49 protein-coding genes and 1 pseudogene (2 of these 50 cut by a window edge) are annotated in these 56,420 nt (G+C 62.9%); 30 read left to right on the top strand and 20 right to left on the bottom strand.

All coding sequences use genetic code 11. From position 1 onward, the window contains the following. From NKJ64_RS08670 to NKJ64_RS08660, 3 genes are all read left to right on the top strand, one after another. Positions 1–1,573 carry the 3' portion of an NTP transferase domain-containing protein gene (locus NKJ64_RS08670; protein WP_352462367.1) on the top strand. Its footprint begins 38 nt before the window's first position, so 1,573 of the gene's 1,611 nt are visible here — the last part of the coding sequence; the start codon falls outside the window, past its left edge; its stop codon occupies positions 1,571–1,573. 185 nt (positions 1,574–1,758) lie between these two features. Continuing rightward, positions 1,759–2,670 (top strand): alpha/beta hydrolase family protein, encoded by a 912-nt coding sequence (locus NKJ64_RS08665; RefSeq protein ID WP_352462366.1) that lies wholly within the window; start codon positions 1,759–1,761, stop codon positions 2,668–2,670. 74 nt (positions 2,671–2,744) lie between these two features. Further along, complete coding sequence (locus tag NKJ64_RS08660) at positions 2,745–3,950, top strand: epoxide hydrolase family protein (protein ID WP_352462365.1); 1,206 nt, start codon at positions 2,745–2,747, stop codon at positions 3,948–3,950. Between the two features lie 36 nt (positions 3,951–3,986). Here NKJ64_RS08660 and NKJ64_RS08655 read toward each other — a convergent pair. Further along, positions 3,987–5,040: pseudogene (locus tag NKJ64_RS08655) on the bottom strand (DUF1176 domain-containing protein). A gap of 124 nt (positions 5,041–5,164) precedes the next feature. On the opposite strand from NKJ64_RS08655, the gene NKJ64_RS08650 reads away from it, so the two are divergent. Next, positions 5,165–5,671, top strand: a complete 507-nt coding sequence (locus NKJ64_RS08650; RefSeq protein ID WP_352462364.1) for a DUF1993 domain-containing protein — start codon at positions 5,165–5,167, stop codon at positions 5,669–5,671. Positions 5,672–5,747: 76 nt separating this feature from the next. On the opposite strand, the gene NKJ64_RS08645 is transcribed toward NKJ64_RS08650, so the two are convergent. Beyond that, positions 5,748–5,912 carry a hypothetical protein gene (locus tag NKJ64_RS08645; RefSeq protein ID WP_023711473.1) on the bottom strand — a complete coding sequence of 55 codons (165 nt, stop codon included), beginning with the start codon at positions 5,910–5,912 and terminating at the stop codon, positions 5,748–5,750. Between the two features lie 400 nt (positions 5,913–6,312). Between NKJ64_RS08645 and NKJ64_RS08640 the strand changes: the two genes are divergently transcribed. From NKJ64_RS08640 to NKJ64_RS08630, 3 genes are all read left to right on the top strand, one after another. Further along, on the top strand, positions 6,313–6,780 hold the full coding sequence (locus NKJ64_RS08640; RefSeq protein ID WP_352462412.1) for a hypothetical protein: 468 nt from the start codon (positions 6,313–6,315) through the stop codon (positions 6,778–6,780). Between the two features lie 494 nt (positions 6,781–7,274). Beyond that, positions 7,275–8,342: an aldo/keto reductase gene (locus NKJ64_RS08635; protein WP_352462363.1), complete on the top strand. Its 1,068-nt coding sequence runs from the start codon at positions 7,275–7,277 to the stop codon at positions 8,340–8,342. Positions 8,343–8,394: 52 nt separating this feature from the next. Next, the gene (locus NKJ64_RS08630) at positions 8,395–9,657 is read left to right on the top strand and encodes a cysteine desulfurase-like protein (protein WP_352462361.1); all 1,263 of its coding nucleotides are present in this window, start codon (positions 8,395–8,397) and stop codon (positions 9,655–9,657) included. 4 nt (positions 9,658–9,661) lie between these two features. Here NKJ64_RS08630 and NKJ64_RS08625 read toward each other — a convergent pair whose 3' ends face one another. The 5 genes from NKJ64_RS08625 to NKJ64_RS08605 all read right to left on the bottom strand — a co-directional run bounded on the left by NKJ64_RS08625 (position 9,662) and on the right by NKJ64_RS08605 (position 15,356). Then, a complete protein-coding gene (locus NKJ64_RS08625; protein WP_352462360.1) occupies positions 9,662–10,690 on the bottom strand; it encodes a histone deacetylase family protein in 1,029 nt (342 codons plus the stop codon). After that, positions 10,687–11,199, bottom strand: coding sequence for a GNAT family N-acetyltransferase (locus NKJ64_RS08620; RefSeq protein WP_023690165.1), 513 nt, complete (start codon positions 11,197–11,199; stop codon positions 10,687–10,689). Before NKJ64_RS08620 ends, NKJ64_RS08625 begins: the two co-directional genes overlap by 4 nt. 204 nt (positions 11,200–11,403) lie before the next feature. Next, positions 11,404–12,333: a 3,5-dioxohexanoate:acetyl-CoA acetone transferase gene (gene kce, locus NKJ64_RS08615; RefSeq protein ID WP_023816557.1), complete on the bottom strand. Its 930-nt coding sequence runs from the start codon at positions 12,331–12,333 to the stop codon at positions 11,404–11,406. Between the two features lie 10 nt (positions 12,334–12,343). Beyond that, positions 12,344–13,717: an aminotransferase family protein gene (locus NKJ64_RS08610; protein ID WP_352462359.1), complete on the bottom strand. Its 1,374-nt coding sequence runs from the start codon at positions 13,715–13,717 to the stop codon at positions 12,344–12,346. 1 nt (position 13,718) lies between these two features. Continuing rightward, the gene (locus NKJ64_RS08605) at positions 13,719–15,356 is read right to left on the bottom strand and encodes a N,N-dimethylformamidase beta subunit family domain-containing protein (protein ID WP_352462358.1); all 1,638 of its coding nucleotides are present in this window, start codon (positions 15,354–15,356) and stop codon (positions 13,719–13,721) included. Between the two features lie 169 nt (positions 15,357–15,525). On the opposite strand from NKJ64_RS08605, the gene NKJ64_RS08600 reads away from it, so the two are divergent. The 6 genes from NKJ64_RS08600 (at position 15,526) to NKJ64_RS08575 (ending at position 19,746) form a co-directional block, all read left to right on the top strand. Beyond that, positions 15,526–15,774, top strand: a complete 249-nt coding sequence (locus NKJ64_RS08600) for a ParB N-terminal domain-containing protein (RefSeq protein WP_008875526.1) — start codon at positions 15,526–15,528, stop codon at positions 15,772–15,774. Positions 15,775–15,889: 115 nt separating this feature from the next. Further along, positions 15,890–16,846 carry an alpha/beta fold hydrolase gene (locus NKJ64_RS08595; protein ID WP_023669060.1) on the top strand — a complete coding sequence of 319 codons (957 nt, stop codon included), beginning with the start codon at positions 15,890–15,892 and terminating at the stop codon, positions 16,844–16,846. A 186-nt stretch (positions 16,847–17,032) separates the two neighbouring features. Then, positions 17,033–17,431, top strand: a complete 399-nt coding sequence (locus tag NKJ64_RS08590; RefSeq protein WP_023684918.1) for a GFA family protein — start codon at positions 17,033–17,035, stop codon at positions 17,429–17,431. A gap of 116 nt (positions 17,432–17,547) precedes the next feature. After that, the gene (locus NKJ64_RS08585; RefSeq protein ID WP_023690160.1) at positions 17,548–17,739 is read left to right on the top strand and encodes a hypothetical protein; all 192 of its coding nucleotides are present in this window, start codon (positions 17,548–17,550) and stop codon (positions 17,737–17,739) included. A gap of 281 nt (positions 17,740–18,020) precedes the next feature. Then, positions 18,021–19,085: a glycoside hydrolase family 25 protein gene (locus NKJ64_RS08580; protein ID WP_023684920.1), complete on the top strand. Its 1,065-nt coding sequence runs from the start codon at positions 18,021–18,023 to the stop codon at positions 19,083–19,085. Between the two features lie 154 nt (positions 19,086–19,239). Next, the gene (locus tag NKJ64_RS08575) at positions 19,240–19,746 is read left to right on the top strand and encodes a DUF2314 domain-containing protein (RefSeq protein ID WP_023700830.1); all 507 of its coding nucleotides are present in this window, start codon (positions 19,240–19,242) and stop codon (positions 19,744–19,746) included. Here NKJ64_RS08575 and NKJ64_RS08570 read toward each other — a convergent pair. Then, on the bottom strand, positions 19,736–20,695 hold the full coding sequence (locus NKJ64_RS08570; protein ID WP_352462357.1) for a LysR substrate-binding domain-containing protein: 960 nt from the start codon (positions 20,693–20,695) through the stop codon (positions 19,736–19,738). The genes NKJ64_RS08575 and NKJ64_RS08570 overlap by 11 nt on opposite strands. Before the next feature lie 104 nt (positions 20,696–20,799). Between NKJ64_RS08570 and NKJ64_RS08565 the strand changes: the two genes are divergently transcribed. From NKJ64_RS08565 to NKJ64_RS08555, 3 genes are read left to right on the top strand one after another with little or no spacing between them, the layout of a single operon-like run. Then, positions 20,800–20,973: a hypothetical protein gene (locus tag NKJ64_RS08565; RefSeq protein WP_023669054.1), complete on the top strand. Its 174-nt coding sequence runs from the start codon at positions 20,800–20,802 to the stop codon at positions 20,971–20,973. 26 nt (positions 20,974–20,999) lie between these two features. Further along, on the top strand, positions 21,000–21,608 hold the full coding sequence (locus NKJ64_RS08560; RefSeq protein WP_352462356.1) for a class I SAM-dependent DNA methyltransferase: 609 nt from the start codon (positions 21,000–21,002) through the stop codon (positions 21,606–21,608). Next, positions 21,605–22,489 carry a DMT family transporter gene (locus NKJ64_RS08555; RefSeq protein WP_352462354.1) on the top strand — a complete coding sequence of 295 codons (885 nt, stop codon included), beginning with the start codon at positions 21,605–21,607 and terminating at the stop codon, positions 22,487–22,489. Before NKJ64_RS08560 ends, NKJ64_RS08555 begins: the two co-directional genes overlap by 4 nt. Before the next feature lie 20 nt (positions 22,490–22,509). On the opposite strand, the gene NKJ64_RS08550 is transcribed toward NKJ64_RS08555, so the two are convergent. Next, positions 22,510–23,451 (bottom strand): phosphoribosylaminoimidazolesuccinocarboxamide synthase, encoded by a 942-nt coding sequence (locus tag NKJ64_RS08550; RefSeq protein ID WP_352462411.1) that lies wholly within the window; start codon positions 23,449–23,451, stop codon positions 22,510–22,512. Between the two features lie 163 nt (positions 23,452–23,614). On the opposite strand from NKJ64_RS08550, the gene NKJ64_RS08545 reads away from it, so the two are divergent. From NKJ64_RS08545 to NKJ64_RS08535, 3 genes are read left to right on the top strand one after another with little or no spacing between them, the layout of a single operon-like run. Further along, positions 23,615–24,586, top strand: coding sequence for a DUF3592 domain-containing protein (locus NKJ64_RS08545; RefSeq protein WP_023806486.1), 972 nt, complete (start codon positions 23,615–23,617; stop codon positions 24,584–24,586). Between the two features lie 27 nt (positions 24,587–24,613). Further along, entirely contained in the window at positions 24,614–25,135 is a 522-nt protein-coding gene (locus NKJ64_RS08540; protein ID WP_352462353.1) for a hypothetical protein, read from the top strand. A 4-nt stretch (positions 25,136–25,139) separates the two neighbouring features. Then, positions 25,140–25,745 carry a hypothetical protein gene (locus NKJ64_RS08535; RefSeq protein WP_352462351.1) on the top strand — a complete coding sequence of 202 codons (606 nt, stop codon included), beginning with the start codon at positions 25,140–25,142 and terminating at the stop codon, positions 25,743–25,745. A 33-nt stretch (positions 25,746–25,778) separates the two neighbouring features. Here NKJ64_RS08535 and NKJ64_RS08530 read toward each other — a convergent pair whose 3' ends face one another. The 4 genes from NKJ64_RS08530 to NKJ64_RS08515 form a co-directional block, all read right to left on the bottom strand. Further along, positions 25,779–25,985, bottom strand: a complete 207-nt coding sequence (locus NKJ64_RS08530) for a type II toxin-antitoxin system HicB family antitoxin (RefSeq protein WP_023684930.1) — start codon at positions 25,983–25,985, stop codon at positions 25,779–25,781. Positions 25,986–26,063: 78 nt separating this feature from the next. Beyond that, the gene (locus NKJ64_RS08525) at positions 26,064–26,654 is read right to left on the bottom strand and encodes an ImmA/IrrE family metallo-endopeptidase (protein WP_023684931.1); all 591 of its coding nucleotides are present in this window, start codon (positions 26,652–26,654) and stop codon (positions 26,064–26,066) included. Positions 26,655–26,680: 26 nt separating this feature from the next. Beyond that, positions 26,681–26,944: a helix-turn-helix domain-containing protein gene (locus tag NKJ64_RS08520; protein ID WP_023684932.1), complete on the bottom strand. Its 264-nt coding sequence runs from the start codon at positions 26,942–26,944 to the stop codon at positions 26,681–26,683. Positions 26,945–26,982: 38 nt separating this feature from the next. Next, complete coding sequence (locus tag NKJ64_RS08515; RefSeq protein WP_352462348.1) at positions 26,983–30,747, bottom strand: vitamin B12-dependent ribonucleotide reductase; 3,765 nt, start codon at positions 30,745–30,747, stop codon at positions 26,983–26,985. A 731-nt stretch (positions 30,748–31,478) separates the two neighbouring features. On the opposite strand from NKJ64_RS08515, the gene gltX reads away from it, so the two are divergent. Continuing rightward, on the top strand, positions 31,479–32,852 hold the full coding sequence (gltX, locus tag NKJ64_RS08510) for a glutamate--tRNA ligase (RefSeq protein WP_023684934.1): 1,374 nt from the start codon (positions 31,479–31,481) through the stop codon (positions 32,850–32,852). On the opposite strand, the gene NKJ64_RS08505 is transcribed toward gltX, so the two are convergent. Next, positions 32,770–33,966 (bottom strand): DUF2865 domain-containing protein, encoded by a 1,197-nt coding sequence (locus tag NKJ64_RS08505; protein ID WP_352462347.1) that lies wholly within the window; start codon positions 33,964–33,966, stop codon positions 32,770–32,772. The two genes, gltX and NKJ64_RS08505, sit on opposite strands and share 83 nt — an antisense overlap. Before the next feature lie 203 nt (positions 33,967–34,169). On the opposite strand from NKJ64_RS08505, the gene NKJ64_RS08500 reads away from it, so the two are divergent. Then, positions 34,170–34,790 carry a DUF1287 domain-containing protein gene (locus tag NKJ64_RS08500; protein WP_352462346.1) on the top strand — a complete coding sequence of 207 codons (621 nt, stop codon included), beginning with the start codon at positions 34,170–34,172 and terminating at the stop codon, positions 34,788–34,790. A gap of 5 nt (positions 34,791–34,795) precedes the next feature. Here the strand turns inward: NKJ64_RS08500 and NKJ64_RS08495 are convergent, their stop codons facing one another. Together NKJ64_RS08495 and NKJ64_RS08490 are read right to left on the bottom strand one after the other, a co-directional pair. Beyond that, on the bottom strand, positions 34,796–37,120 hold the full coding sequence (locus NKJ64_RS08495) for an NADP-dependent malic enzyme (protein WP_023694169.1): 2,325 nt from the start codon (positions 37,118–37,120) through the stop codon (positions 34,796–34,798). Between the two features lie 159 nt (positions 37,121–37,279). After that, positions 37,280–38,059: an SDR family oxidoreductase gene (locus NKJ64_RS08490; protein ID WP_023806492.1), complete on the bottom strand. Its 780-nt coding sequence runs from the start codon at positions 38,057–38,059 to the stop codon at positions 37,280–37,282. A 120-nt stretch (positions 38,060–38,179) separates the two neighbouring features. On the opposite strand from NKJ64_RS08490, the gene NKJ64_RS08485 reads away from it, so the two are divergent. Both NKJ64_RS08485 and NKJ64_RS08480 read left to right on the top strand, forming a co-directional pair. Continuing rightward, positions 38,180–38,995 carry a UDP-2,3-diacylglucosamine diphosphatase gene (locus NKJ64_RS08485; protein WP_352462345.1) on the top strand — a complete coding sequence of 272 codons (816 nt, stop codon included), beginning with the start codon at positions 38,180–38,182 and terminating at the stop codon, positions 38,993–38,995. Between the two features lie 104 nt (positions 38,996–39,099). Beyond that, positions 39,100–40,314, top strand: coding sequence for an MFS transporter (locus tag NKJ64_RS08480; RefSeq protein ID WP_352462343.1), 1,215 nt, complete (start codon positions 39,100–39,102; stop codon positions 40,312–40,314). Here NKJ64_RS08480 and dgcA read toward each other — a convergent pair. Then, positions 40,285–41,268, bottom strand: coding sequence for an N-acetyl-D-Glu racemase DgcA (gene dgcA, locus NKJ64_RS08475; RefSeq protein ID WP_352462341.1), 984 nt, complete (start codon positions 41,266–41,268; stop codon positions 40,285–40,287). The two genes, NKJ64_RS08480 and dgcA, sit on opposite strands and share 30 nt — an antisense overlap. A 77-nt stretch (positions 41,269–41,345) precedes the next feature. On the opposite strand from dgcA, the gene NKJ64_RS08470 reads away from it, so the two are divergent. From NKJ64_RS08470 to NKJ64_RS08455, 4 genes are read left to right on the top strand one after another with little or no spacing between them, the layout of a single operon-like run. After that, positions 41,346–42,533, top strand: coding sequence for an MlaE family ABC transporter permease (locus tag NKJ64_RS08470; RefSeq protein ID WP_352462340.1), 1,188 nt, complete (start codon positions 41,346–41,348; stop codon positions 42,531–42,533). 1 nt (position 42,534) lies between these two features. Continuing rightward, positions 42,535–43,353 (top strand): ABC transporter ATP-binding protein, encoded by an 819-nt coding sequence (locus NKJ64_RS08465; protein ID WP_023684944.1) that lies wholly within the window; start codon positions 42,535–42,537, stop codon positions 43,351–43,353. A gap of 14 nt (positions 43,354–43,367) precedes the next feature. Beyond that, complete coding sequence (locus NKJ64_RS08460; protein WP_352462339.1) at positions 43,368–44,741, top strand: MlaD family protein; 1,374 nt, start codon at positions 43,368–43,370, stop codon at positions 44,739–44,741. 37 nt (positions 44,742–44,778) lie between these two features. Continuing rightward, positions 44,779–45,420 carry an ABC-type transport auxiliary lipoprotein family protein gene (locus tag NKJ64_RS08455; protein WP_502897539.1) on the top strand — a complete coding sequence of 214 codons (642 nt, stop codon included), beginning with the start codon at positions 44,779–44,781 and terminating at the stop codon, positions 45,418–45,420. Between the two features lie 318 nt (positions 45,421–45,738). Here NKJ64_RS08455 and NKJ64_RS08450 read toward each other — a convergent pair whose 3' ends face one another. After that, complete coding sequence (locus NKJ64_RS08450; RefSeq protein ID WP_352462336.1) at positions 45,739–51,948, bottom strand: apolipoprotein A-IV repeat region-like domain-containing protein; 6,210 nt, start codon at positions 51,946–51,948, stop codon at positions 45,739–45,741. A 313-nt stretch (positions 51,949–52,261) separates the two neighbouring features. Between NKJ64_RS08450 and NKJ64_RS08445 the strand changes: the two genes are divergently transcribed. From NKJ64_RS08445 to NKJ64_RS08435, 3 genes are all read left to right on the top strand, one after another. Then, positions 52,262–52,600 carry an Hpt domain-containing protein gene (locus NKJ64_RS08445; RefSeq protein ID WP_023688665.1) on the top strand — a complete coding sequence of 113 codons (339 nt, stop codon included), beginning with the start codon at positions 52,262–52,264 and terminating at the stop codon, positions 52,598–52,600. 157 nt (positions 52,601–52,757) lie between these two features. After that, positions 52,758–53,078: a 2Fe-2S iron-sulfur cluster-binding protein gene (locus NKJ64_RS08440; RefSeq protein ID WP_023707481.1), complete on the top strand. Its 321-nt coding sequence runs from the start codon at positions 52,758–52,760 to the stop codon at positions 53,076–53,078. Between the two features lie 104 nt (positions 53,079–53,182). Then, positions 53,183–54,214 (top strand): NAD(P)/FAD-dependent oxidoreductase, encoded by a 1,032-nt coding sequence (locus tag NKJ64_RS08435; RefSeq protein WP_023673506.1) that lies wholly within the window; start codon positions 53,183–53,185, stop codon positions 54,212–54,214. Between the two features lie 14 nt (positions 54,215–54,228). Here the strand turns inward: NKJ64_RS08435 and NKJ64_RS08430 are convergent, their stop codons facing one another. Both NKJ64_RS08430 and NKJ64_RS08425 read right to left on the bottom strand, forming a co-directional pair. Then, positions 54,229–55,713, bottom strand: coding sequence for an MDR family MFS transporter (locus NKJ64_RS08430; RefSeq protein ID WP_352462335.1), 1,485 nt, complete (start codon positions 55,711–55,713; stop codon positions 54,229–54,231). A gap of 231 nt (positions 55,714–55,944) precedes the next feature. Further along, positions 55,945–56,420, bottom strand: partial view of a DUF922 domain-containing Zn-dependent protease gene (locus NKJ64_RS08425; protein WP_023728091.1) — the 3' portion only. The gene runs 145 nt beyond the window's last position; only the last 476 of its 621 coding nucleotides appear in the window; the start codon falls outside the window, past its right edge; it ends in the stop codon at positions 55,945–55,947.

Below are 56,420 nucleotides of genomic sequence, written 5' to 3'. Positions count from 1 at the left end.
CGCGGTGCTGGCGCATGCCACGACGGCGGGCGAGCGGCGTTTCCGCAAGGCGCACAGGCTGAGCACGCAGGACGTGGCGGTGCTGAAGGCGGCCGGCATTACCGAGATCGTCGTGGCGGTGCTTGCCGCCGATGACCTCAGCGAGGATGCGGCGGCCGAAAAGATTGCTGCCAGCATGGCCCACCGCAACATAGAGGCAAAACCGGCCGCGACCGGCCGCGTCAACCTCCATGCCAAGGCCGCCGGTCTCTTCACCGTCGATGCCGCCATGATCGACGCCATTAATGCGGTCGACCCGACCATCACCATCGCCACGCTGGCGCAGCACGCGCCGGTTGAGCAGGGCCAGATGGTGGCGACGGTCAAGATCATCCCGTTCGCCGTTGCCTCGGCCCTTGTCGATGCGGTGACAAAGATCTGCGCCGGCGGCGAGATCTTCGCCGTCAACGCCTACCATCCGGTGCGCATCGGCGTCATCCAGACGGTGCTGCCCGGCATCAAGGCGAGCGTGCTCGACAAGACGCTACGCGTCACCGAAGCGCGGCTGGCACGCTCCGGCGGCCGGCTGACGACGGAGCGCCGCACGCCGCACGAAATTGCGCCCGTCGCCGAGGCCGCCGCCGCGCTGGCGCGCGACAACGACATGGTGGTGATCTTCGGCGCCTCGGCGATGAGCGATTTCAACGATGTCGTTCCGGCGGCGATCGAGGCAGCAGGTGGCACGGTGATCCGCGCGGGCATGCCCGTCGATCCCGGCAATCTGCTGGTGCTGGGCACGCTCGACGGCAAGCGCGTCATCGGCGCGCCCGGTTGCGCCCGCAGCCCCAAGGAGAACGGTTTCGATTGGGTGCTCGACAGGCTGATCGCCGGTCTCGACGTCACCGCCAAGGACATCGCCGGCATGGGCGTTGGCGGCCTCTTGATGGAAATCCCGACCCGGCCGCAGCCGCGCGAGCCGCTGCCGGCGGGAGCCGGGCTGAAGATCGAGATCGTGCTTCTGGCCGCCGGTCGCTCCAGCCGCATGGGCGGGCCGAACAAGCTTCTGGCGCTGTTCGACGGCAAACCGCTGGTGCGCCGGACAGTCGAGCGCGCACTGGCCTCGAAGGCAACCAGCACCGTTGTCGTCACCGGCCACCAGCGTGAGCGGGTGCACCAAGCCTTGACCGGCCTCGACGTGATCTTCGCCGACAATCCGGATTTTGCCGACGGCCTGTCCTCGTCTCTAAAAGCCGGCATTGCCCGCGTTGGAGCCGAGGCGGCCGGCGCCATGATCGTCCTCGGCGACATGCCGGGTATCTCATCGGCCGATCTCGACCGGTTGATCGAGGCCTTCCGTAGGGACGGCGGCCGCTCAGTGGTGCGTGCCGCCCATGACGGCCGCCGCGGCAATCCGGTGCTGCTGCCACGCGCGCTGTTTGGAGGCATCGCTCACCTCGAGGGCGACACCGGCGCCCGCCATCTGGTCGAGGCCGAGGGACTGGATGTCATCGACGTCGAGATCGGCGACGGCGCGTCGATCGATGTCGACACCCGCGAGGCGCTGGAAGACGCCGGCGGCGTGCTGCAGGATTGACAAAGCGAAGCCGAAAAACGCATGCCTTTAGCATGGCTCTCTCTTTACTTGCCTCAGCGCTTCTACCCCCCTCTGGCCTGCCGGCCATCTCCCCCTCAAGGGGGGAGATCAGCAGCCTCGATGGCGGCGTCTATCCTGCAGCTTTGAAGATTGGCGGAAGGCGACGTGATATCCAATCTCCCCCCTTGAGGGGGAGATGGCCGGCAGGCCAGAGGGGGGCGGCCGCGCTCCATAGCCTTCTGATTTCGCTCTTTTTCCTGTTCTCTGCCGCCCACGCCGACGCGCTCGAACTAAAACCCTACAAGGATGACCTCTTCGCCTATCCGGCGACGCTCTCGTCCACGGACAAAGGCGCCTACACCGTCATCGACTATCGCGAGATGCGCGACATCAACGACCGCGACGAAGTGCCGGAAAAGCGCGTGCATGCGCAGTATACCGACACCGGCGTGCGCAAGGTGCAGCAGGATTTGATGCTGAAAACCGATGCCGGCGATGTCAGGCATGTCGCTGTCGGCAAGACCGATGGCGCCGGCATCATCGTGCTTTACCTGCACGGGCAGGGCGGCAGCCGCAAGCAGGGTGTCGACGACTTCACCTTCGGCGGCAATTTCAACCGCATCAAGAACCTGATGGCCGGCAATGGCGGCCTTTATCTCTCACCCGATTTCACCGATTTCGGCGACAAGGGCGCGGCGCAGATCGCAGCCCTGATCGGCCACTATGCCGAGGCCTCGCCGGACGCGAAGATTTTCGTCGCCTGCGGCTCGATGGGTGGTGCGCTGTGCTGGAAACTTGCCGGCCGCGACGATACCGGACGGCGCATCAGCGGGCTGCTGCTGCTCGGCTCGCTATGGGATGACAGCTTCCTTTCGAGCCCGGCTTACAGGCGTCACGTGCCGGTGTTTTTCGGCCAGGGCAGCAAGGACCCGGTCTTTCCCGTGGAGAAACAGGAAGCCTTCTTCCGCTCCATCATTGCGAACTCGAAAGCCTATCCGACCCGGTTCGTCCGTTTTGAAACGGGCACCCACGGCACGCCGATCCGCATGGTGGACTGGCGCCAAACGTTGAACTGGATGCTGTCAAAAGCGCCCTGAGGCATATGGCCCAGAGGTGCCCGTTGGTTTTGGCGATCATGGTTCGGCCGATATCCTTACTGGGGTAGGCTGATATGATCCAACAGATCGGAAGCACAGCGATGGACGCTCACCCCTTCAAGATCCAAATTCCGAACGAACAACTTGAAGATCTCCAGCGCCGGCTTAGCGCAACACGATGGCCAATTCCGCTAAGCGAAGCGGGCTGGAGTGATGGGGCCGACCTGCCGTTCATCAAGCGCCTTGCGGATTACTGGCGAGACCGCTTCGACTGGAGAGTGCAAGAGGCGCGGCTGAACCGGCTGCCGCAATATCTGACGAGGCTGAACAACCTAGATGTCCACTTTGTCCACCAGCCAGGCAACGGACCGGCGCCGCTGCCGCTGATCATAACGCATGGCTGGCCCGGCTCGTTCATCGAAATGGAACACGTCATTCCATTGCTGGCAGACCCAGCTGCCCATGGTGGTGACCCGGCCGACGCTTTCCACGTGGTAGTTCCCTCCTTGCCCGGATACGGCTTTTCCCAGGCGCCGACGGAACCAGGCTTCCATTCCGGCCGCATCGCGGAGTTATGGGTACAGTTGATGCGGGGGCTCGGCTACGACCGCTTCGCTTCCCAAGGAGGCGACATCGGGGCGGGCGTTTCCGCCTGGATGGCACGGCTCCATTCCGAAAGCGTGCTTGGCGTCCACGTCAATTACATTCCCGGGAGCTATCGGCCACCCTTGGGTGCAGGTCTGCCACCCGTCACCGTTGAGGAGCAGGCCTTTCTGGACAACGCCGCGGCCTGGACGGCAACGGAGGGCGCCTATGCCCATCTGCAGGGCACGAAGCCTCAGACGCTTGCTTATGCTCTGACAGACTCGCCGATCGGTCTCGCAGCCTGGATGATCGAGAAGTTCCGTAGCTGGAGCGATTGCGACGGTGACGTGGAGCGCACCTTCGGCATGGACACGCTCCTTACGGATGTTTCGCTCTATTGGTTCAGCAACGCGCTCACCTCGTCCTTGCGGCTCTACAAGGAGAATCGACTGTTCCCTCTTGCGTTCGAGACGCTGGAACGCGTTTCGCCGCCATTTGGGGTAGCGCTTTTCCCTCGCGAGTTGCCGATGCCGCCTCGATCCTGGGTGGCGCGGGTCTTTGACGTTCAGCGATGGACATCGATGCCGCGAGGCGGCCATTTCGCTGCGCTGGAGGAACCGAGTCTTCTGGTCGAAGACATTCGCGCCTTCTTCCGGCCGATGCGTTCCCGGCCTGAAACGAGAAGGCGAATGTGAAGGACTGCTTGAGCGCGGCGGTTCCTGCTAAGACCCCTACGGCGCGGTGTTGTAGTCGACCACCGTCTGCGGGTTCTCCTCGCCATCGTAAGACGCGTCCACATCATATTGGACGAGGGAGAAATCGCCGTTACGGAACAGGTATATCCCCTTGTCCGAGGCGTCGCCGATGCCGCGCCATTTGTTGAACGTGGTCAGCGTCTTGGCTTCTTCGTCATATTCGGAATTGGCCGCCCAGCCGGTTGTGCGGAAGCCGATGATATCCATGCCCAGCAGTTTGCCGTCGCTGTCATTGTTCTCGTAACGGATATCCATTTCGGGCTCGGTGAACTGCAACTGCCGCACGCCCGATACTTCGTCGGTCATGTAGTAGACCGAACTTGCGTTATAGGCTGCCGCTTGGCAGTAGAACTCGAAAAGCCGCGTTTCCTTGTCGGGATCGCTGGCAGCCGCGTCCTTTGCCTTGTATTTGATCGAAAAGATGTTCGGCTCCTCGCCGAGAAATTGCTTGTCACACTGATCGCCAAAATCAGCGGCGAACAGTTTCTTCACGTGCTCGAGTGCGGTGTCCTTCTTCGGCGGCGGCGGCCCGTCACCACAGCTTGGCGGCAGCGCCCCCTCGAAATCGGCCTTGGATGGCTTCAGCGCGCCCTTGTCGATAAAGATCGGTCGGAACGGCGGGGCCTGGAGCGCTGACCTGGCGCAGCGTGTAGCAGCCGGCGAAAACTGCTTCCTTGCCGTCCTTGTCGGTGGCGCGGATGGCGACCGGAACGCTGTAATAGATGCTGCCGGCCGCACCTTCATCGGAAATGGCGCCGGTTTCGACGTCGACCTTGTCGGTGCCGTCATAGCCCTTGACGAAGGTATCAAAATCCTTTGCCGGCTTGGTATCGCCGTAGTAAGCCCAGGCGCGGGCGAATTCGTGCCGGTTGATGGCGCTGTAGAGCGAGCGGATGACGGCCTCGGCGTCTGACCTGTCATCGACGTAAGGGGCCTGGTCATCGGCTGCCGGTTCATCGTCGGCGAACACAGCCTGGCCGGATGCGGCAAGGGAGCAAAAGGCGGCCGCTGCCAGAAAGACGCGTCTCATCGGAGAATCTCCACCACGAAGGAGTCTATCATAGAGATTGCGGCGACGTGGTGACGCTTGAAAAATCCTCCGGGAAGGCGCTACGTCCCGCCGTCGGCGCTTCAGCCGCAATGGAGATTTGAACGTGACACTATCGATGTATGAAGCCTCGGTGCCGGTGTTTTCGGCCAGGCTGAAGGCGCTGTCCGGCGTGCTGTCGGCGGCCGAACAGAATGCAACCGAGCGCAAGATCGACCCGCAGGTGTTTTTGACCGCGAGGTTGGCGCCCGACATGTACGCGCTGGTCAGGCAGGTGCAGGTCGCCACCGACCACGCCAAGGGCGCGCCATCACGGCTGGCCCGTCGCGAGGTGCCGAAATACGAAGACAATGAAGCGACCTTCGCCGAGCTTCAGGCGCGCCTGACCAAGACGCTCGATCTGCTGGCGTCATTCTCGGCCGTCGAATTCGATGGTTCGGATGAAAGGGTGGTCGAACTGAAGTTTGGCCAGCGCGAAGCCTCGATGCCCGGCATGCAGTATCTGCTGCATGTCGCCATGCCCAACTTCTATTTCCACGTGACCACGGCTTACGACATCCTGCGCCACAATGGCGTGCCGCTGACCAAGGGTGCCTATCTCGGGAATCGTTGACGAATTCGGCATTCCGAGGTTTCCCGGTCGCTGCCGGGAAACTTCGTTTGACGCTGGTTCGGCGCCAAGGCCTTGATCAACGCGGTGACATTTCGCGGGCTATGCGCGGGAAGTCGGCCGGCTTGATGCCGATGTCGGCGCGGTCGGCATTGCTCATCGAATGCAGCAACGCCAGTGCGGAACGATAACGCAGATGCTCCTGCGGACGCGGACGGGCAAACATTTCAGTGAAGAACCCCATGATTCGGCCCCTTGTTGATCCTCCACGGCGCCGAGTATAGGAAAATTGTGAAGATTGTGCAGTGCAGCATTTGCATGGCAGCCATTCCAAGCGAATTTTTTTCGGCACAATTGCCGCGTGCGCTGAAACTTGTGGCGCATCCCCACCGTATGCATAGACGCTGGCACATGGCCGGCTTTTCCTCGCCACTCCTGGCGAATTTCCGGACTGCATGCAAATGCAGTCCGGCTTTTTGTTGAGCTGCACCATCAACCGGTCGCGCAAGCCCGGCGAACGCCTAAACTGGTTAAGATCAGTGGCATTCATTTTTAACGAGCCGGTTCTATGGTGCGACCGGCTCTGTTCGCATGCGCAAAACGAGGGGGAGGCTGACATCGGCGCCAAGCGGGATTTCGCTTCCTTGCTCGACGATCTGTTCGTCGCCTCCGACAAGGACGAGGCTGGCGGGGAGACAGGCGCGCGGCCGTCGATCCCGTTCGACTATCTCTCCGTGGCCGACGAGCTTCATTCCGGCCGCATCAAGGTCTCCGGCGAAACCTTCACGGCCGAGTATCGCGAAGCGGGGTCCGATCTTGCCGCCGAATTCGCAGCCCTTCTCGACCAGGCCAAGCAGGCACTGGCCGGCGAGGAAGCAAAGCCCGAGGAGAAGCTGCCACCGATCGATCCTGACGCAATCGCGGTCGAACTCGGCCTCGATCATCCCGTCAAGAACGCCGATCTCGGCCGCATGCGCCGCAGCTTCGCTTTCGCCAACCATCCCGACCGTGTCGCGCCGCATCTGCGCCAGCGCGCCATGATCCGCATGCAGGTGGCCAACATGTTGATCGACGAAGCCAAGCGGCGGGCTTTGGCTGGGGCACGCCGTTAGAGCACTCTCACAATTCACGCAAAGGTTGGAGCCGAGTAGTGTATCAGCCTGGTCGATGAAAGAGCGTTGCGAGAAGATGGACGCGCGTTGCGCCAAAGCCGGAAAAGCGCGGACCTTGCAAAAAAAGTGACTGGGATGAGCACTGTACTCAAAACGATCTATCGAGATGATCGGCTTGCACGGCCAATATCGTCAGATTTGAAGTAGGTGAAGCTTCTTATTACACGTTCCGTGAGGACGCTTGGTACGAAGGCGAACACGGTCTCGACGAGAGATATGCTTACTGGGCACCCTCCGAAAACAGCTTCGGAGGAGGATTTTACGAGACCGCTGAGGCGGCTGAGAGTGAATGCCATGCGACTATCCCGTGGCTCAGGAATTCAAACTGAGGCACCACCCGGAGCCGGCAGGGGGTTGGAGAAGCCGCAGCCTTTGCTTTATGCTGGAATCTCCTCCCCGCGCCGTCCGCGCAAACCTCCCGCCGGAGAAACCCCATGCACAAACGCCGTCTCGGTCGGACCGATCTTCTTGTTACCCAGATCTGCCTGGGGTCGATGACCTGGGGCCAGCAGAACACCGAGGCCGATGGCCATGCGCAGATGGATCTGGCCTTTGCGCGCGGGGTCAATTTCATCGACACGGCCGAGCTCTACCCGATACCGCCCAAGGAGGAGACGCAGGGGCGGACGGAGAAGTTCATCGGCAGCTGGATGAAGGCCAAGGGCAATCGCGACAAGGTCATCCTGGCCTCGAAAGTGGTCGGCCGCACCGCCAACCGCTGGTTTCGTGGCGACCGGCCGTCAAAACTGGTGCGCGCCGACATCTTTGACGCCATCGACAAATCGCTTGCCAAGCTCGGCACCGACTATCTCGACCTCTACCAGATCCACTGGCCGGAGCGCGACATCCCCTGGGGCGCCAACCCGACCCGCGTGGGTGCTGTGCCGCGCCGTGCCGATGCCGTTGGCGCGCCGCCCGGCGAGACGCCGATCGCCGAGACACTCGCAGTCTTCGAGGAACTGGTGAAGGCGGGAAAGATCCGCCATCTCGGCCTGTCGAACGAAAGCTCCTGGGGCGTCATGCGCTTCATCGCCGAGGCCGACAAGGGCGTCGGCCCGCGCATCGTTTCGCTGCAGAACGCCTACAATCTGGTCAACCGTACCTTTGAGGTGAACCTGCCCGAAGTCTGCGGGCGCGAGGATGTCGGCTTCCTCGCCTATTCGCCGCTGGCGCAAGGCTATCTCACCGGCAAATACGACCATGGCGCACGGCCGCAGGGTTCGCGCTCGCAGTTGTTCAACCGCGGCCAGCGCTACGAGACGCCAAATGCGGCGGAGGCGCAGCTCGAATACAACGAACTGGCGCGCTCCTTCGGCCTCGAACCGGCGCTGTTCGCCAACGCCTATGTCGCCAGCCGACCCTTTGTTACCTCCAGCATCATCGGCGCGACGACGATTGCCCAGCTCGAGATGGCGCTGTCCTCAGTCGACGTGACCTGGACCGACGAGATGCAGAAGGCCGTCGACGCGATCCACCAGCGCGTGGGCAATCCTTGTCCGTAAGCGGGCACTCCGGGCGGAATTCCGTAGAAAACACAAGGGGAAGGGGACAGCAATGGATTTTCCGATCGAGACCGTCAGGGGAAAATTTCCGGCGCTGGACCTGACCGACAAAGGCCGCCGGCGCATCTATCTCGACAATCCGGCCGGCACGCAGGTGCCACAGGCGGTTGCCGATGCGGTGGCGCGCTGCCTCCTCACCACCAACGCCAATCTCGGCGGCTATTTCGAAACCACGCTTGCCGCGCAAAAGGTGTTCGACGACGCCCATGAGGCGATGGCCGATTTCCTGGGTGCAGCGAGCGCGGAGGAAATAATCATCGGCGCCAACATGACGACGCTGACCTATCACATGTCGCGCACGCTCGGCCGCGGCTTCAAGCCGGGCGACGAGATCATCGTCACCCGCATGGATCATGAGGGCAATGTCTCGCCCTGGCTGCAACTGGCCGAAGATCTTGGCCTCTTGGTGCGCTTCCTGCCTTTCGACGAGAACAGCTGGCAGGTCGAGGAGGCGGCGCTCAGCGCTCTGCTTACCGACAGGACAAAACTCGTTGCGCTGAACTATGCGTCGAACCTCACCGGCTCGATCAACCGGGTCAAGGCGCTGACGGCTATCGCCAAACAGGCCGGCGCGCTCGTCTATGTCGATGCCGTGCAGTTCGCGCCGCACGGGCTGGTCGACGTGCAGGATCTCGGCTGCGACTTCCTGGTTTGCTCGGCCTACAAGTTCTTCGGCCCGCACATGGGCATATTGTGGGGACGCCGCGACATCATCGATGCGCTGCAACCCTACAAATGCCGTTGCTCTTCCAATGGCCTGCCGGAGCGCTTCGAACTCGGCACGCCGCAGATCGAACTGATGGCCGGGCTTACCGCAGCGGTCGATTACTTCGCCGAACTCGGTGCTGCGGCCGGCGAGGGCGGTTCGCGAAGGCAAAAGATCGCAAAGGCATACGAAGTGTCGATCGCCTACGAAAACCCGCTGGCGCTGGGGCTGATCGATGGGCTGTCCGCCATTGAGGGCCTGACCATCCGCGGCATCACCGATCAGAAGCGTGTCATTGAGCGCGTGCCGACCGTGTCCTTCACCGTCGACGGCATCGTGCCAGAGACGATCGTGCGGCAGATGAATGCCGAGAACATTTTTCTATGGTCGGGTCACAACTACGCCTGGGAGATCGTCCACCATCTCGGCATTCCGGCCGAGCAGGGCGTCGTGCGCATCGGTATTGCGCACTACAACACGGCGGCAGAGATCGACGAGACGTTGGAAAGCGTGCACCGGGTGATCGCCATGCTGAGGCAGCAGCGCTAGTCAGCTATCGCTGTTTGCCGCCGAAACCGGTGAGGAACGCCGTGAGATTGTCGCCGAGCGCGTCGCAGAGATAGCCGCCTTCCTGGACGATAACCGCCGGCAGGCCAAGCTTGGCAATTGCCTCGCCGATCCGCGAGAAACCGGGCGTGGTCACCGAAAGCCCGCCGAACGGATCGCCCTCGAACGCATCGAGACCGAGCGCCACGACCAGCGCGTCCGGCGAAAAGGCGCGGATACGCTGGAACGCCACTTCGAGCGCCTCCAGAAACGCCGCGTCGGCTGATTTGCGCGGCAATGGCAGGTTGAAATTATAGCCGAGGCCCGGACCTTCGCCGCGCTCATCGGCATGGCCCCAGAAGAACGGATAGAAGCGCACCGGATCGGCGTGCAGCGACACCGTCAGGACGTCGGAACGCGTATAAAAGATGCCTTGCGTGCCGTTGCCGTGATGCAGGTCGACATCGAGGATCACCACCCGCGCTGCCTGCTTGCGCAACACCTGGGCCGCGACCGCTGAATTGTTGATGAAGCAGAAGCCGCCGGCGACATCGGCAAAGGCATGATGGCCGGGCGGCCGGCAGAGCGCATAAGCGGCAGGCGCGCCCGATATCACCGCTTCGGCTGCCTCGACTGCACTCCAGGCGCTCCACAGCGCGCTGTGCCAGGTTTCGGCCGAGATCGGGCAAGCGGTGTCGGCCATGTGGTAGCCGGCCTGGCCGACCGCCGAGGCCGGATAGGACCCTGTGCGGGCCAGTGGATGGATGTTGGGGATGACTTCCGCGGATGCGCCCTCGATGCGCTGCCAGCGCGCAAAAATGTGTTCGAGGAAGGCGAGATACTCCGGCGTATGCACGGCCGCCACCGGGCCTAGGCCATGTTCCCTGGGCCGCTCGATCATCAATCCGGCGGATTTTGCGCCGGCTAACAATCGCTCTACCCGCTCCGGCTGTTCGGGATTGGGCTGCGGCGCACCGCTGGACAGAAAGGCCTTCGGGTCGTGGCGTTTCTGCTCCTCGGCAAAGAAGGCTTTCATTCCGCGTCCCCATCCTGCGCTGCATCGGCAAAGGCGAAAAAGGCATCGCCAACAATCTTCTGCGTCTGCTCGTAGCTCGACCAGGCGATGCCCAGTCTCTCATAAAAAGCCTTGGCGCCGTCATTGTCGGTGTCGACGGACAGCCTGAGATAGGCGCCGCCATCCCGGCGGCAGTCGCGCGCGACCCGGCGCAGCAGTCTTTCGCCGATCTTGCGGCCGCGAAACCGGTCCTCGACATAGAGGTCCTGGATATAGACGCCGGGCCGCCCCATCCATGTCGAGAAGATCGGGAAATGCAGGCAGAGCCCCGCAAAATCGCCGCCGATCTCGGCGATCAGGGTGGAGAAGGCGGGTTTGTCGCCAAAGCCGTAGCGGCGGAGATCGTCGGCAGTGGACGTGATCTCCTGATGCGCGCCGATATGGGTGCCGAGCTTGAGCAGCGCGGCATGGATGGTGTCGACGTCGTCGATGGTGCCGGGGCGGAGGGTGACTTTAGGCGAGGCAGTCACTGGAGGTATGATGCCAAGGCACCCCCCTCCGGCCTGCCGGCCATCTCCCCCTCAAGGGGGGAGATCAGCAGTTTCTGCGCTGCCGTCCATCCTGCAACTTTGGAAGTTTGCGAAGGCCGTGGCGACATCCAATCTCCCCCCTTGGGGGGGAGATGTCCGGCAGGACAGAGGGGGGTGCGACTGGGCGCCGCCATCTCAATCATCTCAAAACGCCACCCGGTCCCCACCCTTCAGCGCCAGCATCTCCCGCGCCTCCGCCGGTGTGGCCACCTCCAGCGACAGGCCATCGAGAATGCCACGTATCCTGCGCACCTGGTCGGCGTTGGATTTCGCCAGCTGGCGTCCGTCGTAGAGACTGTCCTCCAGCCCGACGCGGACATTGCCGCCCATCGCCGCTGCGATCGAGATCAGCGGCATCTGGTGGCGGCCGGCGGCGAGCACCGAGAACTGGTAGCTGTCGCCGAACAGCTTGTCGGCAATGCGCTTCATGTGGATGAGATTGTCGGGATCGGCACCGATGCCGCCCAGAATGCCGAGCACGAACTGGATGAACAGCGGCCCCGACACCAGCCCGCGGTCGCGAAAATGCGCCAGCGAATAGAGATGGCCGACATCGTAGCATTCGAACTCAAAGCGCGTGCCGCAGCCCTTGCCGAGCTTTTCGAGCACGCCTTCCATATCGGCAAAGGTGTTCTTGAAGATGGTGTCGCGCGTGGCTTCGAGCAGCTTTGGTTCCCACTCGTGCTGCCACTCCCTTGGCTTGTCGAGCATCGGGAACAGCGCGAAATTCATCGAGCCCATGTTGAGCGAGCACATTTCCGGCTCGGCCCGCAGTGGTGCCGCCAGCCGCTGGTCGAGCGTCATCAGCGACGAACCGCCGGTGGTGATGTTGATCACCGCATCGGTCGCTTGCTTGATGCGCGGCAGGAACTGCATGAACACCTCAGGATCGGCGGTCGGCCGGCCGTCTTTGGGATCGCGGGCGTGGAGATGCAGGATTGAGGCGCCAGCCTCGGCCGCCGCGATGGCGTCGGTCGCGATCTGGTCCGGCGTCACCGGCAGATAGGGCGACATGGACGGGGTGTGCACCGAGCCAGTGACCGCGCAGGTGATGATGACTTTCCTCGGCGCCATTCTTTAGCCCTCAGCCTTCGACCGGCAGGTCGAGTTCGGCGGCCAGAACTTCCAGCGAATCGCCGATGATGGAAATGATCTCGCCGACCTCTTCAGCCGTGACGATCATCGGCGGCGCCACCATGAAATTGTCGCCGTCGACACCGCCCTTGACCCTGCGGCCGTAGATGATCAGCCCGCGCTCGTAGGCGAGGTCGAGCAGGCGCTGCGTGGCTTTCTTGCCCTGTTCGATCGGCCGTAGAGTTTCGGGATCGGCAACCATCTCGGCGCCGGTGAGCAGGCCTTTGCCTCGGACATCGGCGATGAACGGAAAACGCTTCGCCAGCCCTTTCAGCCCGTCCATCAGCACGTCGCCCATCGCGGCGGCATTGGCGATCAGGTCGAGGCGGTCCATCTCGCCGAGCACGGCGAGCCCGGCCGCGCAGGCGAGCGGATTGCCAGCATAGGTGTGGCCATGCTGGAAGCCGCCCGACGCCAGCAGCGGCTCGACCAGCCGCATCGGGGCGGCCAGCGCGCCGAGCGGCGCATAGCCGGAGCCAAGCCCCTTCGACAGCGCGACGATGTCGGGCTTGCAGTTCCAATGGTCGCCGCCAAGGAATTTTCCGGTGCGGCCGGCGCCGCTCATCACTTCATCATGGATGAGCAGGATGCCGTAGCGGTCGCAGATCTCGCGTATACGCGGATAATAGCTGTCCGGTGCGACGAGGGCCGAAGTCGCCGCACCGCCGATCGGCTCCATGATGAAGGCGAGCACGCTGTCCGGGCCCTCGGCCTGGATCTTCTCCTCCAGCATGTCGGCATAGCGGACGCCGCGCTGCTCCATCGAAAGATTGTCGCGGTCGCGCCATGCCGTCGGCGCCGGCACGGTCGGCATCACCCGCATCATCGGTGTGAACGTTTCCGCCAGCGCGTCGTCGCCGGTTATCGAAAGCGAACCCAGCGTGCCGCCATGATAGGAGGGAAAACGCGTGATAACCTTCCAGCGCTTCGGCTGGCCGGTCGCGACCGCCCATTGCCGCGCCAGCTTGATGCAGGATTCCGTCGCCTCCGAACCGCCGGAGACGAAGAAGATTCGGTCCATGCCCTCCGGCAGTTTGCCGGCGAGTTCCCGCGCCAGTTCTTCCGCCGGTTCGTTCTCGAAATGCAGCCGGTAGGCGAAGGTGGCGCGGTCCATCTGCCGCTTCATGGCGTCGAGCACGTTGCGGTTGGAATGGCCGATATTGGCGACCATCGGCCCGCTCGATCCGTCGATGAAGCGGCGGCCGTCCTGCGTCCACATATAGATGCCTTCGGCGCGGTCGATCAGCGGCCGCCGCAGGCTGGAGAGGTAGAACAGGTGCGATGGCGCGCGCGCTTTTGAACCGGCGGAGGAGGGCTTCTGCATGTCAGGTCTTTCCGAGGTAGCGGTCGATTACATTCCTGGTCACGCGCTCGACAATCGGATCCTGCCTGAGCAGGCCGGCGACCCATTCGCAGCTTCCGGCGTGGAAAACCTCGCCCTTGCCGCGCGCGAAATTGACGATCATGCCGTTGCCGCGTTTGACCTTTTCCAGATTGGCGTCGGTCGCCTCGCCAAACAGCGTTTCGGCCGTAAAGCGGCCATCCTCGTCGGTGAGAAACTGGTCCTCGATCGGGATGTCGGCGCTTTCCTCGACCTGGCTCGCCATGCCGACGGCCAGCACCTGCAGCCCGTCAGGCGCACCGCTGTCCGGTGTCGGATAGGGCAGGCCGCCGCGGATCTCGAAATCGAGCCCGTCGACCTCATAGCCATAGACATGGCTGTCGGCGCCGAGCAGGTCGCCATAATAGATGCCGGTGCCGGCAAAGGCCCAATGCTCGGGCCGATAGACCGGAAAGCCGCGCACGCCGCGCGGTGCGCACCCGCCCCAACCGGCATAGACGCCGCGCGTCGCGTTGAGGCCGAAGGTCATTGCACCGGGACGACCGATCTCAGGCGCTTCCCAGGAATTGGTGGCGCGGGTGACGTCGCCGCTATAGGCCGGGTCTTCGGCCCGCGCCCGGTATTTGTAGCAGACCTGCCGGCGGCCTTCGTCCTCGAGCCTTGTCTGCCACATGAAATTGCCGGCAAAGCGAGCCGCATGACCGCCATTCGCCACATAGGCGTCGACCGCATCACGCATTTCCCAGGTCCAGTATTCGTCATGGCCGACGAAGACCGCGCAGTCATAGCCATCGAGGATTTCGGGCGAGAAGTGCAAATCGTGCTGGCTGGCGAGATCGACGCCATAGCCGGCGCGCTCGGCAAAGCGGAAGAAGTGGCTGTCATAGCTCGCCCAGCCGGAGGAGGTGTATTTCTTCGAATGTCCCGTGGCGTACGCCCATTCCATGTGCGGATAGCGCGGCACTGTTTTCGGCGGCACCGCGACCTCCAGGGGCACGCGCGGCGCGTCCTTGGGCAGCACGACAAAGCCGCGGCACCACGGCCGCTGCGTCGACACCATGCGCGCATATTGGTCGCGGCCCGGGCCGGTGATGCCCTGATAGGCGTTGGAGCCGCCCCATGTGTTGTAGGACAGCCAGGTGCCGGTCGCCGCCACCTGCAGCACGCGACCGGGTTTGCTGCCGGGCAGGAGCGCGACGATGATGAGGTGGTGGCAAAGGATAGCTTTGCAGTCGCGCCCGTCCGCCGTCAGCGTCAGCCGATAGGCGCCGGATGGCCAATCGTCGCCGATGCGAAATTCGAAAGACGCCTCCCAGCCGCAGCCTTCGACCGAGCACTGGTCGGGCGTATCCTGCCAGCGCGCCGAAAGCCCCGTTTGCTCGAAGACCTTTGTCTCGCTGCCGCCGTCGCGGACAATGACAATGCTGAAGCGCGGCGCCGTCGAGCTGACATGCAGCGTCACGGTCTCGCCGGCGCGGTAGGAAAATCGATCAGAATAGCACCAGATCTCGCCCCGCTCGCCGTCCATTCCCGGCCATTCATAGTAATGGCCGCGCACCGCCTCGCGGCGCTGCTCGGGCGTCAGTCCGAAATCGGGAAATTCGGTTGGCAGATGGGTCATGAACACCGGAAAAGTGACAGGCCGCCATTTCGGCCATCTGCCGGCCAAGCGTCAAATGGAAACGATCGGGCCAGCAATTGCATACGACACAATTGCTTGGCCGCTCTTGGCCGCACCCGGCAAACCGACTATCTCAGGCGAGGCGGCATTTTCCGCCTCGGGAGCCGGCATGCTGAGAGTGCAGAAGGTCAAGGTCGATGACATCTACGTGCCGACGGCGCGCAAGAAGACGCTGCATCCCGAAACGGTCCGGCACCTGGCCGAAGACATACTGGAAAACGGCATGAAGACGCCGATCCAGGTTCGCCATGACGGCAAGCGCCACATCCTGGTCGAGGGCCTGCACCGGCTGGAAGCCGCCAAATGGCTCGGCGAGACCGAGATCGACGCCTATCTGGTGCAAGCCAAGCGCCACTGAGGCGCGCGACCGATCGACAACAGCCAAACCGATCATTCTTCCGCGGATTTTTTCGCAGGGCATGTCGGCACGCGGCGTGCTCGCTCGTCCTTGGGGGGAACCTGAGGAGACCGACATGTCCAGACGAATCTATTTCGCCATTCTTGCCTCGGTCGCTGCCTTGTTTGCAGCGCCCGGCCCAGCCAATGCAGAGGAGACCAAGCCCGCCATGACCACCGAAGCAACAGCCATGCCGAAGCCGGAAAAGTCCGGCTTGCTGCCGATCGACGGCCTGAATTACTACTATGCCGTCTATGGCAAGGGAGAACCGCTGCTTCTGCTGCATGGCGGCCTTGGCACGTCGGACATGTTCGCGCCGCTGCTGCCGAAGCTGGCGGAAAACCGCACCATCATTGCCGTCGACCTGCAGGGCCATGGCCGCACCGCGCTCGGCGAGCGACCCTTCAGCCTGGAGGGGATGGGCGACGACATGGCTGGTATCGTCAAGGCGCTCGGCTATGACAAGGTCGACGTGCTTGGCTATTCGCTGGGCGGCGGCGTCGCCTTCCGCATGGCCGTTCAGCATCCCGAGACGGTGCGCCGGCTGGTCCTGGTCTCGACCGGCTTCGCCGCCAATGGCTTCTATGACGAGATGCGCGGCCAGCAGGCGCAGGTGAGCGCGGCCGCCGCCGATTTCATGAAGGACACGCCGATGTACAAATCCTACGTCGCCGTCGCCCCACGTCCCGACGATTTCCCTAAACTGCTCGATGCGCTGGGCAATTTCATGCGCAAGGATTACGACTATTCCGCCGATGTGGCGAAGCTGAAGATGCCAGTTATGCTGGCCTATGGCGACAGCGACATGTACAAGCCCGAGCACGAGATCAAGTTCTACCAGATGCTCGGCGGCGGGCTGAAGGATGCCGGCTGGATGCGTGAGAACCTGTCGCAGAACCGGCTGGCCATCATTCCCAATCGCACCCACTACGACGTCTTCTTCGCACCGGAGCTGACGGCCGCGGCACTGCCCTTCCTCAATGGCGAAACCAAGGTGAAGACCTGGGACGAAGTCCTCAGCGAAACGAAATAGCTTGCCTGAAAATACATGCCGGCCGTCTCGAAGAGGCGGTCGGCTTTTTTGTGCCTGCGAGGCTACGGAGCCTTGGCGCAGCCATTGGTCCTATCGGCGCAATCGATGGCGCCATCAGGGCTTTTCAATTGACCGGAGGTACCTGTCGATATCATCAAGAGACCTTCAGTGCGATGGGTTCGAATGATGACGAAATACCAGGGCGGATGCCATTGCGGGGCAGTGCGCTACGGCACCGAGGCGGCGCCGCTCAACCAGCGCGTCTGCCATTGCCGGCGCTGCCAGAAGGTGATCGGCGCGGCTTTCAATGCCCGCCTTTTGTTTCGCATCGACGATGTCACCGTCGAGGGAGAGGTGGCGACGGTCAACACCTCTCCGGACCTCAAGCGCGGCTTTTGCGCCGCTTGCGGCACCACGCTGTTTTCCCGACGCGACTCCGCCGGCATCGTCGGCATCACCACCGGCTCGCTCGACGATCCCTCGCTGTTCAAGCCGGAAATGCATATGTGGACCGCCTCGAAGCAGCCCTGGCTGCAACTCGATGACGGCCTGCCGCACCATGAAGGCGCGCCGCCTCCGAACTGACGCCGGCCTTACCGGAAATTAATCCCGAAACCACGACATAGCCGGCAAAGCGTCATTGGCGGGCCATGATTGCCTGCCTATCTATCGTCTGCGGGCCGGTATCGAGGAGACGACCGATGAGCGACAGAATCAACACCCTGGACGAGCTTTTGAGCGACCCGATGGTCCTCCTCGTCATGGAGCGTGACCGCGTGCGCCCCGAACAGGTTCGCCTGCTGCTCGAACGTGCCCGCCGCCCGGCCGCCGACGCCGTGCCACCGGCGCATGTGGTGGCGAAAAGCTGCATGCAGCAATGGCTGGGAAGGTAAGGGCTTCCCCTTCTCCCCTTGTGGGAGAAGGTGGCCGAGCGAAGCTCGGTCGGATGAGGGGTGTTCCAGGGAACGCCAACGCCTCACTCCGCTGGAACACCCCTCATCCGTCTCGGCGCTACGCGCCGATCCACCTTCTCCCACAGGGGGAGAAGACAAGAGGGCCAATTCCTAACAACTTGATTCAAACTTTGTTGGTAATTTCTCGTTAGTAATCGAGGCCGGTTTGTCCGGCGGCGTCTGTTTGCCTTCGGTCTGTTGTGTTTTGCGTACAGGTCCAGATGCGGATTTCAGGCGTCGTCAGTTTCATGTTGGCATCGCTGTGGCTTGCCGGCTGTTCGTCCACAGCGGGCGTCGATGGCTTGCAGCCGTCGAACGAGACGACCAGTTCGGTCGTGCGTCCGAGCGCGCCGGTCACAGCGGCTCCGGCGGAGACCGCCGACCTCGCGCCGATGCGGTCCGACATGGTGGCCGACAACGCTGTGGCCGACAATGCGCCGCCCTTTTCCATGGTCGAGGAAGAAGAGGCCATCGTCGCGGGCACGCCGCAGGGGAGCACCAGACCACAGCTCGAGCCCGCCGCTCTGATGTCTGCGCCGAAGCGGTTGACGCGCGCGGCGCCGGCCATGCTGGCCTCGCCGGTCACCCGCTACGGTTTCCGCGACGCCAAGCCGATCAATTTCGGCAAGGCTTCGCCACGCTACCTTGCCGTCCACGGCGTCGACGTCTCGCGCTGGCAGGGCAATGTCAACTGGGGCAAGCTGCGCGCCCAGGGCGCCAACTTCGCCTACATCAAGGCGACCGATGGCGGCGACCATCTCGACCCGATGTTCATGAAGAACTGGCGCAATGCCGACGCCGCCGGGCTGAAGCGCGGCGCCTATCATTTCTTCTACTGGTGCCGCACTGCGGGCGAGCAGGCCGACTGGTTCATCCGCAATGTGCCGAGGGTCGAAGGCGCGCTGCCACCGGTGATCGATGTCGAGTGGAACGGCGAATCTTCCTGCAAGCGGCGGCCGTCGCGGGCCACCGTGCTGGAAAAGATGAAGGTGTTCATGGACAAGCTGGAGCGCCATTACGGCCAGCGGCCCATCATCTACACCGCACCGGATTTCTATCGCGACAATCTCAAGGGTGCGTTTCTCGATTATCCGTTCTGGCTGCGCGCCGTGGCGCGGCATCCCTCAAAAGTCTATCCCGGCCGCAAATGGCTGTTCTGGCAGTACTCCGGCTCCGGCCTGTCGCACGGCGTGACCGGCCGCATCGACCTCAACGTCTTCCATGGCGACGAGCGCGCCTGGCGGGCATGGGCAGGCGGGCAGACGACCGTCGCCGACGCCGACTGAACGTCAGGCCGGTGCCGGTGCGCCTGCGCTGCCTGCCGCTGCGCCTTGGGTTGAATTTTCAGCGTCTCGCTAACGATCCGCTCACTGTGTCCTTTAGCGGTATCGCAACAGCCTTCCGGTAACGTGCCCGTGATCGGGTTTTCGGAGGGATCCATTGCGCAATCCAGTTGTGGCTGTCGCACTTGCCGCCGCCGTCGGCTACGGGTTTTTCAGTTCGCTCGGCCACATGCCGGGCGGAAGTGGCGCTTCGCTGGCGGAGTCGAAGCAGAACGTCGTGTCCTATTCCACCGAGGACAAGGCGATGCAGGCCGCCAAGGACAGCGGCCGCTCGACCCTCAAGCGCTTCCACGAACTGATGGACGCCGGCACGCCGGGCACCTACACGGTAAAATTCCCGCTGACCCAGAACGGCGCCACCGAGCATATCTGGCTGCAGCTGGTGGGCTACAGCGAAGGCTCCTATATCGGCCTGCTTGCTGACGTGCCGGTCAATGGCAACAAGTACAAGATGGGCGACAGGATGACGGTAACCGAGGCCGACGTCGAGGACTGGATGATCAAGAACGGCAAGGTGATCTACGGCGGCTACACCACGCGCCAGGCGCTTGCGGATATGCCGAAGGAGCAGGTTGCAAAGTACGGGTTGACCTTCAAGGACTGAGGGTTGAGGCGCGGGCGAGTTTTATCGCGGTGCCTAGAGGGCTGTCGCGCTTTTCGCGTTCGCGTATCTCTGCCGTTTGCGCCAGCACCCAGTCGCGAAACACCTTGATTTTGGGCGCGTTGCGGCGGCTCTCCAGATGCACCAGCCAATAGCCGTCGCCGTCCGAGCCAAGCACGTCGAACGGCTGTATCAACTGGCCCTTTTCCAACAGGGCGCTGTAAAGGTTTCTGGTGAGGATCGCGGCGCCCTTGTCGGTCAGCGCCGCCATCGCATCATAGGCCTGCGTACCCAGCTTCGGGCCAGCGATGACGCGATCGGGCTCGAACGGCACGCCGGCAGCCTTGAACCAGATTTCCCACCAGGGATCGTCGGCACAGCATAGCGGCACTTGGTAAAGATCCTCGGGGCGGTGGATGCCGCCGACGCTTTCGGCGAGTCTCGGGCTGAGCATCGGCGTATAGTCCGCCTTGAACAGATAGTGAGCCGTCAGGCCCGGCCAATTTCCACTGCCGGTGCGAATGCCGACATCCATGTCGCCGCGCGTGAAATCGACCAGCCCGTGCGATGTATTCACCTTCACGGCAAGGTCGGGATGCATCAGCTGGAATGTTCCAAGCCATACGGCCAGCCAGTTCGATGCGAAGGTTTCCATGGTCGTCACCGACAGCACGCCGGTCGCTCCACCCTTGGTGGCGACCCATGCGTCGGCCAGGGTCGAGAACGCGCCTGTTGCGTGCGGCGCCAGCTGCTGTCCGGCCTCGGTCAGCGCGATCTGCCTTGTTTTTCTTATGAAAAGCGGCGTTCCGGCACGTTCTTCCAGCACCTTTATCTGATAGCTGGCAGCTGATTGGGTCATGCCGAGTTCTTCGGCTGCCTTGGTGAAACTGCCCAGCCGGGCCGCGGCTTCAAAGACCCTGATGGCTCCTAATGGTGGCAGTTCCCAGCTCATGACGCATCAATCCCGCTGATGCATACTACGCGACGTTCGATTGGAAACCAAGCCCGGAAAACGGCATGCTGCATTCATCGGATCAAACCCTGGAGGATACGGCAATGACCACCACCATCGCTCTCTACAACACGCTTCGCCGCCCGGTGCTCGACCTCTTCACCGCGCCGTTCAGGCCTCGCAAGCGCGGCCTGCTCGACCGCCGCTCGCTGTCGGATCATTTCCTCAGGGATATCGGTATGCTTGACGGACGCGTGCCTCCCGGCACCATTGGCTAAGCAAGCTCTTTGACCATGGGGGAAAGATGACTGTGCCATCCGAGGATCTGGCGAAGAGCCGCCAAACGATCAACGCCTATGAGGACTATGCCGAACGCTACGACGCTCTGGTGCGGCACGTTCCGAACCAAAGAGAACAGAAATGGCTGAAGCGCCTGGTGAAGATCGCCGGCAAAGGCGGCCGGATTCTGGAAGTCGGTTCGGGACCCGGATACGATGCGGACTTCGTCGAAGGGCTCGGTGTCCAGGTTCGGCGCACAGACGCAACGAAGCGGTTTCTCGAGTTGCAGGCCGCACGCGGCAAGCAGGGTGAGTTTCTCGATCTCATCACCGACGATCTCGGCGGCCCCTACGACGCGGTGCTCGCATTGTGCGTCCTGATCCACGTGCCGCGCGAGCAGGCCGACCAGGTGCTTGCCAAGATTGCCGGGTCGTTGCGGCCGGGCGGCGCCTTCCTCGTCTCGATGCGCATTGGCGATGGCGAGAAGAGCGGCGAATATCATACGGTCTACTGGCGCAGGGACGACTTCGCGGCCCGCCTCGAAAACGCCGGGCTGGTCCTTGTCGGAGACGAATTCAACGTCGGCCGCGATCGCGAAGAGTGGACCACCTTTCTGGCTGTGAGGCCGTCATGACGCGCCGCGGACTGTTTTTGTTCGTGCTGCTCAGCCTCCTGTGGGGCATTCCCTATTTGTTGATCAAGCTGGCAGTTGCCGAGGTGTCGGTGCCCTTCCTGGTCTTTGCCCGAACAGCCGTCGGCGCCCTGGCGCTGCTGCCCTTCGTCCTTGTCCAGCGCAGTTTCGGATGGCTGAAGACACATTGTCGGGCGGTCGCCGCATTCTGTCTGGTCGAGATGATCCTGCCATGGGGGCTGATCACCCATGGCGAAGTCAGCATCGACAGTTCCACCGCCGGGCTGCTGATTGCCATGACGCCGGCCGTAACCGTCGCGCTCTCCAAGCTGATGGGTTCGGATGAGCGGCTGGGGATACGCCGCTGGACCGGCCTTTTCCTCGGTTTTGCCGGTGTCTTCGTGCTGGCGCTGCCGACCTTGGGTGGCGGATTTCTCGCGGTCGTCGAGATTCTCATGGCCGCGGCCTGCTATGCCTCGGGTTCGATCATCGCGTCGCGCTGGCTGAACGATGTGCCGGCAACCTCGCTGACGGCAGTCTGTCTGGCAGGGGCCGCGCTGATCTACGCCGTGCCGGCGGCGTTGGCCTGGCCGGCGGCCATGCCGTCGACAACGGTGGTTGGCGCAATCCTCGGTCTTGGCGTGTTTTGCACGTCGATTGCCTTCGCCACCTATTTCCTGCTGGTGCGGGAGATCGGCCCCGAACGGGCGGTCGTCATCACCTATGTGGCGCCCGCCGTGTCCGTGGCAGCCGGCGTGCTCGTCCTTTCGGAGCCGCTCGATATCGGCATTGTCGCGGCCTTCGCGCTCATCCTGTGCGGATCATATCTCGGCACGTGGCGCGCTCCGCCAGAACCGTCCGTGTCCGCGACCTCGGCAAGTTGACCGGCGGCCGCCAGCCGCCGTCAGAAATAAGATCGCAGGTTCTCGCGAATGCGGTCCAGCACCGTCTTTCCCGAGATATCGGCGGTGAAGGTCTTGCCGGTGATGGTCTCAAAGGCCTGCGTGTAAACCCGCGATGTCTGCTCGATGAGCTCGGCGGGGATTTTCGGAATACGATCCTTGTAGGGATCGCAGCGCGCGGTCACCCAGGCGCGAATAAAGTCCTTGTCGAAACTTTGCGGCCGCTCGCCTGCCTTGAAACGCTCTTCATAGCTTGCCGCAAGCCAGTAGCGGCTTGAGTCGGGCGTATGGATTTCATCGGCAAGGATGATGGCGCCATCCTTGTCCGTGCCGAACTCGTATTTGGTGTCGACCAGGATCAGGCCGCGCTTGGCGGCCAACGCCTTGCCGCGCGCAAACAGCGCCAGCGCATAGCGCGAGACGGTGTCCCATTGCTCTTCCGACAACAGGCCGCGCGTCAAGATCTCATCGCGCGTCAATGGCTCGTCGTGACCGCCATCGAGCGCCTTGCTGGTCGGCGTGATGATGGCCTGCGGCAGCTTCTCATTGTCGCGCAATCCGTCCGGCAGGCGGATGCCGTACATATCGCGTTCGCCGTTCTTGTATTTCGTCAGCACCGAAGTGCTGGTGGTGCCGGCGAGGTAGTCGCGAACGACGATTTCCACCGGCAGAATGTCGAGCCTGGTGCCGACGACGACATTGGGGTCGGGATAATCGAGCACATGGTTGGGGCAGATGTCCGCCGTTTCCTCGAACCAGTAGCGCGCCGTCTGCGTCAGCAACTCTCCCTTGAGCGGTATTGCGGTCAGGATCACATCGAAGGCGCTCAGCCGGTCGGTGGCGATGATGATGCGGCGGCCATCCGGCAGATCGTAATTCTCGCGGACCTTGCCTTTGTAGTGGTTCGGGAGTTCCGGAATGAAGGCATCCGAGAGAACGCGCAGTGCTGTCATCCTGGTCTCGTGGCTCCTAACAGTTTGGGCGACTCTTAACAAAGTTGGCGGGGCTTCGATACCCGAGGAAGGGCGGTTCGTCCTTTGCGAATAATCAAGACATTGCCTTCGCCGTGCTATCTATTTGCAGCTTCCTGAACTCCTGGGGGACGCGGTGGACGTAGAGCTCAAATTTCTGATTGTCGGATTTGCCTGCGCGATCGCGGGTGGTCTGTCGTTCATCACCTTCGTCAAATGGCGCGAGGTGCAGGCGATGAGCCACTGGCTGCCGGCGCCGGGCAAGATCATCTCGTCGCGCGTCGAGGCGCGTGAAGTCAGAAGGTCGGGCGTCGGCTCGGACAGCAGCGACACCACCGAGATGCGCAATTTTCCGGCGATCACCTTCGAATACAAGGTCGGTAAAAAGAAATATCAAAGCTCGCGCTACAGCGTGAAGGAGAATCTGGGGAATTTCGAAGTCACCGAAACCCTGGCGCAGTTTCCCACCGGCGCTGAAGTGACCGTCTTCTACAATCCGGCCGATCCGGGCAAGGCCGTGATCGAACGCACCCTGCCGGACGGCGCCTTCAAGTTCATGGTCAAGCTCTCGGCCGGGCTGGTGATCGGCACGGTGGTGTTGGTGTTTTCGCTCGGTGGCGTGCTGGAGGCGATCCGGCCGCATTTGCCCAAGCCGCAGAACCTCGGCGCCGGAGCGCTGCTGCTGTTCATGGGGCTGATGATCCTGCGCATGGCCTTCGTCCAGAAGTCGCTTGCCGAGCAGGCGGCAAAATGGCCGGTCGCCCCCGGCCGCATTGACTCCTCGGGCCTGCAGACGCTGCGAAACTACAGCAGCCATCGACGCTGGAGCACCGTCTTCAAATCCCGCATCGTGTACAGCTACGGCGTCGCAGGCCAGCACTACACCTCAGACCGCGTCACCTTCGGCGCCACGGTCACCGCTTCAATGCCCGGCCTCGTCAGCGGCCAGGCGCGCAGCTATGCCGAGGGCGGCAAGGTCGACGTGCATTACGACCCAGCCAACCCCGCCTCGGCAGTGCTCGAATGCAGGGTGCGCGGGCTTTGGCTGCTGTGGGTCTGTTCGGCCGCGTTTTTGGGCGGCGCGGCTTGGCTGGTCGGTTTTATCTGAGGCGCCACTTTCATGACGAGACATCCAATGATCGTTCGCAGGCTGGCCGTCGTTTGCCTGGCTCTGCTCGGCGCCGTGCAGGCAGCGAGCGCAAGAGAGTGTCTGCTAAGCCACGCCACCTATCGCGAGCCGCGTTCGGGCGCGGTGTTGCAATTCCGGCCGCTCGACAATGAACCGGCGGCACTGACGGCCGAAGTGTTTTCGGTGACCGTCCCCAACACCGACACGCGCTTGCCGGCCGACATCACCTGGACCAATGGCAAAAATTCGTTTCCGCTCGGCACCATCCGCCATGCCTGCACCGACGACGACCGCGAAGCGGGGCTGGAGGACGGCAGCGGGATGTGCCGGATATGGATGAGCCAGGTCTATGCCTTGACCGGAGGCGGCGCCGAGCAGCTGAATTCGCGCGAAGCGACACCGGCGCCGAAAGGGCTGTTGCTGCCCGATTTCGGCGCGGGCTTCACCGAATTTGCCGATTTCGCCAATGCCAATCCGGACGGCTCGGCGTGGGACGCCTTCACATTGACAGGATGCAGCGATGAATAGCGCCATGAGACCGATTGTCTGGATTTGCGTGCTGTTTGCCGCCGCGGCGATATCAGCCGCTGCATATGCGGACGAGCCGTCGCCGTCGCGCCCGCCGATCGACAAATGCGTCTGGGAAAAAATGGCCGACAAGACGGTTGGGCTGGCCGCTTGGGCGCAGCGCTGCGATTTCGGCTTCCGCCAGATCCATTTCGAGTTCGCCGGCAATGCGCTCGCCATCAAATACAGCGACGGCGGCGCGCCCGATCCACTGGTCGTGGTGTTCGACATCAAATCGGGCGAAACCGCCGAGGCTGCGGTGCTGCGCCTGTTGCTGGAAAAGACCGACAAATCAGTCAGCGCTCGCTGCGTACTGGCGCCTTATACGCAGGGCACCGTGCTCGCCGGCGTCAAGCGCTACACATTCAACCCCGACGCCGCCTACGCCAAGGAGCTGCAGGCGCTCGCCAGTGATGAAGTTCCCGAACCGCCCTGCGGCGACTGGGGCGAAATGCCGGATGGCATCCAGTATTTCGAGGTACCGGCGGGCGACGGGCACAAGGTGCTGTTTGTGCGAGCGGGGCAGGACGAACCGTTGTTTGACGAGCAGACGCTGAGGGTGGTGGAGTAGGTAGGCGCAGAAAATCCTGGTCGGGGTCTGTCTCTATGCTTCGACGTATTTTGTGAGACTGAGGCCTTTCGGTATATCCAGCCCATCAGCACGCAAGCCCTCGATATGGAACCGTATTGCGTCGCGAATTTCGATTTCCACCTCCGGCACTGTCGCACCAGTCGCGATGCAGCCCGGTAGATCCGGCACATAGGCGGAAAAATTTTCTCCGGCTTTTTCGATTACGACTGCATAACGCATGTCATCAGTCCGTTAGGCCGACCACTTCAGAAGGCTTCGGCGCGCTCTGCCACAACTTGATGCTGGCGCGAAACAAATTTACTGTTGTCTTTTCGGTGGCTGCCTGACCTTCAGCATCTCAGTGCGCTTAGAAATCAATGCAGCGGCTGACGCAATATTGATGGGAGCGCCGGTAATTTTTGAGAGCTTTTCTATATCGTGTCTATGCTCGAATGCAATGAATGGCGGAACTAAGAAATTCCGTGCAAATATATCTGCCTGATCTTCTATGCTATCCAGCGCATTCATATTCTCAAATTGAGGAGAGTAGCCAAGAATATCTTGCTGTTTTGTGCCGCCTATGTGCGCATGTAAGAGTAGATGACCCAATTCGTGGGCCAGTATTCTGCGGCATTCCTGATCTCCGTCGCAAGCTCCGTCATAGATCGACTCTCTAACCAAAATCCTCGGTGGATCATTCATAGCCTGTGCAGTTTTGTCCAGTTCGATGTCACGCCGAACCATCAATTTGAAATCGGGAAGTATCTCCTTCAATCTGAATTCAAGAATTTCTATGATATTTATATAAAGTTTGTCTGAGACGCCGAAGGTACCTCTGAAGTTGCGGGCACGATCGGCGATCTCAAGTTCACTTAGCTTTTCGGAGTTGAAGCGATCCAGGGATTTCATGGTATCCTCCTGGCCGCATGGGCGTTTCAGGCCTTAGGTCGAGGTTGAGCTTCGACGGCCGATTGCGGCTTCGGTCCGAGCATAACGATCAGATACTCATGAGGCACCCCAAAAAGCGCCGCAAGTTGGTCTAGGATGTAATCGGTCGGCCAGATTTCCCCGTTTTCCACACTCGTGATGTATGCGCTGCCTGCACCGATCAACTTTCCGAGCTGGTTCTGTGACCATCTCTTCTCACGGCGTGTGCGCTCAACAAATGCGCCAAATTTTTCCGGACTGCCATTGCTCATGAAAATCTCCTAGGAATCTTCGTCCGACCCTCGATTTCTCAGCTGCACCCGCTCGTCGAGCCGCAGGTATCGCACTTCTCGCAGGTGCCGTTCCGCACCATGGTGAAGTTGTGGCATTCCGAGCATTCGTTGCCGGTGTAGCCTTGCATCAAGGATTGCTGACGGCGCGTGGAGGCAAGCGCCTTTGCCTCGGCCGCTTCTTTCGCTGCTTCGTCGGTGAACAACCCGGTGGGGTCGGCAGCCTCCTCGGAAACAATATCTTCGACCAATTCCTTGGCTCGCTCCTCATAGTCGCGCTTGTAGGCGATGGCTTCGTCGCTTGCTGGTTTAAGCGCCAACACGTTGGAGCCTGAGAACGCAGTTGGAGTGACCCGGGCAGGGGCCGCGGCAGGCGATCCGGCAAAACCCTTGGGTTCGCCACCTAGGCCAGACACCAACTTGACCGGCGAGGCGCCGCGGGTAAGGCCCTTCGAGAACGGCGTCGCCTTGCCTTCGTTGATGCCGCGTCCGAGCGCCGTCTTGTCGAAATCCGACTGGTCGACATGGGCGAGGTCGTGGCGGCCGAGATAGGACACGGCGAGTTCGCGGAACACATAGTCGAGGATCGACGTCGCATTCTTGATGGCGTCATTGCCCTGCACCATGCCGGCCGGCTCGAATTTGGTGAAGGTGAAGGCCTCGACAAATTCCTCGAGCGGCACGCCATATTGCAGGCCAAGCGAGATGGCGATGGCGAAGTTGTTCATCATCGCCCGGAAAGCGGCGCCTTCCTTATGCATGTCGATGAAGATCTCGCCGATGCGGCCGTCATCGAATTCGCCCGTGCGCAGGTAGACCTTATGGCCGCCGACGACTGCCTTCTGGGTGTAGCCCTTGCGGCGGTTCGGCAATTTTTCGCGGTCGCGGTAGAGGCGTTCGATGACGCGCTCGACGATCTTCTCGGTGACCTGCACGGCACGCTGTGAAGCGGGCGCCGCGATCAACTGCTCGACCGCATCGTCCTCGTCATCCTCGGTGTCAGCGAGCAGCGACGAATTCAGCGGCTGCGACAGCTTCGAGCCGTCGCGGTAGAGCGCGTTGGCCTTCAGCGCCAGCTTCCACGACAGCATGTAGGCGCCCTTGGCGTCTTCCACCGTCGCATCGTTGGGCATGTTGATGGTCTTGGAGATGGCGCCGGAGATGAAGGGCTGTGCCGCCGCCATCATCTGGATGTGGCTGTTGATGGACAGCGAGCGCTTGCCGATCTTGCCGCACGGGCTGGCGCAGTCGAACACCGCCAGATGCTCGGCCTTGAGGAAGGGCGCGCCTTCCAGCGTCATCGCACCGCAGACATGGATGTTGGCGGCCTCGATGTCCTTCCTGGAGAAGCCGAGCGCCGGCAGCATCTCGAACGAGAAGTCGTTGAGCTGCTCATCGGTGAAGCCGAATGTCTCCTTCACCCAGTCGGCGCCCAGCGTCCACTGGTTGAAGACGAACTTGATGTCGAAGGCCGACTTCAGCGCCGCATTGAGCGCCGCGATCTTGTCGTCAGTAAAACCCTTCGCCTTGAGCGAGCCGGGGTTGACCGCCGGCGCCTGGTTCATGTTGCCGTGGCCGACAGCGTAAGCCTCGATCTCGGCGAGCTGGCTCTCGGAATAGCCCAGCGTGCGCAGCGCTTCCGGCACGGCGCGGTTGATGATCTTGAAGTAGCCGCCGCCAGCGAGCTTCTTGAACTTCACCAGCGCGAAGTCGGGCTCGATGCCGGTGGTATCGCAATCCATGACCAGGCCGATCGTGCCGGTCGGCGCAATCACGGTCGCCTGCGCGTTGCGGTAGCCATGCTCTTCGCCGAGTTCGATGGCGCGGTCCCAGGCAGCCTTGGCGTGCGTGGCCAATTCCTGCTGCTTCAGGTCGGACGCGACCAGCGGCACCGGATTGACGGCGAGTTTCTCGTAGCCCTGTTTCTCGCCATAGGCGGCACGGCGATGGTTGCGCATGACGCGCAGCATGTTCTGCGCATTGCGGTCGTAATCGGCGAAGGCGCCGAGCTCGCCAGCCATCTCGGCCGAGGTGGCATAGGCAGTGCCGGTCATGATGGCGGTGAGCGCTGCGCAGATGGCGCGGCCCTCGTCGGAATCATAGGGAATGCCGGACGTCATCAGCAGGCCGCCAATGTTGGCATAGCCGAGGCCGAGCGTGCGGTATTCGTAGGACTGCTTGGCGATCTCCTTCGACGGGAACTGCGCCATCATCACCGAGATTTCGAGGACGACGGTCCACAGCCGCACCGTGTGCTCATAGGCGGCGATGTCGATCGTGCCGTCGGCATTGCGGTAAGGCAGCAGGTTGATCGAGGCCAGGTTGCAGGCCGTGTCGTCGAGGAACATGTATTCCGAGCACGGGTTGGAGGCCCGGATCGCACCGGCCGAAGCGCAGGTGTGCCAGTCGTTCATCGTCGTGTTGAAATGCAGGCCCGGATCGGCCGAAGCCCAGGCGGCGTAGCCGATCTTTTCCCAGAGGTCGCGTGCCTTCAGCGTCTTCAGCACCTTGCCGTCCTTGCGGGCGGTCAGATGCCAGTCGGCGTCGTCCTCGACGGCGCGCAGGAAGTTGTCCTTCAGCGACACCGAATTGTTGGAGTTCTGGCCGGAAACGGTGAGGTAGGCGTCGGAATCCCAGTCGGTGTCGTAGGTCTTGAACGACATCGCGGTGTAGCCCTGCTTGGCGAACTGGATGACGCGGTAGATGTAGTTCTCCGGCACGGCCGACTTCTTGGCCGCCTTGATCTCGCGCTTCAGCGCGGTGTTGATCGACGGGTCGAAGCAATCGTCATCATGGCCTTCGCAATTGATGCAGGCCTTCATGATCGCTTCGAGATGTTTTTTCACGATCTTGGAGCCGGTGACCAGCGACGCCACCTTCTGCTCTTCATTGACCTTCCAGTCGATGAATTCCTCGATATCGGGATGGTCGGCGTCGACAATGACCATCTTGGCCGCACGACGCGTGGTGCCGCCCGACTTGATTGCGCCCGCCGCGCGGTCGCCGATCTTGAGGAAGCTCATCAGGCCGGACGAACGGCCGCCGCCCGACAGCTTTTCGCCTTCGCCGCGCAGCATGGAGAAATTGGAGCCGGTGCCCGAGCCGTATTTGAACAGGCGCGCTTCGCGCACCCACAGGTCCATGATGCCGCCTTCGTTGACGAGATCGTCCTGCACGCCCTGGATGAAACAGGCATGCGGCTGCGGATGCTCGTAGGAGGACTTCGACTTGGTCAGCTTGCCGGTAAACGGGTCGACATAATAGTGGCCCTGGCTCGGACCATCGATGCCGTAGGCCCAGTGCAGACCGGTGTTGAACCATTGCGGCGAGTTCGGCGCAACGCGCTGGGTGGCGAGCATATAGGCGAGTTCGTCGCGGAAGGCGCTCGCGTCTTCTTCCGACTTGAAGTAGCCGCCCTTGTAGCCCCAATAGGTCCAGGTGCCGGCCAGCCGGTCGAAGACCTGGCGGGCGTCGATTTCGGAACCGTAGCGCTCGGCTTCCGGCAGCTTGGCAAGCTCGGCCTCGTCGGCGACGGAGCGCCACAGGAAGGAGGGGACGTCGTTCTCCTCGACCTTCTTCAGGCGCGCGGGCACGCCGGCCTTGCGGAAATACTTCTGCGCCAGGATGTCGGCGGCAACCTGCGAGAACTGCGCCGGCACATCGATATTGTCCAAGCGGAACACCACCGAGCCGTCCGGATTCTTGATCTCCGAAAGCGCCTTGCGGAATTCGATCTCCGCGTAAGCTGATTGGCCTGGCTTGGTGAAACGACGCTCGATGCGCATTGGTCCGGTCCCTTTTGTCTATATATAGCGCTTTTCCCCGGGGATTTCTGCCCCCAATGCGAAACGCGCATGTCCGCCGTCTGCCGGCGTTCGAAAACACCGGCTCTCCTTGTGGCAGTCTTCGTCGCCTTGCTGGTCGAGCTTCTTACGATGCCGCTGTTCCAACTCTGCGCCGAACCCTGCGGGTCCCTCAAAACTGAATTTTTCCTCGATTCCCTCGACCGAGGGAAATTCACACTATCTAGCGTCGAACCTGCCTGCAAACACTAAATATAGTGTTAACAGACAATTTATTCCAGTCCGACAAATCTCCCTTTTCGCTCCCGAAGCCCCCACGATCCAACGCTTCCGCCAGCCTCGTAAACAGGCGGAAATCATGGCCAAAACGCACAAAATCCGGGAAAATGACCGGGCTCGAAACTCTCCGGTCGCGCCCTCAACAAGAGCACATGGCACATAAAAGGCGACTCGGTTTGCGTCGTCAAGGATTCGTTTGCGTAGCTTTTGTGACCCCAACATCTTGTGTGTCACATATGTGGATAACGGGGACAAAAAGCGGCTGAGGAAAGCCCGATTCTGCCGGCGTGGACCGCTGGTGAGCGGTTCACCCGAGACAGGCCCGGCCGGATTCTGGCTCACAGCCTTTTCATTTTAGCTGGCGTGCATTATGTCTTTGGCGTCGCGCGGGGGCGCGTCTTGTCAATTCCAAGAGCATCCGTTACGCCCCGCCCATGACAGTTACCGTCCGTTTTGCCCCCTCACCAACCGGCCGCATTCATATCGGCAATGCCCGCACCGCCTTGTTCAACTGGCTGTTTGCCATGAACAACAAGGGCCGTTTCATTCAGCGCTTCGACGACACAGACATTGCCCGCTCGAGGCAGGAATTTTCCGACGCCATCCTCTACGACCTGCACTGGCTGGGGATTTTTCCCGACGCCACCGAATACCAGTCGCGGCGCTTCGAAACTTACGACGCGGCGGTGGAGCGGCTGCAGAGAGCCGGCGTTGTCTATCCCTGCTACGAGACCCCCGAAGAACTCGACCTGCGCCGCAAGGTGCGCCGCACGCGCGGCCTGCCGCCGGTCTATGGCCGCGAGGCGCTGGCGCTTTCGCAGCAGCAGATCGCCGAATACCGCTCCGATGGCCGCCGGCCGCACTGGCGCTTTCTGCTGCCGAATTTCACCAGCGATCCGCTGCAGCCCGAACGCACCGAAGTGCACTGGAACGATCTGGTGCGCGGCGAGGAAACCGTCGATCTGGCCTCACTGTCCGATCCGGTGCTGCGGCGCGAGGACGGCACTTATCTCTACACGCTGCCTTCGGTCGTCGACGACATCGAGATGGGGGTCAGTCATGTCATCCGCGGCGACGACCACGTCACCAACACCGGCGTGCAGATCGCGCTGTTCAAGGCATTGGGCGCCGAGCCGCCTGTCTTCGGCCACCACAATCTCTTGACCACGGCCTCGGGCGAGGGCCTGTCGAAGCGCAGCGGTGCGCTGTCGATCGAAAGCCTGCGCGAGGAGGGCATCGAACCGATGGCTGTGGCTTCGCTGGCCGTCCTTGTCGGCACCTCGGAAAATGTCGCAGCGGTGCATGACATGCCGGCACTGGCCGCGCGCTTCGATCCCGCCGCCACGTCGAAATCGGCGGCCAAATTCGACCCGGACGAGCTGTTCGTGCTCAATCGTGCGCTCATGCACCACATGCCGTTTTCCGAGGCGCGGGATCGGCTGATCGTGCTCGGCATCTCCGGCGACAAGGCCGAGCCGTTCTGGCTGGCGGTGCGCGGCAATCTCGACCGGCTGAGCGACGCGGTCGGCTGGTGGCGCATCCTTGCCGACGGCCCGCAGCCCGCGCCGGAATTTTCCGACGAGGATCGCGACTTCCTGCAGCAGGCCTTCGACCTGTTGCCGGAAGAGCCGTGGACCGGTACGGTCTGGAAAGACTGGACGGCCAGGATCAGGGAAGCCAGCGGCCGCAAGGGCAAGGCGCTGTTCATGCCGCTCAGGCTGGCGCTTACCGGACTTGCTTCCGGGCCGGAGCTTGCAGATCTATTGCCGCTGCTGGGTCGGGAAGGAACGCTGGCCCGACGACCCTGACCTTGCGCTGGTCCGGCGGGATCAGCGACACCGGCGACACCACCGGCTTGACGGCAAGGCGCTTGATGGCGGCGCGGTCGAGCCCGCCTTGTACGTTCGCCAGCGTCTCCGGATCCGCGCCCGGATCGGGTTTGGCCGCCGGCACCGGAATGAACGGCGTGGTCTCAATATCGGGCTGAAACTGCTCGGGCGGTGGCGGGTTACCGCCGATGATCTTGAAATTTCCGGCCTGCGCGTTGCAGCCACATGCCTGCGGCCGCGACTGGTTGGGTTGTTTGTAGAGATAAGCGGTAGGCAACTCGCTGTAGGGCCTCCCGGTCACCGACGACGTCATGTTGGCCGAATCGTCTTCCATGCCGCGCGAATAGAACACCTGCATTTCGGTGCCGGGGCAGCTCGATTCGCAATTCTTCTGGTCGCGCTCGAAATCGCCGAGCGAAGCCGAGTTCGACATCGGGAAGAAATAGCCGTCGCAGGTGCGCACGCAGCTCGTATGGAACTCGCCGCCGACCGTCGGGAAATCCGGCACGCCGGGCTGATTGAGCACCCGGCGCACATTGCGCTCCTCGCCGGGATCATCGGGCTGATCGAGCGTGTCGATCTGCCGGTTGCCGCCGAAAAGCTGGTCGAACAGATTGCCGTCGTCGGGTTCGCGGCTGGCTTCCTGCAGCGGCTCCCGGCGCGGCGCGGGCTCGTCAAGGCAGCCATTGGCGTCGAGCGCGGCCAGGATGCGGCCGCGGTCGCGCCGCGAGCCGCCGCCGGCAAGCTGCGCGCGCTTGGCTTGCAACGCATCGAGATTGGCGTTCATGCGATCGATGCTGCTGTTCAGCGCAGCACATTGGCTGACATTGCGCGAAAACAGCGAAAACCCGCAATTCGCATCGCTCGCACGACCGCGCACCTTTGATAGCTGTTCGAACTGGCGGGAGATGGCCTTGTCATACTTCCGCACCATGCTGGAATTGCCGCCGCCATTCGATGAAGAAGCAAGCTCGGCTTCCAGTTGACGGCAAACGCGGGAGGCGGCCTGCGGTTCAGTGGTGGCGACGGCCGAAAGCACAAGCGCTCCGAGCAGCGCAGCCAGGTGCTTCAGCCTCCATCGTCCGCCCGTCATTGCCCGAACCCCGCTTGCCTGCCTGTCTACCGGATTCGCCGTTAACCGTTCCCTCAATCTACAACCAAGGATGGTCTTAGCCCATAGACGCGCTGCAGGAGGCGTTTGGATAGGGCGGCAACTGTGCGATCTCACCGCTGCATGAAAAAGGCGCAATCGCCCCGGAATTATCCCACGATCCAGCAATGCCCCGGGGAGCTGGCATGATCGCGATTACCCGTCGAACCGCGCTGCAGTTCGGTCTGTTGTGCCTGGCGGCGCCCGCCGTCCGGGCGCAGGAAAATCCAGCCGCTCCGGACTGGCGCAGCAAATTGGTCGAAGCCGGGCGTGAGCAGATCGGCGTCACCACCTTCTACGACCCGGCCTATGTCCGCCTCGGCTATCCCGGCGGCGACGTCGCGCCGGATAGGGGCGTGTGCACGGATGTCATTGTGCGCGCCTATCGCCGCGCCTTCAATCTCGACCTGCAGAAACTGGTGCATGAGGATATGGCCGCCAATTTCGCCGCCTATCCCAAGACCTGGGGTCTGAAAGCGACCGACCGCAACATCGATCACCGACGGGTCGGCAACCTTGCCGCCTTTTTCGGGCGCAAGGGTGCTTCCTTGGCCGTAAGCGAGGATCCTGCCGACTTTCAGCCGGGCGATCTTGTCACCCAGATGCTGCCCGGTAACCTGCCGCACATCGTCATCGTCTCATCCGAACGCTCGGCGGACGTGCCGGGAAGGCCGCTGGTCATCCACAATATCGGGTCGGGCGCCCGCAAGGAGGACACGCTGTTCGCCTTCAAGCAGACCGGGCATTACCGTTTCGTGCCTGCCTGACGGCGTCAGTTGAAATGAACCACCGCCTGTGCCTTGTGCGCCGCCTCGACCACCGCAAGCGCCGTCATGTTGACGACGCCGCGCGAGGTCACCGACGGCGTCAAAATATGCGCCGGCTTGTCGGTGCCAAGCAGGATCGGCCCGACATGCAGCGCGTCCATCATCGTGCGCAGCGCGGTCAGCGTGATGTTGGCGGAGTCGAGGTTGGGGAACACCAGGAGATTGGCTTCGCCCTTCAGCCGCGAATGCGGATAGACGCGCTGGCGCAGATGCTCCGACAGGGCTGAATCGGCATGCATCTCGCCGTCGCATTGCAGGTCGGGCGCAACGCGCGCCAGGATCGCCGCTGCCTGCCGCATCTTCAGCGCGCTGGGAGAATCACGCGAGCCGAAATCCGAATGCGACAGCAGCGCTGCCTTCGGCTCGATGCCGAAGCGCTGGATTTCCTCCGCCGCCAATATGGTCATTTCGGCGATTTCCTCGGCCGTCGGGTCGACCGAGACATGGGTGTCGGTGAGGAAGATGATGCCGCGCTGCGAGATCAGCATCGACAGCGTCGACAGGTCGCGGTCCTTGACGCCCGCGCGTGGTCCGATGACCAGCGTCACATTGCGCAGATGCCGCTCGAAACGGCCCTCGAGGCCGCAGATCATGGCGTCGGCATCGCCGCGCTTCAGCGCCAGTGCCGCAATCACCGTATTGTCGGTGCGCACCATGGTGCGCGCGGCCTCCGTCGTCACGCCGCGCCGGCCGGCAAGCTCGATCAACAGGTCGACATAATGGCGGTAGCGCGGATCGTCTTCCGGGTTGATCAGGCCGAAATCGACGCCCGGCTTGATACGCAGGCCGTAGCGCTTCAGCCTGACCTCGATGACATGCGGGCGGCCGATCAGGATCGGCTCGGCAATGCCTTCCTCCAGCACCACCTGGGCTGCGCGCAGCACGCGCTCGTCCTCGCCGTCGGCATAGATGACGCGCTTGGCGGTCGACGCCTTGGCCGAGGAAAACACCGGCTTCATCACTAGGCCGGAGCGGAAGACGAAGCGGTTGAGCTGGTCGATATAGGCGGCGAAGTCGGTGATCGGCCGGGTCGCGACGCCGGTGTCGCAGGCAGCCTTGGCCACCGCCGGCGCGATGCGCAGGATCAGGCGGGGATCGAAGGGCGAGGGGATAAGGAAGTCGGGTCCGAAGATCGGCGTCTCGCCGGAATAGGCGCGGGCGGCGACGTCGGACGGTTCTTCGCGGGCAAGCGCGGCGATCGCCCGGACCGCGGCCATCTTCATCTCCTCGTTGATGGCGCTGGCGCCGCAGTCCAGCGCACCGCGGAAGATGTAAGGAAAACAAAGCACGTTGTTGACCTGATTGGGAAAATCGGAACGGCCGGTGCAGATCATCGCGTCCGGACGAGCGGCGCGCGCGACCTCCGGCATGATTTCGGGATTGGGGTTGGCCAGCGCCAGGATCAACGGCTTAGGCGCCATATGATCAAGCAATTCCGGCTTCAGCACGCCGGCGGCCGACAGGCCGAGAAAAACGTCGGCGCCAGGGATCACATCGGCCAGCGTGCGCGCCTCGGTGTCCTTCACATAGGGGTCTTTCCAGCGATCCATCTCGTCGGTGCGGCCCTTGTAGGCGACGCCGAAGCGGTCGGTGACCCAGATGTTCTCTACCTTGGCGCCAAGCGAGACCAACAGGTTGAGGCAGGCGAGCGCTGCCGCACCGGCGCCTGAGGTGACGATCTTGATGTCGGAAATGGTCTTGCCGGCGAATTCCAGCCCGTTGAGCACGGCGGCGGCGACGATGATGGCGGTGCCATGCTGGTCGTCATGGAAGACGGGAATGCCCATGCGGGCCTTCAACTGCGCCTCGACCTCGAAGCATTCGGGCGCCTTGATGTCCTCGAGATTGATGCCGCCGAATGTCGGTTCCAGCGCCGAGATCGTCTCGACCATGCGCTCTATGCCCGGCGCGTCGATCTCGATGTCGAAGACGTCGATGCCGGCGAATTTCTTGAACAGCACCGCCTTGCCTTCCATCACCGGCTTGGAGGCGAGCGGGCCGATATTGCCGAGGCCGAGCACGGCCGAGCCGTTGGAGACGACGCCGACCAGATTGGCGCGCGCTGTATAATCGGCCGCGGTTGCCGGATTGTCGCGGATTTCGAGGCAGGGCGCGGCAACACCCGGCGAATAGGCCAGCGCCAGATCGCGCTGGTTGCCGAGCGGCTTGGTTGCCTGAATCTCGAGCTTTCCCGGCCTTGGATGCTTGTGGAAGTAGAGGGCGGCTTCGTCGAGGTCCGAACGTGCCGTTTTCTTGTTCTCGCCTTCCATGCGGCCGCTCCCTCAAACCTGCTTTGCAGCCTTTTAGCACGCAAAAATGGTTTTTCGCGACGCCAAATGACGCAAGGGCGGCTAAAACAACCCGGTCCGGAAAGATCGAACTATTTCAAATGATTGCGCTGAAATCCTGCCGATTATCCATCGAGCCCTTCAGAACGCGCTGACATAGAGGCCGCCATCGACCGGGATGTTCTGGCCGGTGAGATAACCGGCATGGACCGAGCACAGAAAGGCGCAGATCTGGCCGAACTCTTCCGGCGTGCCGAGCCGCTTGGCCGGAACGTCGGCGCTGATGCGGGTCTTGCGCGCTGCGGCCGCTGCCGGGTCTTCCATCGTGCCGGCCTCATGCGGGCCGCGCAGCCGGTCGGTGTCGAGCTTGCCCGGCAGCAGGCTGTTGATGGTGACGTTGCGGTCGATCACCGTGCGCGCCACGCCGGCCAGGAACGAGGTCAGCCCGGCTCGCGCGCCGGACGACAGATCGAGGCCGGGAATCGGGACGTAGACCGACAGCGAGGTGATGTTGACGATGCGGCCGAAGCCGCGCATGGCCATGCCGTCGATGACGGCCTGCACCAGTTCGATCGGCGTCACCATGTTCTGCGTCACGCCTTCGAGGATCTTTGCGCGGTCGAGTTCGCGGAAATCGCGCAAGGGCGGGCCGCCATTGTTGTTGACCAGGATATCCGGGTCGGGGCAGGCGGCAAGGAGCGCGTTCTGCACGTCGGGTTTCGAGACGTCGCCGACGATCTCGGTCACCTTCACGCCGTAGCGTTCGCGCAGTTCGGCCGCGGTTTTTGCCAGCAGCTCGGCATTGCGGCCGTTGACGACGAGATCGCAGCCGGCCTCGGCCAGCGCCATGGCGCAGCCGCGGCCCAGCCCTTTGCTCGATGCGCAGACGATGGCCTTCTTGCCTTTGATGCCCAGATCCATGACGATTTTCTCCTGTGAATGGCGCGGCACGCTAGCCCTTTGGCTGGCCCAATCGCAACCGTCATACGGTTGTTGCATGAATCGGGGCATAGCCTGCGCGAAAGCAACGGTGACGATCTGATGTCCGGTACAGAAACCCGCACTTTCCGCAGCATGTTCATATCCGACCTGCATCTCGGATCGAAGGCGGCCAAGGCCGAGTTCCTGATCGATTTCCTGCGGTATCACGACGCCGATATCATCTATCTCGTCGGAGACATCGTCGACGGCTGGCGTCTGCGGCGCAGCTGGCATTGGCCGCAGAGCCACAATGACGTCGTCCAGAAACTGCTGCGCAAGGCGCGCAAGGGCACCTCGATCACCTATATCGCCGGCAATCACGACGAATTCGCGCGCCAGTTCCAAGGCGTGCATTTCGGCGGCATCGTCGTTGCCGACCGCGCCATCCACGAAACCGCCGATGGCAGGCGCCTGCTGGTCATCCATGGCGACCAGTTCGACACCGTCGTCCACAATGCACGCTGGCTGGCCTATCTCGGCGATTACGCCTATGACGCGGCGATGCTGGTCAACCGCGCGGTGACGAGGCTGCGCCACCTGCTTGGGCTTCCCTACTGGTCGTTCTCGTCCTGGGCCAAGGTCAAGGTCAAGAAGGCGGTCAACTTCATCGGCTCGTTCCAGACCGTGCTGACCGAGGAGGCCCGCCGCTCGCACGTTGACGGCGTCATCTGCGGCCACATCCATCACGCCGCGATCGAGACTTATGAGGATGTGCAGTACATCAACACCGGCGACTGGGTGGAGAGCTGCACGGCGGTGGTCGAACATTTCGACGGCAAGATGGAGATCATCCACTGGGCGCTGGTGCTGCCCGAAGCACCGGACGAGCCGTTCATCCCGCTGCTCATCGAAGACAAGGTCGTCGAAGCGGCATAACCCTCCTGTTAATCGACTGGTCCAGGCAGTTTCGGACCGCTTTCGCGCATGTTAAGGGATCGATCTGCGTTGCAGCCCTTTGTGCAGCGTAATTGGATCGATTCATGTCGCTGCCGCCGCTCTCGCCCAAACAACTCGTCAAGCCGCGCCATTTCGAACTGCGCATGAGCCTGATCTTCGCGACATTATTCATGTCCCTGGGAACGCATGTGCCTTATTTCCCGCTGTGGCTGCATGCCCAGGGTTTCCACGCCGAGCAGATCGCCATCATCCTGGCGGCGCCGATGTTCCTGCGCGTGGTGACGACGCCGCTGCTGACCGCGCTGGCCGACCGGGCGAAGGACAGGGCCGATGTCTATATTGCGCTGGTGGCCGCGACGATGGTGCTTTCCGCCGGCTATTTCCTCACTCCCACCTATGCGGCGGTGCTTGCCGTATCGCTGGCGCTGACGGTGGTGTGGACGCCGCATTCGCCGATCGCCGATTCGCTCGCGCTGTCGGGTGTGCGCCGCTTCGGCTCGAACTACACCGCGATGCGCAAATGGGGCTCGATATCCTATCTCTGCGCCAATGTCGCAGGCGGCTTTATCCTCGCCTGGACGAGCCCGCAGGCCGTGCCGGTAATCATCTTTGCGGCATTGTCTGCCGCGCTCGTCGCCGGATTGCTGGCGCCGCGGCTTGGCCGCCCGCGCCGCGCTTCGCCGCTATCTGCCGCCGACATCCAGCATCAGGCGCCGAGCCTTCTCAATCCGTATTTCCTGTATTTCACCCTCGGCGTCGGCATCATCACCGCCAGCCATGCCTTCCTCTACGGCTTTGTCTCCATCTACTGGAAATCGGTCGGCATCAGCGATTCCGTCGTTGGCCTGCTGTGGGCCTGGGGCGTGGTAGCCGAGGTCTGCATGTTCGTGTTTTTCAACCGTATTTTTGCCTCGGTCTCGGTCGTCAAGGTGATGCTGATCGCCGGCGTCGGCTCCATCGTGCGCTGGATCGCCTTTCCGCTGATCTGGCCACTCGGGCTTGGCGTCGCCGGTTTCTTCGGCGTCCAGACCCTGCATTCGGTGTCGGTGGCGATGGTGTTGATCTGCCTGCAGAAGATGATCGGCGAAACGGTTTCGGAAGAACGCACGGGTGCGGCGCAAGGCATTGCCTATTTCTTCAACGGCTTCTTCATGGCGGCGGTGACGCTGGCGTCCGGCCCGCTTTATGAGCGCTACGGCGTCGACGGCTTCCTGGCGATGATCCCGATCGCCATCATCGGCCTGGCGCTGATCGGGCTCGCCGCGCGTTCAGCCCCACAGCATCCTGTCAGGCGGTAACACCAGCGACCCCTGGTACACGAGGCCGGGCTGGCGGTCGCGGGCAAGCAGCAGCGGACCGTCGAGGTCGACGAAGTCGGCGCCTTGCGCCAAAAGCACTGCCGGCGCCATCGCCAGCGACGTGCCGACCATGCAGCCGACCATCACGCCGAATCCCAGCTCCCGGGCGCGGTCGCGAAGGGTAAGGGCGGCGGTCAGGCCGCCGGATTTGTCGAGCTTGATGTTGACGGCGTCATAGAGGCCGACAAGCGCTTCGAGGTCCTTCGCCTCGTGGACGCTTTCGTCTGCGCAGATCGGCACCGGATGCGCGATGTGGCGCAGGATGGCATCATGGCCGGCGGGAAGCGGCTGTTCGATCAGGGCTATGCCATGTTCGGCGGCGAAAGCGAGATTCTCGATGATGTTGGCATCGGTCCAGCCTTCATTGGCGTCGAGGATGATGCGGCTGTCGGGCGCCGCTTCGGTCACGGCGCGGATGCGGGCCAAGTCGTTGTCGCCGCCGATCTTGACCTTGAGCAGCGGCCGCCCGGCATTGGCGCGGGCTTGCGCCGCCATTGCCTCCGGCTCGCCCAGCGACAGCGTGTAGGCCGTCTCCAGCGCCGACAAGGGCACAACGTGGATGGCGTCCGCGACCGCAACGCCGCTGATCTTGGCCTCCAGGTCCCACAAGGCGCAATCGATGGCGTTGCGGGCAGCACCCGCCGGCATCGCATCGAGCAGTTCCTTGCGGCTGATGCCGCCTTCTATCTGCCGGCGCATGGCCTCGGTGGCGTCGCGCACCCCCTCCATGGTCTCGCCATAGCGCTTGTAGGGGACGCATTCGCCCCATCCGCGATTGTCCCCATCGCTGATCGTGCAGGTAATGACTTCGGCTTCGGTCTTCGACCCGCGCGAGATGGTGAAGGTGCCGGCAATGGGAAAACGCTCGGCCTCAACCGAAATGACACGCGCCATAATTTTCTGCTCCGGCTATGCGACAACGCGTCGTCGGCAAATCGACAGGTACGACCCGTCAGGCTAAACAGGACGCCATGTTGACCATCGGCAAACGCGACGCAAGCGGCAACGCCGCCAAGGAGGCCGACCACCAGCCCCGCGTTGCGGTCGGCGAGGAGGGCGGCGTCCTCGGCTGCGCTTTCTCCGGCATCTGGACGACGACGACAGTGGCGCTGATCGACGCCGAGATGCGCAAGATCGAGCAGCGCAAAGGCTTCCAGACGCTCGCTTTGGATCTTTCCCACATCGAGAAGATGGACACCGCCGGAGCCTGGCTGATCGATCGCCTGGTCAGTGTCTTCGAAAAGAAGGGTGTCGTGATCAAGATGCAGGGGCAAAGCGATGTCGCCTCGATCCTGCTCGGCGCCGTTGGCGAAGCTGTCCGGCGCGAGCCCGAATCGCGCGGCGTCCGGCGCCCCAACATCATCCTCCGCGGGCTGGAGGCGGTCGGCCGCCGCATCTATGAGATGCGCGACGATTTCCTCGCCTCGATGAACATCCTCGGCGCCACCATCGGCGGCGCCCAGATGAAGCTCGGGCGCGGCCATGCCATCAATCCGGCGGCGATCTTCAACCAGATCGATCGCATGGGTGTCGGCGCCATCCCCGTGGTGGTGCTGATGTCGGCGATCGTCGGCGCCATCGTCGCCCAGCAGGGCGCCTACCAGCTCAACTATTTCGGCGCCAACATTTTCGTTGTCGATCTGGTCGGCGTGCTGATCCTGCGCGAGCTCGGCGTGCTGATGACCGCCATCATGATCGCCGGCCGTTCCGGCAGCGCCATCACCGCCGAGATCGGCTCGATGAAGATGCGCGAGGAGGTCGACGCGCTGAAGGTCATCGGCCTCAACCCGATCGGCGTGCTGGTGTTTCCGCGCCTGGTGGCGCTGGTGATCGCGCTGCCCTGTCTCACCATCGTCGCCAATTTTGCCGCTCTTGGCGGCGGCATCCTAGCCGCCTGGCTTTATTCCGGTATTGCGCCGACGGCCTTCATCGACCGGCTGCGCGGCGCGATCGATATCAGCACCATCTTCGCCGGGCTGATCAAGGCGCCGTTCATGGCCATGATCATCGGCACCATTGCTTCCGTAGAAGGCATGAAGGTCGGCGGCAGCGCCGAATCGCTGGGTCTGCACGTCACCGCCTCGGTTGTGAAATCGATCTTCGTTGTCATCATCCTCGATGGCCTTTTTGCCATCTTCTACGCATCGATCGAGTTCTGACATGATGCGCAGAAACTCAAAGGCGACCAAGGCTGTGCAGGGAATGGAAGAAGACGATATCGTGCTGTCGGTGCGCGACATCACCGTTGCCCTGGACGACAAGCTGATCCTCGACAAACTGGCGCTCGACATCAAGCGCGGCGAAATCCTCGGTTTCGTCGGCGCCTCGGGCGCCGGCAAATCGGTGCTGCTGCGCACGATTCTCGGCCTGCTGCACAAGCAGTCCGGCACGATCAAGCTGTTTGGCCTCGACCTCGAAAAGGCCAGCGACATCGAACGGTTGCGCATCGATATGCGGCTTGGCGTGCTTTTCCAGCACGGCGCCCTGTTTTCGGCGTTGACCGTGCAGGAAAACGTGCAGGTGCCGATGCGCGAATATCTCGATCTGCCGAAGAAACTGATGGACGAGCTGGCCTTGCTCAAGATCGAACTGGTCGGCCTGCCGCCGGACGCCGCGCAAAAATTTCCCTCGGAGCTTTCGGGCGGCATGATCAAGCGCGCCGCCCTGGCGCGGGCGCTGGCGCTCGACCCCGACATCGTCTTCCTCGACGAGCCGACTTCCGGCCTCGACCCGATCAGCGCGTCCGAATTCGACGAACTAGTGGTCAAGCTGCGCGATACGATGGATCTGACGGTCTATATGGTGACGCACGATCTCGACACGCTGTTTACCGCTTGCGACCGCGTGGCGGTGCTCGGCAACAAGAAAATCCTGGTCGAAGGCACGATCGACGACATGCTGAAAAGCGAAGAACCGTGGGTCAAATCCTATTTCCGCGGAAAACGCGCTCGGCAACTTGATCTTGCCGCGCGCGCATAGACATAAGTGGGGCAATGGAAACCAGAGCCAACTACGTAATTGTCGGCATTTTCACCCTGGCTGCAATCCTGGCGGCGTTCGGGTTCGTCTATTGGACCGCCCAGATCGGTGATCGCGGCGAGACGGCGGAGCTGCGCGTGCGCATTCAGGGTTCGGCCTCCGGCCTCGGCCCCGGCAGTCTGGTGCTGTTCAACGGCGTCAAGGTCGGGGTGGTCAAGCGCGTCTATTTCGACCGCAATGACCCCAATGCCGCCATTGCTACGACCGAGATCGACCAGACAACGCCGCTCACCAAATCGACGCAGGCCGATATCGGCATCGCCAGCCTTGCCGGCCAGGTCAACATCGAATTGAAGGGCGCCGATCCAAAGGAACCAAATCTCCTGGAAGAGGCGGCAAAGGAAGGCAGGACCGCCGAGATCGTCGCCAATCCATCGGCGGTCACCAACCTGCTGCAGACGGCGCAGAATATCTTCACCCGTGCCGACAAGGTGCTTTCCGAACTCGAAGGTTTCACCAGGGATGTGCGCGGGCCGCTGACCCAGACCGTCAAGAACGCCCAGACATTTTCCGATGCGCTGGCCAGGAATGCCGACGGCATCGACAAGTTCCTGACCGCCGTCAGCGCGCTGTCGGATGAGCTGAAGGGTGTTTCCGGCAAGCTCGACGGCACGCTGAAGGCTGCCGAAAGCCTGCTCAATGCCGTCGACAAGGACAAGATCAAGAGCATCGTCGCCAATGTGGACGCCGTCACCGCCAATCTGAAGGAGACCAGCGGACAGCTCGACGGCGTGATCAAGAACGTCGATACCGCGGTCGGCTCGGTCAACGATTTCGCCACGCGCACGCAAGGCACGCTGGCCAAGGTCGACAATGTGCTCGACGGCATCGATCCGGCGCAGGTGCGCGTGGCGCTCGCCAACATTCAGAAGGCCAGCGAAAATGCCAACAAGGCCGCCGCCGACATCGCCAAGGTGACCGACAAGTTCGCCGACCGGGCCGACGACATCGACGAGACGATCAAGGACGCCAAACAGCTTGCGTCGCGCCTCAACGATGCCTCGGTGCGCGTCGACGGCATCCTGAAAAGGGTCGATACGCTGCTCGGTTCGGGCCAAGCCGACGGCGTCATGGCCGATGCCAGGGACACGCTGAAGTCGTTCAAGCAGGTCGCCGACACGCTGAACGCCCGGCTTGGCACGATCACCGACAATATTGCGCGCTTCTCGGGCCAGGGCCTGTCGAATGTCGAGGCGCTGGTCCAGGACAGCCGGCGTTCGATCAGCCGCATCGAAGAGGCGGTGACCGATCTCAGCCGCAACCCGCAGCGCATCCTGTCGGGCGGCGACGGCGAGGTCCGGCAGTTCGATGGCAGGGCACGGCGTTGACTTCCGTGCCCGCCCGCAGCAATTACATGGACCGGGGATGCGGATTCATCATACGATCCGGGGACAGTGGGGATCACGCGTGACGTTCGGGTTGGGTGGGTATAGATCGGCAGTCGTTTTGCTTGGCCTGACGCTGGCTGGTTGCGCGGCATTGGGAGGCAAGCCGGCGCCACTCGATACGTTCGAGCTGTCCGCCCCGTCGATCGACGCCCATGGCCACAGCCGCCGCCAGATCCTGATCGCCCAGCCCTCCGCGCTCAAGGCGCTGGACAGCCAGAACATCGTCATCAAGCCGTCAGATCGCTCGATCCAGTATCTCAAGGGCGCGCAATGGGCCGACCGGCTGCCGCTGATCGTGCAGGCGAGGCTCGCCGAAACCTTCCAGCGCTCCGGAAGCTTTGCCGGCGTCGGCAAGCCGGGCGAGGGGCTGGCGATCGACTTCCAGGTGATCGTCGAGATCCGCTCCTTCGAAGTCCGCGTCAATGGTGGCGAGCATGCCGAGGTCAATCTCTTCGTGCGCATCCTGAACGACCGCAACGGCGAGGTGCGCGCCTCGAAGAGCTTCACCGCATCCGCTCCCGTCTCCGGCGGCGGCAATCCGGCCTATGTCAACGCGCTCGACAGCGCCTTCGGCGAGGCGGCGAAGGATATCGTGGGCTGGACGGATTCGGTGATCTGAGCCGGTCGAGGCTTCGAACGATCGTTCGTCGCGTTAAGCCATCACTCGACCAAATATCGCAGGTTCGCGCTGACCCTCATTGCGCTGCCGGGCATTTCTCCCCGTATAGTGACGGGCGAAAGAACGCCGCGGCCAATGATTCCGCCAATTGTCACCGTTGCAGTATGGGCGGCGAGGCTGATGCCATCTCCCTTCACCCCGTCGCTATACGGGGAGAAGGTGCCGGCAGGCGGATGAGGGGCAGCGCAGACCGACGATTTTGCACAAAGAAAAAGGCGGGAACTTCCCGCCTTTTCTGTGTCTGTGGTGTCGCCTCAATCAGTGCAAACGGCCGCTCGCATGGGCCAGCATGGTGTAGACCTTGCCGGTGTCCGACGTCAGGTAGGTCTGCGCCATGATGTTGTCGCGGTCGTTGCGCGAGACGTCCTTGAGCAGCTTCTCGAAATCGTCGCAGTAGCGGTCGACGGCGGCGCGGAACTCCGCCTCGGCCTGATATTTGCGGCGGATTTCGTCAAAGGTCTGCTGGCCCTTGAGCGTGTAGAGGCGGCGCGTGAACACGTCACGCTCGCCGCGCCGGTAGCGGTTCCACAGCTCGATCGAGGCGTCGTGGTCGATCGCCCGGGCAATATCGACCGAGAGCGAGTTGAGCGACTCCATGACATGCAGCGGCGAGCGCTGGGCGGGAGTTGCGCGCGGTGCTTCCGCGGGCGCTGCCGGCCTGGCGACTTCCTCCTCGCGCGATGCTCCGGTCAGGAGATCGCGCACCCAGCCGCCTTGCGGCGTGCGGGCGTTGGCGTCGCGCTGGCGCGGTGCTTCGGGAGAGCGTTCGATATCGAGCGTGCCACGCAGGCCGCCGAGCGGCGCCTGCGGAGCAGGGCGCTCCGACTGTGGCGCCGGCGGCGGGCGGCGTACCGGCTCGGCCGGGCGCTGCACTGGCGCCTGCGGCGCCGGGCGCAGGGCGCGCGGTTCGGCATTGTCGCCGCCGCGTCCCGATTTCGCAACGATATCCGAAAGTTCCTTGAGCGCGTTGATCTGCTCGGCAACGGCACGGCGGATCGCCGAGGTCGATTCCTTGGCCTCTTCCGGCATCTCGATGACGCCCTTCTTGAGCTCGGCGCGGGTGAGGTCGAGCTCGCTCTTGATCGAGCTTGCGGTGCGCCGCATCTCCTCGGTCGCATCGGCGAACCGGCTGGTTGCCGAATCGACCACTTCCGTTATGGCGATGCGGATCTTGTCGGCTGATGCCAGCGTCTTGCCTTCGGCATTCTGCATCGTCTGGCCGACAAGGTTTTCGAACGAACGCATCACCTTCTCGAGGTCTTCCGACTTCTTGACCAGGCCGACGGCGAGATCTTCGAGCGACGATTGCCGCTCAAGCGTGTGCTCCAGATTGCTCTGCGCCGAGCTCAACAGATCCGAAGCCGAGGACAGCAAGCGGCTGTGCTCGTCGAACTTGGTGGCGATCGAGGCCACTTCGCGCAGGGTCGACGACGACAGTTCGGTAAGCCGCGTCGTGTTCGAATCGACCAGGCGTGCCGAGCTGGCGAAGGTCTGCGCGGCCTTTTCGGTGGTTGCCGCGAAGCTTTGCGTGCTGCCGCTCAGACGTTCGTCAACCTGGCCGAGGTTGATCGCCGCCTGTTCGATCAGCTCCCCAAGCTGCGAGCTGGAGACGCTCATGCGGCCGATGAGGTCGGCGACGCTATCGGCGAGCGACGAGCGCGCGCCTTCGACGGCCGACAGCGTTTCGGCGGTGCGGCTGGCGAGCGCGTTGACGAGGGCGGCATTTTCGCTGCGCAGCTTCTCGGTCGCGCGTTCGGTGACCTCTTCCATGCTCTTTTGCAGTTCCGAGCCGCCCTGGGCGAAGCGCTCGACCAGCGGCCGCGCGGTTTCGTCCAGGATCTTCGCCATCTCGGCCGAACGCGCCGCCAGCATCGTGTTGAGCTCGCGGGTATTGGTGCCGATTGTCTTGGCAGCGTCGTTGGTGCTTTGGCCGATGTGCTGGCCGACCGCGGTAAAAGTCTCCGCAATCGTGTTGGCGCGCGAGATCAGCTGAGCTTCTGCGCTGGAAACCTGCTCGTTGAGCTTCTGGCCCATCGTCTCCGTCGTATAAAGAAGGCGGTTCTCGACGCTGGCGACCTGTTCCTCGACGCGCGAAGCTGCGGACGCAACGCTCGCGGCCAGCCGCTCGTCGGCCCCGGCCAAAGCCTGCTCCATCTCGCGGGCGTGGACGGCAAGTTCCTGGCCGGTCTGGCGTGCACGTTCGGCAACACGCTGCTCGGTGCTGGCGAAGGCGCCGACGATGTTGTCGGCATGCTCGCCGATCGTCGAAGTGGAGTCGGCGATGCGCGACACCAGGCGGTGATCGGCCTCGTCGAAGATGCGGCTGATCTCGGTGGCGCGGGCTGACAGCGCGTCCGAACCCTCGGCGATGCGCGAGATCAGCTGTTGGTCGGCGGCGTCGAAGATGCGGCCAAGGTCCGAGGCGCGGGCGGCCAGCGCTTCGGCGGATTCGCCGATGCGCATGCTCAGCCGCTGGTCGGCACCCTCGAAGTTACGCAGGATGTCGCCGGCGCGGTCGGCCAGCGACTGCGCCGTCTCGACCGCGCGGGCGACCAGCTTCTGGTCGGCGGCGTCGAACGTGCCGGCGATCTCGCCGGCGCGGGCAGCCAGCCGTCCGGCCGTTTCTTCGGCGCGGGCGAGCAGCGAGTTCGACGTCTCGTCATGCCGGGCAAGCAGCACGCTCGTCGTGTCTTCGGCGCGAGCAAGCAAGGCATTCGTCGTATCCTCGGCGCGAGCAAGCAGGGCGCTCGATGTGTCCTCGGCACGGGCGTGCAGACGGCGATCCGCGTCCTCGAAGGTCCGGGCGATGTCCTCGGCCCGGGCCAAAAGGGCGGCCGAGGTCTGCTCGGCACGCTCGGCGATCTTGCGGTCGGCATCACTGAAGGCAGCACCGGCCTGTTCGTGCAGCGCGCTGGTGACTTCCATCACCTTCTCACGGAGCGCGCCGGCAACGAAGACGGCGCTCTTTTCAAGCACGCTGCGGACATTGTCGACACCCACCGACAACGCGCGCTCCATGGTTCCGGCGCGCTCTTCGATGATGCCGGTCTGCTTGCTGAAGGCCTGCTCGATCTTCTCGACATCGGCAGCGATTGCCGCCGAGATATCGGTGCTTCTGCCGGCAATCTGGTCGATATGGCCCGACAGAGAGCGGTCGACGTCCTTGCGTATGTCGGCGAGCTTTGCCAGATCGTCTTCCAGCGCCTGGGTCAACATGTTGCGGCCTTCGGCCAGCTTGCCGACATGGCCGGCGATGATGTCGTCAACCTCACCGCGGCTTGCCGACAGCTTCTGCAGGTCGGCTTCCAGCGCACGTTTCAGGATGTCTCGGCCCTCGGCCAGCTTCTCGACCTGGCCTGCGACCAGTCCGTCGATGCTCGACCGGCTCTCGGCCAGCTTGGCGAGGTCGTCCTCGAGAGCCTTCGACAGCGTCGCGCGATCCCGGACGAGCTTGTCGCTGTGACCCTCGATCAGGCTGTTGACATTTTCCAAATCCGCTTCCAGCACCCGTGCGAACTCGCCACGGTTTTCGCTCAGCTTCTGCGACTGGTCGGCAATGGCGCTCCTGATCGCATTGAGATCGGCTTCGAGCGCCCGTGTGAGGATGTCTCGGCCCTCGGCGAGCTTCTCGACCTGTCCGGCGACCAGCCCATCGATGTTGGAGCGGCTCTCCGCCAGCTTGGCGATGTCGTCTTCCAGTGCCTTTGAGAGCGCCGAACGGTCCTGGACGAGCCTGTTTTGATGATCGGCCATGATGCCGCTGACATTGTGCAAATCGTCCTGAAGCGCCTGGGATAGCGTCGAACGATCCTGGACAAGCCGGCTCGAGTGGTCGGTGATCAGGCTGTTCACATTCTGAAGGTCATCCTTAAGCGCCTGGGATAGCGTCGAACGATCCTGAACAAGCCGGTTCGAGTGGTCGGCGATCAGGCTGTTCACAGTCTGCAGATCGGCCTCCAGTGCCTTGGAAAGCTGACCGCGCTCTTCCGCCACCTTGTCGGAATGACCCGCGACGGCGCCCTTGATGGTGTTGAGGTCGGCTTCGAGCGCGCGCTTGAGGATATCGCGGCCCTCGGCCAGCTTCTCGACCTGGCCGGCGACCAGCCCGTCGATGCTCGACCGGCTCTCGGCGAGCTTGGCGAGGTCGGCCTCGAGCGTCTGTGACAACAGGCCACGATCGTCGGCAAGCCGGCTCGAATGGTCGGAGAGCAGGCCTCTGATGCCGGACAGGTCGTTCTCCAGCGCCTTGCTGAGTTCGGTGCGATCCTCGGCCAGTTTCGCAGAGTGGTTCTCGATCACGCCCTTGATGCCGATAATGTCGTTTTCGAGCGCCTTGGTCAGGATGGCGCGGCCTTCGGCGATCTTTTCAACCTGGCCGGCGACCAGCCCGTCAATCGAGGCGCGGCTGTCGGCGAGCTTGCCGAGATCGGCTTCCAGGGCGCGCGACAGAATGTTGCGGCCTTCGGCCAGTTTACCGACATGTCCGGCGACCATTTCGTCAATGATCGTACGGGCTTGCACAAGTCTTCCGGAGTCTTCATGCAAAGCCTGGTTGAGCCGGTTGCGGCCTTCTTCAAGCCGCTCGAGATGGCTGCCCAGCGACGCGTCGATGGCGGCGCGCGACTCGTTGACCTTGCGCAGATCCTCTTCCAGGGCGCGCGAGATCAGGTTGCGGCCTTCGGCCAGCTTCTGCACCTGGTTGGTTACGGCCGCATCGATGCCGGCACGGCCCTCGGCGAACTTCGCCAGGTCCGCCTGCATGGCAGCCGCCATGCGTTCGCGGCTTTCGGACAGCTTGCGGCTGTGGTTTTCGACGGCGTCCTCGATGCCGACACGGGCGTCGGCAAGACGCTGGATGTCGGTGTCGAAGGAGCGCGACACGACATGGCGGGCGGCTTCCATGCGGCCGGCGAAATCGCTGGCGCGGGCTTCGAGCATCGACGAGGTCGACGAGACGATGTCGGCCATGTCGGCGCCGATCTGGGTCTTGCCCTGATCGATCATCGCCGACAAATGATCCTTGCTCTCGGCAAAGGTGTGGGCGATCTCGCGGGCGCGCTCGACCAGCGTTTCGTTGATCTGGCGGGCGCGCGCCTCGAGCGCGGCGTTGAGCTTCTGCGTGCCGGTATCGAGTGCTTCGGCGCGGGTCTGGAATTCGCTGATCAGCGCCTGGCCGCGCTCGGCCAGCGTCCGCTCGATGCCGTTCAGGCTGGACTCGAATTCCGAGCTCAGGGTGCGGGCGGCGCCGCCGAGCAGCGACACCATACCGGTGGTGCGGTCGTCGAGCAGGTCGGTCAGCGACCGGGTCAGGCCGTCTGTGGTGTCCGTCAGCTTGGCGATGCGGGTGTCGAGCAGCGAAGCAAAGGCTTCGCCCGATGTCGACAGCCTGTCGGTGATTGAATCCAGCCGGGTTTCGACGGAATCGAAGATCGACATCGAGCTTTCATTGATGCGGTCGATCAGCGTGTCGCCGGAATTCGTGATCGTCATCGACAGCTTGGTCGACGCGTTGAGGATAGAGTCGCGAATAATGTCGGAGGCGGCGCCGATCTCGTCCTTCAGCGTTTCATGCGCGCCGGTGATCGAGGCGCGCACGCGCTCGGCATGAGTGACGACGGCTTCGCGCTCGCTGCCCAGCCCGTCGACCAGCGACCGGATGCGCGTTTCATTCTCCGAATAGGAGCGTTCGATCTGGTTGACCTCGCTGTGGACCAGCGTTTCGAGCTCGACGGCGCGCGCCAGCGTGCGCTCGATGCCTTCGCCCATCGCCGCCACTTCACGGCGAACGGCCTGGCCGATCATCATCACGCGGTCTTGGGCGAGGTTTTCCGGCTCCGCCAAGCGGAAAGCCACCTCCGTCATCGACTGCGCGGCAATGCGCATTTCCTGCGCGCGGCGGATCATCGCCGCGAAGGCCCAAAACAGGACGACCGGTATGATTGCCGCGATCGCCAGGCCGATCAGTTCAGGGCGGGCCAGGATTTGATCGAACGTACGAATTTTCCAGATGCTGGGGCCAAACAGCAGATTGGCGAGGCCGCCGGCGCCGGCGATCCAGGCCAGCGACACGAACGCCACGACCCAATAGATCGTGCTCGACGCGCGCCGGTTGAGGCTGTGCAGCAGCGTCTTGTAATCTTTTTGGCGGTCATCGTTTGCCGGCTTGAAGCCGGCTGGCTGGGCGCTGTTGCGCGATTCGACCGGGCGCAGCTCGGCGGGCTTGGCTGCCGGCTTCGCACTCTGGTTTTGTTGGACGGGCGCGTTTTGAGCGGGGGCGGGCTTCTGGGGGCGGCCTTCGCGCGCCAGTTCGTCCGCGGCCTGCGATATCTGCGCTTCCAGATCTTCCATCGACGCCGCAATATCGAGATCGCCGCTGCCGTCTCCGCTGAGATCGAGGTCTAGTGCCTTTTCGAGTTCCCTGGCTACGTCGCTGTCGAGAGTTCTGGTCGTCGTTGGTTTCTTCGCCATGCCTTCGCTACCCTGTACTAGCTGCCGAGGGACTTCTTATTTTTGCCTGATTCTGGCTCGTCTTATCCCACGCAGGAGGCTGAAAATGGACCTTCGTATCGTAATGACACACAGGGGTAAAGAAAACATGCATTCCGCGAGATACGTAAAACTTTAAATATAAGGTTAACGACAACGTGATCTAACCGTCTCAACGGCAACAATTTTCCAGCCCATTCATTAACGCGTTGGCGACGGAAATCGCCTAGTTTTTTCGGCGATCGGCACAAGGAGTTTCAAATTGGTACGCGGTGAAAGCGGCATTGCCTTCTCAATGCCGGGCGGCGATGCGTCGGGACCGGCCCGTTCGCGCCCAGTGGATCTGGCCCATCTGGCCCGTCAGACTATGGGCGATCGCGCCCTCGAACAGGAGGTATTGGCGCTGTTCGTACAGCAGGCGCTTTCCGTCCGCGACAGAATAGTCGATGCCGATGTCAGGGAGCGACTGCTTCTGGCGCATGGGCTGAAAGGTTCGGCGCGCGGGGTCGGCGCCTTTGCCATCGCCGACTGCGCCACCTCGATCGAACAGCAGCCGGAAGATGCGCGCATCCTCAAGCGCCTCGGCACCCTGATCGAGGAAGTGCGCGATTTCATCGCCGCCATCAGCCGGTAATGGCTGCCGCTCGGCAGCGGCCACCGGGATGAATCGACGGGGCCAGGGCGTGCTTTGGCCAGCTTTCCGAAAAAACGTCACAAAGCGGCGCTTTCGCGCCGCAGTTGACTTGTCCGGTGGAGTGATTATCTCGGCTGGGACTCCCTTCAGGTGATAAATGACCAAGCTGACCTTCATTGCCCATGACGGCACTCCTTTCGATGTCGAGGCCGAAAACGGCTCGACCGTCATGGAGAATGCGATCCGCAACGCGGTGCCGGGCATCGAGGCAGAATGCGGCGGCGCTTGCGCCTGCGCGACCTGCCATGTCTATGTCGACGAAGCCTGGACGGCCGAGGTCGGCGAGCCGGAGGCGATGGAAGAGGACATGCTGGACTTTGCCTATGACGTCCAGCCGAACTCGCGCCTGTCCTGCCAGATCAAGGTGCGCGACGCGCTTGACGGCCTCGTCGTGCGCGTGCCAGCTCGCCAGGGTTGATCTCCCGTACCATCTGATTTTTCCCGCCGCCGCTTGGCAGCGGGCCAATGCTCATGCAGTCTCGCGCCAGTTTCGCCCCAGTTTGACAATGAGGCTCGCCTGGCATGACCGATGTAATCAAGACGGACGCACTCATTGTCGGGGCGGGGCCGGTCGGCCTGTTCGCCGTGTTCGAACTCGGCCTCTTCGACATGAAGTGCCATCTGATCGACATCCTCGACCGACCGGGCGGCCAATGCGCCGAACTCTATCCGGAAAAGCCGATCTACGACATTCCAGGCTGGCCATCGATCTCGGCGCAAGGCCTGGTCGACAGACTGCTCGAGCAGATTCACCCGTTCAAGCCGGATTTTACCTTCAACCGCATGGTCTCCAGCCTGGAAAAGCTTGACGACGGCTCATTTCGGGTCACCACCGACGAGAACGAGGTGTTCGAAGCCAAGGTGGTGGTGATCGCCGCCGGTGGCGGCTCGTTCCAGCCCAAACGGCCGCCCATTCCCGGCATCGAGGCCTATGAGGGCAGGAGCGTCTTCTATTCGGTGCGCCGTATGGAGGAATTCCGCGGCCACGACCTCGTCATCGTCGGCGGCGGCGATTCCGCACTCGACTGGACGCTGAACCTGCAGCCGGTGGCAAAAAGCGTGACACTGGTCCACCGGCGCGCGGAATTCAGGGCGGCGCCCGACAGCGTCAACAAGATGTATGCCATGCAGGAGATGAAGCAGCTGGAGTTCCGGGTCGGCCAGGTGAGCGGCCTGACCGGCGCCGACGGCGAGCTGGCCTCTGCTACCATCAAGGGCGGGCCTGACGGCGACATCGAGGTGCCGTGCACGCGCATGCTGCCGTTCTTCGGCCTGACCATGAAGCTCGGCCCGATCGCCGAATGGGGGCTCAACCTTCATGAGAACCTCATCCCGGTCGATACCGAGAAATTCCAGACTTCGGTGCCAGGCATCTTTGCCGTCGGCGACATCAACTGGTACCCAGGCAAGCTGAAGCTGATCCTGTCGGGTTTTCACGAGGTGGCGCTGATGGCGCAGGCCGCCAAGCGCATCATCAGCCCCGGTGAGCGCATCGTTTTCCAGTACACGACGTCGTCGACCAGCCTGCAGAAGAAGCTCGGCGTCGTGGAGTAGGTCCTACAGCGCTTTTACTCCACCAGAACGACCGGCGCCTCGGCCTCGTCGCGGCCGCGCAGTGACTTCTCCGGCATCAGCGCCAGCGTCATCAGCGCCAGCACGAGCGTGACGGCCGCGGCAAGGAAGATCATCATGAAGGGCGTCGCCGAGACGATCTGTCCGGCAGCCGGCGCGCCTTCGCCGGCAAGCGGCAGGCCATAGCCGAGCGCGACGGCGCCAAGCATGGCGACGCCGAGCGCGCTGCCCAGCGAACGCAGGAAGGTCAGCACGCCGGTGGCAACGCCGAGATGCGCGCGATCGACGGCGTTCTGCACCGATACGGTGGCGACCGGGAAGGTGGTGCCGCTTCCAAGGCCGATGCAGATGGTCAAGAGCTCGACCACCAGCAGCGAGGCGCGGCCGGCGACCAGGCTGAGCACGCCAAGACAGATAATGGCGAAGAGAACGCCGACCATGGCGATACGCTTGTAGTGGAAGAAGCGCGGTATCGTGCGGCCGCTGAACGTCGCGCCGGCGACCGTTCCGAGCAGCAGGCCGAGCATGGCAAGGCCCGACTGGCTGACCGACAGGCCGATGATCGACTGCAGATAGACCGGCAGGTACACCGACAGGCCGATATTGGCGGCCTGCAGCAGGAACATCGACGCCGTGCCGGCAAGCACGATCGGATTGCTCAGCACTTCAAGCGAAATCAGCGGCTCGGCCGCACGCATCAGCCTGAGCGCGAACGCACCCCAGAAGACCGCCGAACAGGCGAGCAGGCCGACGATCTCGCGCGAGGCCCATGGATAGGCGCTGCCGCCCCAGTTGAGGGCCAAAAGCAGCAATGCCGTCGCCACCACCAGAAGCAGCGCGCCCAGGGCGTCGATGCGATGCCGCTTTGCGGCGACCGGCAGTTTGCGCAGCGGCTTGTTGATGATTGCCATGGCCACGATGCCAAGCGGGATGTTGATCCAGAAGATCAGCGACCAGTGCAGATGTTCGGCAAAACCGCCGCCGAGCAGAGGTCCGGCGATGCTGGCGACCGCCCAGGTGCCCGAAATCCAGGCGGCATAGCGCGCCCGTTCGCGCGGCGGCACAAGATCGCCGATGACGATCTGCGCCAGGGCGAACAGGCCACCGCCGCCCGCACCCTGGATCGCCCGGCCGATGACCAGCACGAACATGTTGGGGGCCATGGCGCTGACCAGCGATCCCAGAAGGAAGATCAGGATCGCCGCATAGACGGTCGGCCGGCGGCCGTAGACGTCGGAAATCTTGCCGTAGAGCGGCGCCATGGCCGTCGCCGTCAGGAGATATCCGGTCACGATCCACGGCAGGTAGTCGGCGTGGCCGAGCGAACGCCCGATGGTCGGCATGGCCGGCGCGACGATTGTCTGGTCGAGCGCCGCCAACAGCATCGACAAAAGGATGCCGGCGATGATGACGTTCTTCTCGCTTTCCGTCAGCGGTGCGGCGGGAGGCAGCCTAGCCGGCTTGTCGACAGCTTGGTCCATATCATTTCATCCATAAAGTTTGAGAGCGATTGCGCGGCGCCAAATGGCCGCTCCGCTACGCGCCGCCTCAATTGGTCTTGATCTGGTGTTTCGAAGCTCGCGCCTTGCCAGCCTGACATATCTTGCGAGCCTGACATATGTCGTCCCGTATAGGCCGATTTCGACCTATGCCCGAAAATTTTCTGGGGCTGGCCTCATGTTTCGGCAGAATTGGCTTGGTATCGCCGTGTTTCAGCCGGGCGGAAGCTGGCCGTTCTCGACGCGCTGCATGCGGTAGCGCAGCAGCCGCAGGATGCGGCTTTCGAAATTCACGCCTTCCACGCGGTCGAAGCGCAATTGGTCCTGGTCATGCCTGGCGAGTTCGGCCGCGGTGATCTGCGCCGCCTTCGCCTTTGCCCCGGCGCAGGTCTTTTGCGCAAAGCTCGCGTTCAGCGCGTCTTCGAGCAGACGGCCGTGGTTCTTGGCGATCTCGACATGACGCTCCTCATGGCGCTTGATGTCGGCCGACAGGGTGTCCCAGAACAGCCTGACATCGGGATCGGCCTTGCGCGGCCTGCGCCACTCCGGAAGGATGACCTTGACCTTGACGGTAACGGCGGCCTTGGCGATGCGGCAGGTGTCTGCGGTTTGCGCGTAGCTGATGCGGGTGGTGAACGCCATCTGGGTGGCGCCTGGATGCCGCATCCCGGTGCTTTTCACCTCGGGTC

The organism is Mesorhizobium sp. M0062 (assembly GCF_040323125.1).
In the GTDB taxonomy this organism is placed as follows: domain Bacteria; phylum Pseudomonadota; class Alphaproteobacteria; order Rhizobiales; family Rhizobiaceae; genus Mesorhizobium.
Note: the sequence above shows the minus strand (reverse complement) of the source record. Positions and strands in the feature narration are given on the sequence as shown.

What these genes read in the sequence shown, in the direction of transcription:
- NKJ64_RS08600 (WP_008875526.1), top strand. Translation starts at nt 15,526, where the DNA reads ATGCTGAGAGTGCAGAAGGTCAAGGTCGATGACATCTACGTGCCGACG.
- NKJ64_RS08625 (WP_352462360.1), bottom strand. Translation starts at nt 10,690, where the DNA reads ATGAAAGCCTTCTTTGCCGAGGAGCAGAAACGCCACGACCCGAAGGCC.
- NKJ64_RS08495 (WP_023694169.1), bottom strand. Translation starts at nt 37,120, where the DNA reads ATGGAAGGCGAGAACAAGAAAACGGCACGTTCGGACCTCGACGAAGCC.
- NKJ64_RS08595 (WP_023669060.1), top strand. Translation starts at nt 15,890, where the DNA reads ATGTCCAGACGAATCTATTTCGCCATTCTTGCCTCGGTCGCTGCCTTG.
- NKJ64_RS08560 (WP_352462356.1), top strand. Translation starts at nt 21,000, where the DNA reads ATGACTGTGCCATCCGAGGATCTGGCGAAGAGCCGCCAAACGATCAAC.
- NKJ64_RS08635 (WP_352462363.1), top strand. Translation starts at nt 7,275, where the DNA reads ATGCACAAACGCCGTCTCGGTCGGACCGATCTTCTTGTTACCCAGATC.
- NKJ64_RS08565 (WP_023669054.1), top strand. Translation starts at nt 20,800, where the DNA reads ATGACCACCACCATCGCTCTCTACAACACGCTTCGCCGCCCGGTGCTC.
- NKJ64_RS08490 (WP_023806492.1), bottom strand. Translation starts at nt 38,059, where the DNA reads ATGGATCTGGGCATCAAAGGCAAGAAGGCCATCGTCTGCGCATCGAGC.
- kce (WP_023816557.1), bottom strand. Translation starts at nt 12,333, where the DNA reads ATGGCGCCGAGGAAAGTCATCATCACCTGCGCGGTCACTGGCTCGGTG.
- NKJ64_RS08585 (WP_023690160.1), top strand. Translation starts at nt 17,548, where the DNA reads ATGAGCGACAGAATCAACACCCTGGACGAGCTTTTGAGCGACCCGATG.
- NKJ64_RS08630 (WP_352462361.1), top strand. Translation starts at nt 8,395, where the DNA reads ATGGATTTTCCGATCGAGACCGTCAGGGGAAAATTTCCGGCGCTGGAC.
- NKJ64_RS08515 (WP_352462348.1), bottom strand. Translation starts at nt 30,747, where the DNA reads ATGCGCATCGAGCGTCGTTTCACCAAGCCAGGCCAATCAGCTTACGCG.
- NKJ64_RS08535 (WP_352462351.1), top strand. Translation starts at nt 25,140, where the DNA reads ATGAGACCGATTGTCTGGATTTGCGTGCTGTTTGCCGCCGCGGCGATA.
- NKJ64_RS08485 (WP_352462345.1), top strand. Translation starts at nt 38,180, where the DNA reads ATGTCCGGTACAGAAACCCGCACTTTCCGCAGCATGTTCATATCCGAC.
- NKJ64_RS08440 (WP_023707481.1), top strand. Translation starts at nt 52,758, where the DNA reads ATGACCAAGCTGACCTTCATTGCCCATGACGGCACTCCTTTCGATGTC.
- NKJ64_RS08465 (WP_023684944.1), top strand. Translation starts at nt 42,535, where the DNA reads ATGATGCGCAGAAACTCAAAGGCGACCAAGGCTGTGCAGGGAATGGAA.
- NKJ64_RS08605 (WP_352462358.1), bottom strand. Translation starts at nt 15,356, where the DNA reads ATGACCCATCTGCCAACCGAATTTCCCGATTTCGGACTGACGCCCGAG.
- NKJ64_RS08645 (WP_023711473.1), bottom strand. Translation starts at nt 5,912, where the DNA reads ATGGGGTTCTTCACTGAAATGTTTGCCCGTCCGCGTCCGCAGGAGCAT.
- NKJ64_RS08480 (WP_352462343.1), top strand. Translation starts at nt 39,100, where the DNA reads ATGTCGCTGCCGCCGCTCTCGCCCAAACAACTCGTCAAGCCGCGCCAT.
- NKJ64_RS08555 (WP_352462354.1), top strand. Translation starts at nt 21,605, where the DNA reads ATGACGCGCCGCGGACTGTTTTTGTTCGTGCTGCTCAGCCTCCTGTGG.
- NKJ64_RS08435 (WP_023673506.1), top strand. Translation starts at nt 53,183, where the DNA reads ATGACCGATGTAATCAAGACGGACGCACTCATTGTCGGGGCGGGGCCG.
- NKJ64_RS08520 (WP_023684932.1), bottom strand. Translation starts at nt 26,944, where the DNA reads ATGAGCAATGGCAGTCCGGAAAAATTTGGCGCATTTGTTGAGCGCACA.
- NKJ64_RS08445 (WP_023688665.1), top strand. Translation starts at nt 52,262, where the DNA reads ATGCCGGGCGGCGATGCGTCGGGACCGGCCCGTTCGCGCCCAGTGGAT.
- NKJ64_RS08450 (WP_352462336.1), bottom strand. Translation starts at nt 51,948, where the DNA reads ATGGCGAAGAAACCAACGACGACCAGAACTCTCGACAGCGACGTAGCC.
- NKJ64_RS08610 (WP_352462359.1), bottom strand. Translation starts at nt 13,717, where the DNA reads ATGCAGAAGCCCTCCTCCGCCGGTTCAAAAGCGCGCGCGCCATCGCAC.
- NKJ64_RS08540 (WP_352462353.1), top strand. Translation starts at nt 24,614, where the DNA reads ATGATCGTTCGCAGGCTGGCCGTCGTTTGCCTGGCTCTGCTCGGCGCC.
- NKJ64_RS08470 (WP_352462340.1), top strand. Translation starts at nt 41,346, where the DNA reads ATGTTGACCATCGGCAAACGCGACGCAAGCGGCAACGCCGCCAAGGAG.
- NKJ64_RS08500 (WP_352462346.1), top strand. Translation starts at nt 34,170, where the DNA reads ATGATCGCGATTACCCGTCGAACCGCGCTGCAGTTCGGTCTGTTGTGC.
- NKJ64_RS08580 (WP_023684920.1), top strand. Translation starts at nt 18,021, where the DNA reads ATGCGGATTTCAGGCGTCGTCAGTTTCATGTTGGCATCGCTGTGGCTT.
- NKJ64_RS08570 (WP_352462357.1), bottom strand. Translation starts at nt 20,695, where the DNA reads ATGAGCTGGGAACTGCCACCATTAGGAGCCATCAGGGTCTTTGAAGCC.
- NKJ64_RS08660 (WP_352462365.1), top strand. Translation starts at nt 2,745, where the DNA reads ATGATCCAACAGATCGGAAGCACAGCGATGGACGCTCACCCCTTCAAG.
- gltX (WP_023684934.1), top strand. Translation starts at nt 31,479, where the DNA reads ATGACAGTTACCGTCCGTTTTGCCCCCTCACCAACCGGCCGCATTCAT.
- NKJ64_RS08590 (WP_023684918.1), top strand. Translation starts at nt 17,033, where the DNA reads ATGACGAAATACCAGGGCGGATGCCATTGCGGGGCAGTGCGCTACGGC.
- NKJ64_RS08455 (WP_502897539.1), top strand. Translation starts at nt 44,779, where the DNA reads ATGCGGATTCATCATACGATCCGGGGACAGTGGGGATCACGCGTGACG.
- NKJ64_RS08430 (WP_352462335.1), bottom strand. Translation starts at nt 55,713, where the DNA reads ATGGACCAAGCTGTCGACAAGCCGGCTAGGCTGCCTCCCGCCGCACCG.
- dgcA (WP_352462341.1), bottom strand. Translation starts at nt 41,268, where the DNA reads ATGGCGCGTGTCATTTCGGTTGAGGCCGAGCGTTTTCCCATTGCCGGC.
- NKJ64_RS08530 (WP_023684930.1), bottom strand. Translation starts at nt 25,985, where the DNA reads ATGCGTTATGCAGTCGTAATCGAAAAAGCCGGAGAAAATTTTTCCGCC.
- NKJ64_RS08460 (WP_352462339.1), top strand. Translation starts at nt 43,368, where the DNA reads ATGGAAACCAGAGCCAACTACGTAATTGTCGGCATTTTCACCCTGGCT.
- NKJ64_RS08525 (WP_023684931.1), bottom strand. Translation starts at nt 26,654, where the DNA reads ATGAAATCCCTGGATCGCTTCAACTCCGAAAAGCTAAGTGAACTTGAG.
- NKJ64_RS08505 (WP_352462347.1), bottom strand. Translation starts at nt 33,966, where the DNA reads ATGACGGGCGGACGATGGAGGCTGAAGCACCTGGCTGCGCTGCTCGGA.